The following is a 57671-nucleotide window of genomic DNA, read 5'->3' as shown; positions in this document are numbered from 1 at the left end:
GCTGCCATTGCTGGCCGCCAAGCAGCGGCCCACCGACGCGAACGACTGGATGAGCACCGACGCCGAAGTGGCCTGCCCCGATCCGCATTGCCCATCGCGCTTTCGCATCACCCGCATCGGGCTGCGCACCTTTCGCCACGCCGACACCACGGCGGTTGTCCATCCTTCGAACGAACCCTCATGATTTCTTCTCCAGCTTCTTCTTTGCAGCACCGCATCGAACTCGCGCCCGGTTACTCGATCTCCCGTTTGCTCAAAGGCGGCTGGCAACTGGCCGGCGGGCACGGTGACGTCGACCGCGAAAGCGCCATTGCCGACATGGCGGCGTACTACAACGCCGGCATCACCACCTTCGATTGCGCCGACATCTACACGGGCGTCGAGGAAATGATCGGCGAGTTCCGCGCCGACCACCTGCAGCGCCACGGCCGCGACAGCCTTTCGCAACTGCGGGTGCACACCAAGTTCGTGCCCGACCTTGCCATCTTGCCGACCATCGACAAGCGCCAGGTCGAGCAGACCATCGACCGCTCGCTCAAGCGCTTGCGCATGGAACGGCTCGATCTGGTGCAGTTCCACTGGTGGGACTACAGCGTTCCGCGCTACCTCGAAGTCGCGCATTGGCTCACCGAGTTGCAGCGCGCCGGCAAGATCGACCGCGTGGGCGGCACCAACTTCGACACGCCGCATGCGCGTGAACTGGCAGAAGCGGGCGTGCCCTTGTTCAGCATGCAGGTGCAGTACTCGCTGCTCGACCAGCGGCCCTTGCCGCTCATGACGCCGTACTGCGCGCAGTCGGGCATGAAGCTGCTGTGCTACGGCAGCGTGGCCGGCGGTTTCCTGTCGGAGCGCTGGCTGGGCAAGAGCGATCCGGGCCACACCTTCGAGAACCGTTCGCTGGTCAAGTACAAGCTCGTCATCGACGACTTCGGTGGCTGGGACCTGTTCCAGCAACTGCTGGCGCAACTGCAACAGGTTGCGCAGCGGCATGGTGTGTCGATCCCGACAGTGGCCATGCGCTGGGTGCTGCAGCAGCCGGCCGTCGCGGCCGTCATCGTCGGCGTGCGGCGCGGCGACCATCTTGCGGACCACATGAAGGTGCTCGATTTGCAACTCGACGCGGCCGACCTCGGTGCGCTGGATGCGGTGCTGTCGCAGCGCAGCGCGCCCAGCGGCGACGTGTATGCCGTCGAGCGCGACCTCGAAGGGCGCCACGGCCGAATCATGAAATACGACCTGAACGACGCGCCGCAGCACTGAACGCGGCGCACGACGGGGCTCAGGGCTGGTGGCGCGGCACCAGTTCGGCGTAGCCGGTGGCGGCGTCCGTCTCACGCGAGAACTGCCAGTCGGGCAGTTGCGCAATCAGGATCTCGGCCGTGGTGCGCACCACGCACCCCGGCGCCGCATGGCCACCGAAGACGTGCCCCTCGGCATCCGACACGCTGATGTGCAGATGCGATCCATCCGGCGAAAGCGAGCCCGCCAGCGTGAGGATTTCCAGTGCGCCTTCGATCCGTGTCGGCGCCTCGGCCTCCGCGAAACGGATGCTCGCGCCGGCGAGGCTGCCGATGCCCGACACCACGAATGCGGCCTTGCTGCCGCTTTGCTTCAGCGCGAGGTCGAGCGCGGTCCGCAGGTCATCGCCCGGGTTCAGCCGCAGCACCATCGTGTGCATGCCGTGCACGCCCAATCAGGACCCCGAGAGCGCGCCGTCCACCACGTGCTGCGCCTCTTCAAGGATGCGTGCCAGGTGTTCCTTGCCCAGGAAGCTCTCGCCGTAGATCTTGTAGATGTTCTCTGTGCCCGAAGGCCGCGCGGCGAACCAGCCGTTCTCGATCATGACCTTCACGCCGCCGATGGCCGCGCCATTGCCCGGCGCGTGGCTCAGCACGTTGACGATCTTCTCGCCCGCCAGGTCGGTCGAGCGGATCTGCTCCGGCGACAGGCTCGACAGCCGCTTCTTCTGTTCGACTGTGGCTGCGGCATCCACCCGGTCGGACACGGGCCTGCCCAGCGCCTGCGTCAGTTCGACATAGCGCTCGCCCGGGTCGCGCCCGGTGCGCGCGGCGATCTCGGCAGAGAGCAAGGCGGGCACGAGGCCGTCCTTGTCGGTGGTCCAGGTCGAGCCGTCCAGCCGCAGGAAGGTCGCGCCCGCGCTTTCTTCGCCGCCAAAGCCCAGCGAGCTATCGACCAGTCCGTCGACGAACCACTTGAAGCCGACCGGCACCTCGTACAGCTTGCGGCCCAGCCGCGCGGTGACGCGATCGATCATCTGGCTGCTCACCACCGTCTTGCCGACGGCCGCCTGCGCGGGCCACTGTGGCCGGTGGGTGTAGAGGTAGTCGACCATCACCGCGAGGTAGCTGTTGGGCTGCATCAGCCCCGCGCTGCGCGTGACGATGCCGTGGCGGTCATGGTCGGTGTCGCAGGCAAAGGCGATGCCGAAGCGGTCTTTCAGTTCGATCAGCTTGTGCATTGCGTCGGGCGATGACGGGTCCATGCGGATGCGGCCGTCCCAGTCGAGCGACATGAAGCGGAAGGTCGGGTCGACCTCCTGGTTCAGCACTTGCAGGCGCTTGAGCTTGTAGCGCTCGGCAATGGCCGGCCAGTAGTGCACGCCCGCGCCGCCCAGCGGATCGACGCCCAGGTCGATCTCCACGCCGCGAATTGCGTCCATGTCGAGCACGTTGGCCAGGTCTTCGACGTAGGTGTTCAGGTAGTCGTGCCGGTGCGTGGTGGCTGCGCGCAGCGCCTGGGCGAGCGGCATGCGCTTCACGCCGTCGAGCCTGCTCGCCAGCATCCTGTTGGCGGCGGCTTCCACGGCGGAGGTGATGTCGGTGCCGGCCGGGCCGCCGTTCGGCGGGTTGTACTTGAAGCCGCCGCTCTCGGGCGGGTTGTGCGAAGGCGTGATGACGATGCCGTCGGCCAACCCCGTCGTGCGTCCTCGGTTGTAGACCAGGATCGCATGCGACACGGCGGGCGTTGGCGTGTACTCGTCGTCCTTCGACAGCATCAGCTCGACGCCGTTGGCCGCCAGCACCTCGACCGCGCTGTTGAAGGCGGGCGTCGAGAGCGCATGCGTGTCGATGCCCAGGAATAGCGGCCCGTCGATGCCGTTCTGCTTGCGCCAGTCGCAGATCGCCTGGCTGATCGCCAGCACATGCCATTCGTTGAACGCGTTGTCGAACGATGAGCCGCGATGGCCCGAGGTGCCGAAGGCCACGCGCTGGCTCGGCACCGTGGGGTCGGGCTGCCCGGTGTAGTAGGCCGACACCAGGCGAGGCACATTGACCAGCAGGTCGAGCGGTGCGGGCTGGCCCGCGAGAGGGTTGGTTGCTTGGCTCATGTCGAAGAAAAATCGAGGTTGACCAGATCGCCGATGCACTCGACGGTGATGTCGGCGGGCGCGTAGGCGGCAATGGCCTGCGTGTCGAGCGCGTAGTGCCCCTGCCGCACGAAGACCGTGGTGAGGCGCGGCCCCCAGATGGCCTTCATGGCCGAGAGAATGCGCAGCTTGTCGTCGACCATCACGTAGTGCGCGGCGGGGTGGCACTGCGCGACGGCATCGAGCATCTGCTCCTTGTGCACGTAGATCAGCACGCGGCCTTCGGTGGCTTCCCACAGGCCCGAGCGCTGCACCTTGCGCGGCTGGAACACCACGTCGCCGTCCGACAGGATCACCGTGGGCCCGTGGCGGCGCAGATGCTCCAGCGCCGCCAGCGCGCCCGGATACAGCCGGTCGGCAAAGGGATAGTCGATGAGGAAGCCCGACATCAGCAGCAAGCGCGAATCGCTCATGCCGCGATGGCTTTCCTCGGCGCGGTAGCGTTGCAGCGCACCCAGGTAGTCGACATAGCCGAGCTCGCTGCGCAGCGCTTCGAGCGCCACCCAGTAGCGGCTGGCGCTTTCCGGGCCGAAGGTCTCGTCGAGGTGCGTGTGCAGGTCGGCCACGACGCGGTCGTTGTCGAGCAGCGTGTTGTCGACGTCGATCAGGAAAACGGTGCTTGCAGGCTGTGTCATGAAAGATGAGGCCCGTGGGCCAGTGTGGCGCTTCACGTTCAGCATACCCCTCGGATAAGCTTCGCCCCAGTTTCACGGAGGAAGAAAGGATGCGCATGACGACGAATGGACGAGACCTGATTTGCCTTTTCGCCCTGACCCTTGTGCTGGCCGGCTGCCAGGCGCCGCCCAAAGACCGGCCGCTGACCTCCGAAGTGCCGGAGCCGCCGAGCTTTGCGCCGCCACCCGAGGCCTGCCTGGCCACCGCCGTGCGTTTCGGGCTGGGGCTGCGCGCCACGCCGCAATTGCTGGAGGAAATGCGCCAGCGCGCCGGTGCCCGGCTGGGCCGCACCGTGCTGTCGACCGACGCCCCGGACCCGGCACAGGATGCGACGCGGCTCAATGTCCAGGTCGAGCCCACGGGTCGCATCGTGGGTGCGTATTGCGGTTGACCGCCCACTGTTCGGCGCCGCGCTTCGTGCGCGAGTGTTGTGCATAAACCGCGCTGGTAACAAATCGACGTTGCAAAACGCAGAAAGCCCTGAATTGGGAGAACAATAGTCCGCGACTTTCCGGAGCCACTTTTCTTTGTCGACCAAGCAACCCCTCATCTCACTTCCGTCGCACTACGACGGTTCGGCACGCCTCCCGCCGGATGAGGTGTTGCGCCCGCTGATGGCCGACTGGGCCCGTTCAGGCAAGCGTCTGGCCGCCGTGTGCTACCTCGACATCGATCGCTTTCGCGACCTCAACGACCGCCTGGGCATGGTTGCCGGCAATGCCGCGCTCGAAGAAGTGGGCCGGCGCATCCAGGCCCAGTTGCCGCGCGAAAGTGTGATGGCCCGCGTCGGCGGCGACGAATTCGCAGCCGTGTTCGCCGGCCTGGGCGCCTCGCAATGCGCGCAGGTGCTCGAAAGCATCCAGGCCGCGCTGGCAGCGCCCTGGACCTGGCGCGACCAGTCCGTCAACCTCGATGCCAGCATTGGCGCCATGCTCCTGGACAGTAGCGGCCCGCCGCCCGAAACCGCCTTGCGCCAGGCGCAGCACGCGGCCTTCTTCGCCAAGCGCGCTTCCGATGGCAAGGTCCATTACTTCGATGCGCCCCAGGCACGCGCCGACGAGCAGGTGGTGCGCGAGCGGCAGCGCATTCAAGAGGGGCTGGTGCGCGACGAGTTCTTCCTCGTCTACCAGCCCAAGGTCGACATGCAGCGCGGCGTGGTCGTCGGCGTCGAGGCACTGATCCGCTGGCAGCACCCCGAGCGCGGTCTGCTGCCGCCCGTGCAGTTCGTGCCGCTGATCGAGGACGACGCGCTGGTCGAGCAGGTCGGAGATTGGGCCATCGGCATGGCGCTCTGGCAGGCGCACCAGTGGCGCTTGGCCGGCCTCGAGATTTCAGTCAGCGTGAACGTCGCACCGCGCCACATGATGCGATGGGACTTTGTCGACCGGCTTGCGCGGCACCTGTCCCAGTTTCCGAACATGGGCGTCGGCATGCTGGAGTTGGAGATCCTCGAGACCACGGCCATCAGCCAGTTCGCGAACGTGGCGCTTTTCGTGGAGGCCTGCAAGGCGCTCGGCGTGGGCGTCACCATCGACGACTTCGGCACCGGCTATTCATCGCTGACCTACCTGCGGCAACTGCCGGTGTCGGCGGTGAAGATCGACCAGTCCTTCGTGCGCGGCATGCTCGACAACGCGCAGGACCGCGCGATCGTGCAGGGCATCCTCGCGTTGCTGCAGGCGCTCGGGCTCACGGCCGTGGCCGAAGGCGTGGAAACGCTGGGGCAGGGCGAAGCGCTGCTCGCCATGGGCTGCACGCTGGCACAGGGCTATGGCATCGCGATGCCGATGGCCGCCAAGGATGTGTTGAAGTGGGTGAGTGAATTCGAGAAGGCGCCCTTGTGGGGCACGAATTCGATGCCGAGCGCGGCGCTGCCGCCACCGCAGACTGCCGCCTGAGTGCCCGTCGTGGCGCGGGGCATTGCGCCCCTGCCTTCAGGCGCACTCACACATTGCTGGTCGCGCGCACTTCCTCGTAAGTCGTCTTGCCGGCAAGCACCTTGTCAATGCCGTCCTGACGCAGGGTGCGCATGCCTTCGCGCAGCGCGGCTTCCTGGAGTTCCTCCGCACGAGCGCCGCCTTGCACGAGCCGGCGCAAGCCCTTCGACATCACCATGAGTTCATGGATGCCGACGCGCCCCTTGAAGCCGGTGTCGTCGCAGTGCTTGCATCCCACGCTCTTGTAGACCTGCAGCTGTCCGTCGCGGCCGTAGCGACGCAGCCAGTCGCTGCGCACGGACTCGCGTTCCGTCGGGGTATCGCCCGCACCGAACGCATGCATGTAGTTGGCCAGCAGTTCCTCGATGCGCTCCGAACTGGCGGGGCTGCTGCTGATGCAGTGGGTGCAGAGGCGGCGCACCAGCCGCTGGGCCAGCACCGCCAGCAGCGAGTCCGCGAAGTTGAAGGGGTCCATGCCCATGTCCAGCAGCCGGGTCACGGTTTCCGGCGCGCTGTTGGTGTGCAGGGTCGAGAGCACGAGGTGACCAGTCAGCGACGCCTCGATGGCCGTCTTCGCGGTTTCTTCATCCCGGATCTCGCCGACCATGATCACGTCCGGGTCCGCGCGCACGAAGGCTCGCAGAGCCTTGGCGAAGGTCCAATCGATGCGAGGGTTGACCTGCACCTGCCGCAGGCCGGTCTGCGTGATCTCGATAGGGTCTTCCGCGGTCCAGATCTTTCGCTCCGGCGTGTTGATCTGCATCAGCGCCGAGTGCAGCGTCGTGGTTTTCCCCGAGCCGGTGGGCCCGACGCACAGCACCATTCCGTAGGGGCGTTCGACGGCCTGTGTCAGCTGTGCAAGGTTGCGTTCCGACAGGCCCAGTTCGCTCATGGGAATCGGCTTGGCCGAGGCCAGGATGCGCATCACCACGTCTTCGAGGCCGCCGGTGGTTGGAATCGTCGCAACCCGTAATTCGATGCGATGCTGCGGCGAGAACTTCGCGAAGTTGATCTTTCCGTCCTGCGGCTTGCGCTTTTCGCTGATGTCCAGGTCGCACATGATCTTCACGCGCGCGACGATCTCGTTGCGGTAGCTGGGCGGAAGCTCCAGGTAGGTGTAGAGCCGTCCATCGCGGCGAAACCTGATGCGGGTTTTTTCTTGCCCCGGGTAGCTTTCGATGTGGATGTCCGAGGCGCCTTCGCGGTGCGCTTCGAGAATCATGCTGTTGATCATCCGCACCAGGGAGTTGTCCGATTGCTCGATCTGTGCTTCAGGGGCTGCGGACGACTGGCCCTCCTTCTCGAGGGTCTGCAGCAACTCGCCGGTACCGGCCATGTCGAATTCGATGGGCTGCGCCGGATCGATGCCAAAGGAGAAGCCGGTTGCCGTCTCTCCGACTTTCTGGTAGGCCCTTTGCAGCACGCTGTCCAGGTCAAGGCATTGTCCAAGGACCGGGATGACCTTCATCTGCGCAATGAACTCGACTTCATCGATGGCCGAGTGCTGGTTGGACAGGTCTTCAAGCGCAAGGACGAGACGCCCTTGGTGCAGCATCAGCGGCATGACCTGCAGACGCCGGGCAACAGCGTGGTTGATCTTGCGCAGGGCTTCCGCAGCTGCCGGAAACATGTGCAGATTCACCAGGGGGTAGCCCATCTTTCGCACCAGCGCGGTCTGGAGCTGGCCCCGGCTGACGACGCCCATGCGCACCAGCGTCTCGCCCAACGGCACATCGGGAGCCTTTTTTTGCTGGGCAAGCCCGGCGAGCAATTGCTCGTCGGTGACCATGCCCAGCGATACCAGCGCCTCGCCGATCCGCGCGATCGGCATGCGACTCTGAGCTTCAAGCTCTCTCAGCAGCTGCTCCGGCAAGACGACTTCGGTAGATGACATGAGGTCGATCTCCTGTTTGGATTTGTTCTGGCCCTGTGCGGCAGAGCCTCTATGAAACTGGTTGAAACGTGATCGGATTGTGTCCCGCCGGCTTCGCATCGTAGCGTGTATACATGCTCTGCCGTTCCATGGAGCGGCTTGAGTGCCTGTGCTGCCGATGCTGGCCGTGGCCTTTTTGGACCTGACAGCCTGCGGGCTTGCGCGTCAGGACTGGCCTTGTCCCGGAGTGCTGTCGGGCGTGCCGGGCGCGCGGCCTACGCGCACCACGCCACGGCCTGCGGCCTTCGCGGCGTAGCACGCGGCATCGGCCGCGTCGACCCAGGCATTGACGGTGTCGATCTCCGGCGTCAGGCTGGCCACGCCAATGCTGGCGCCGATCTGCAGGCTGCCCGACAGCCAGGGCAGCGCGATCGCCGAGATCGAGGCCACGATGTCCTCTGCCACACCCACCGCCGCCTCGTGGCTGCACCGTTCGAGCAGCAGCGCGAATTCATCGCCGCCGATGCGCGCGGCGAGGTCACCGGAACGCACGCGCGACATGATGGCCGCCGCCGCCGCGCGCAGCATCGCGTCGCCCGAAATATGGCCGGCGGTGTCGTTGACCGCCTTGAAGTGGTCGAGATCGATGAACACCAGCGCCGCGGGCAGCGAGTCCGGCCGCGCGGCAATCAGACGCTGCGCCTGCTGGTCGAAGCGTTGGCGGTTGGCCAGGCCGGTCAGGCCGTCATGGGCGGCCGACCATTCGAGGGCACGGCGGGCGCTGCGCTGTTCTTCGATGTTGACCAGTGTCCAGATCGAGCCGAAATCCGTGTGCGCCGGATCGACCGGCCGGCTGCGCAGCCGGGCCCAGAAGCGGGAGGCGTCGCCACGCCGCATGCGGCATTCGCCCACGTAGGAGTTGCCGGTCGCAAAAGCCTCTTTTTCCAGCGTGGCGAGGTCGGGCTGTCCGTCTTCCGGCGGCACGACGATCATGTCGACCGGCTGGCCCAGCAGCTGGTCGGTCGAATAGGCGAGCGTGCGGCACAGCTCGTCGCTCACCAGTTCGAAACGCCGGTCGCGGACGAAGGCGATGCCGATGGGCGCCGCGCGCATCACCGAGCGCAGCTTGCTGATCATCTCGCTGTTCAGCTGTTCCAGCCCGGCCCGCTGGATGCCGACCTGGCGCAGCACCTTGCCGAGATTGCCGATCTCTCCATCAGCGTCGGGCCAGCCATCTTCAGGCTTCATGCCCGCGTCGAACATGTGCTGTGCGCGCCGCTCCAGCAACGTCAGCGGCTGCAACAGCCACCATAAGGTCAGGAAGAGCCCGACGGACAGTACGGCGACAAGGCTGCCGGCCCAGATCGTGGCTTGCTCGCGCGCAGCCTTGACGGGCGCCAGCACCTCGGCTTCAGAGCGCTCGCGCCACACGATCCAGTCGGGCCCGGGCACGCCGGCGGCGCTGACGATCTCGTGCGCCTGCGGCAGCAGGAGCCCCTGCGGCTCGACTGGGCTGCCGCTGGCCAGCCATGCCTTGAAGGCTTGCGCCAGCCGGGGCTCGTCGGAAATCGAGTGCAGAAGTTTCCTGGAATCAGGATGGGCCAGCACCCGGCCCTGGGTGTCGGTGACGATGGTGAGCACACCGGCGTCGCCGCTCTGTGTGTCGACCAGTCCGTCGAGCAGGTCGCGGCTGGACAGCCGCAACGTGCCGCCCAGCACCGCATAGACGCCCCCGGCGTTGCGCACTGGCTGCGTGAAGGCAATGATGGGTTCGCCGGTGAGCGAGCCGCGCAGCGCGGCCGACACCATCGGCCGGCCTTCGGCCAGCGTGAGGCCGAAGTAGCGGCGGTCGCCGATGTTCAGCGCGGGCCACGACAGGCCCTTCTCGTCCACCATGATGCGCACCTGGCCATCGGGCGACGCCAGGTAGATGTTGGCGAAGAAATTGCGCATCACCGGCTTGCTTTGCATGAACTCCTTCAGCGCTGCGGGGTTCCGCAGCGTGGGTTCGTCGAGCATTGCCGTCACGGATTCGAGCACGCGCTGCAACTGGAGCACGTTGTGGCCCAGCAGCGCCGCGGTACGCACCGATTCGCTCATCTCGCGCTGGCGCTGCGATTCAAGAAGGTCGTGCTCGGTGCGGCCCACGAGGATGGTCGTGATCAGGCCGATGCCGAGCACCAGCGCCATGATCCCGCCCATCGTGATCCGTGCCTTGAGCGAACCCAGGGCGCTTTCGAGACGTGTCAGCCGATCGGTTTTCATTCAGACGGCAGACATTTCCCTGCTCGCCGCGCGACGATGGCGCTTGACTTCGTACATCGCGTCGTCCGCTTTCCGCAAGGCTTCTTCGGCGGAGACGGTACGCGGATCGACCGCCACCACGCCGACGCTGGCGCCTTCGTAGCGAACGGTCGCCCGATGCAGCCGCAGTTCGCTGACCGTGCTGGCGGCCACGCGCGCTTCGAGCGCCTGCGCCGCGTCGGCCGGCGCCTCGCCCAGCGCGGGGCCGGGGCCGATCACCACGAACTCGTCGCCGCCGAAGCGCGCGTGCATGTCGCTGGCGCGCAGCGAGGTCGACAGCCGCGCGGCCATGGCGGCCAGGAATTCGTCGCCCGTGTCCTGGCCGTGCGCGTCATTGATCTTCTTGAAATCGTCCAGGTCGATGAAGCCGACCAGCACGCAATGGCCGTCCCGCGCGGCCTGCGCGAGCATGCGGCGCAGCGCGTCGATGAGCGAGCGGCGGTTGGCCAGGCCGGTCAGCGAATCGGTCGATGCGAAGGCGGCCAGCTCGGTGTTGGCCTTCTTGAGCTTGACGAACAGCAGTTCGCGCTCGACCTGCTGGCCGATCAGCCGCGCGAAAAGCTGGAGCACCGATTCCGCATGGGAGGGCAGCGGACGCCGCAGCGCGCTGGCGGCGCACAGCGTGCCGTAAAGGCCGCCGCTGTCGGTCTTCACGGGCGTGCTCATATAAGTCTGGATGCCGAGCTGCTGCGCCGCGTCGGCGTCGCCCCAGCAGTTCGCGACGTCGTCGGTGTAGGGGCGGCCCTCTTCGAGCGCGCGCCTGCAGAGCGTGTCGGCCCAGGGCACCGACAGCCCTTCGGGAATGGTCAGTTGCTTGACGTTGCGCGCAAAAAGAATGTGCTGCAAGCCCTTGTCCAGATCGATGGTCGTGAGGTACGTCGACTCGAGGCCGGTGACCACTTCGAGCATTTCGAGCATCGGGCGCGCGAGGTCTTCCAGCGTCCTTGCGGAGGAAACCGAGTCGGAAAGCTGTTCGATCAAAGAGTCCATGCCCGACATTCTGATGGCGATGGTCCGCAACGCCGGCTTTGTGTGCGCGATGGGCCGTATGACCCGCGGCGCCACTCGGGAATCGGCGGCTCAGGAAGCCAGGGCGTCCATCAGTTCGGTTTCGATCGCCAGCTGTGTTTTCTGGCCTTGCAACTCCGGGCCGCTGATGAGGAAGCTGTCTTCCACGCGCTCGCCCAGCGTCGTGACCTTGGCGAGCTGCAGGTTCAGGTGATGGCGCGCGAGCACGCGGGCCACCGAATACAGCAGGCCGGCGCGGTCGCTGGCCGAGATGCTGAGCACCCAGCGCTGCGCCTTGTCGTCGGGCACGAGGCTGATGCGCGGCTTGATCGGAAAGCTGCGCACCCGGCGCGACACGCGACCCATGCTGGGCGCGGGCAGGGGGCCGGCTTCGGTGAGCGTGTGGCCCAGGCCCGACTCGACCATGCTGATCAGATCGCGGTAGTGGTCGGGCAGGAAGGTGGTCACGACCTGGAAGGTGTCCAGCGCATAGCCGTCGCTCGTGGTGTGCACCTTGGCATCCAGGATGCTGAAGGACGACTGGTCGAAGTAGCCGCAGATGCGCGCGAACAGATCGGGCTGGTCGGGCGTGTAGACCACCACCTGCAGCCCTTCGCCCACCGGCGACAGGTGCGCGCGCACGATCGGCGGCGCCTTCGGGTCGATGGGCACGTTCTTCGGCGGCACGAAGCGCGAGAGCTGCTTGGCGTGCCAGGCGATCTCGACGGCGTCGTGGCGCATGAAGTAGCCGACGTCGAGCGTGTCCCACAGGGCCTTGTGCGCCTCGAAGCGCTGGGCGTGCAGGGCGAGCAGCACCAGCGCCTCGCGCTTGCGCGACTCGACCTCGGCGTCCGGGTCGGGCATGCGGCCGCCGAGCGCGCGCAGGGTGAAGCGGTACAGGTCTTCGAGCAGCTTGCCCTTCCACGCATTCCACACGCGGGGCGAGGTGCCGCGGATGTCGGCGATGGTCAGCAAATAGAGCGCCGTCAGGTAGCGCTCGTTGCCCACGCGCTTGGCGAAGGCACCGATCACCTCGGGGTCGCTCAGGTCCTGCTTTTGCGCGACCTGGCTCATCACCAGGTGTTCGGCGACCAGGAATTCGATGAGCCTGGAATCTTCGCGCGCAATGCCGTGCTGCTTGCAAAAGCGCTGCACGTCGCGCGCGCCGAGCGTCGAGTGGTCGCCGCCACGGCCCTTGGCGATGTCATGGAACAGCGCCGCGACATAAAGAATCCAGGGCTTGTCCCAGCCGGCCGCGAGCTGCGAGCAGAACGGGTACTCGTGCGCATGCTCGGCAATGAAGAAGCGCCGCACATTGCGCAGCACCATCAGGATGTGCTGGTCGACCGTGTACACATGGAACAGGTCGTGCTGCATCTGCCCCACGATGCTGCGGAATACGCGCAGGTAACGCCCCAGCACCGAGGTCTGGTTCATCAACCGGAAGGCATGCGTGATGCCATAGGGCTGCATCAGGATCCGCATGAAGGTCTGGTGATTGACCGGGTCGTTGCGGAACTTGCTGTCCATCACGTGGCGCGCGTTGTACAGCGCGCGCAGCGTGCGCGCCGACAGGCCCTTCACGCCGATGGTCTTCTGATAGAGCAGGAAGGTCTCGAGCACTGCGTGCGGCTCGTGCTCGTAGAGGTCGTCGCTGGCAATCTCGATCAGGCCGGCACGCTCGTAGAAGCGCTCGTTGATCGGCGTGTGCTGCTCGTCGATGGGCTGCAGCCGCTCCGAGATGTTGAGCAGCAGGATCTGGTTGAGTTGCGACACCGCCTTGGCCGCCCAGTAGTAGCGCCGCATCAGCGCCTCGCTGGACTTGCGCTGCGATTCGCTTTCGTAGCCGAAGCTGGCGGCCACGGCGGTCTGCAGGTCGAACACCAGGCGGTCTTCGCGCCGGTTGGCAATCACGTGCAGGCGGGCGCGAATCAGCGAGAGCAGGGCCTCGTTGCGCTTGATCTGCTGGGCCTCGAAAGAAGTGGCCAGGCCATTCTTGGCGAGGTCGTCCCAGCGGCTGCCGAAGCCGGCGGCCTTGGTCATCCACAAGATGGTCTGCAGATCGCGCAGGCCGCCCGGCGATTCCTTGCAGTTGGGTTCGAGCGCGTAGGGCGTGTTGTCGAACTTCTGGTGGCGGTGCCGCATTTCCTGCGACTTGGCAACAAAGAAGGCCTGCGGATCGATGGCACGGGTGAAGCGGCGGCGAAAGGCGGTAAAGAGCTTCTTGTTGCCGGCGATCAGGCGGGCTTCGAGCAGCGAGGTCTGGACGGTGACGTCCTTCTCGGCCTCGGCCAGGCACTCTTCGACCGTGCGCACGCTGGAGCCGATTTCGAGCCCGGCGTCCCAGCAGTGGCCGATGAAGGCCTCGATGCGGGCCGGGTCGATCTCGCTCTCATGGCCTTCGGGCGGCAGCAGCAGGAGCACGTCGACGTCGGAATACGGAAACAACTCGCCGCGGCCGAAGCCACCGACCGCCGCCAGGGTCAGCGAATCGCCGAAATCGGCTTCTTCCCACAGCGTGCAGAGCGTCTGGTCGGCCAGCGCCGAGAGCTGGCGCAGCACGGTGTGCACGCTGCGCGTGGGTGCGCGCGCAAAGCGCAGGGTGTCGAAGAGAGCGAGCTTCTTCGCGCGATAGGCTTCGCGCAGCGTCGCCACGTCGATATTGGCTGCTTCGATCACGGCGGGGGGCGCGCGTTGCCGCGTCAGGTCTTGGTGGCGGTGACGAAGGAGGGCAGCGGCGGGCTGCCTTCGGACAGTGTCAGCACTTCGTAGCCGGTTTCGGTGACCAGCACCGTGTGCTCCCACTGGGCCGACAGCGAATGGTCGCGCGTGACGATGGTCCAGCCGTCGTACTGGCCGCCCTTGAAGTCTTCCTTCACGTCGCGCTTGCCGGCGTTGATCATCGGCTCGATGGTGAAGATCATGCCGGGCTTGAGTTCTTCCATGGTGCCCGGGCGGCCGTAGTGCAGCACCTGCGGCTCTTCATGAAAGCGCTGGCCCACGCCGTGGCCGCAGAACTCGCGCACCACCGAGAAGCCCTGGCCCTCGGCGAATTTCTGGATCGCATGGCCCACGTCGCCCAGGTGGCCGCCGGGGCGCACCTGCAGGATGCCGTGCCACATGGCTTCGAAGGTAAGGGAGCACAGGCGCTTGGCTGCGATGGAAGCGTCGCCGATCACGAACATGCGGCTGTTGTCGCCGAACCAGCCGTCCTTGATGACGGTGACGTCGATGTTCATGATGTCACCCTTCTTCAAGGGCTTGTCATTGGGGATGCCGTGGCACACCACGTGGTTGACCGAGGTGCACAGCGACTTCGGAAAAGGCACGCTGCTGGCGCCCAGGTAGCCCACCGTGGCCGAGGTGGTGCCCTGCTTGACCATGTATTCCGCGGCCAGCCGGTCGATCTCGTTGGTCGTGATGCCGGGCTTGATGAAGGGCGTGAGGTAGTCCAACACCTCGGACCCGAGGCGGCAGGCGACGCGCATGGCGGCGATGCCTGCTGCGTCTTTGTAGGTAATGCTCATCCCTGAATTATCCCATCCAGAGCTGAACCTGCCCCCAACGCGGGGCACTTCGTGTTCCCGCTGCCCCCCAAGGGGGTGGCCAACTTGGGGCGGCCCGGCGTTGGCCTAAAATTCCGGGTTAACGCGGATGCCCCCAGTCAGCGGCCATCCGCCTCGATTCCTTGATTCCCAACGCGGCCCCCGAGGCCCCCCATCGACCGTGACGCAGCCCGCACCTCAAGCCCTTCCCGTCGTAACCCTGTTCGAGGGCGGCAGCGCGCTCAGCGACTTCCGCGCGCGGCAATTGCTGCCCAAGCTGCAGGCCATCGAGCCGCGCATCGAGGGCATTTCGGCCCGTTTCGTGCACCTCGTGGTGACCGATGCGACGCTGGCCGAGGCCGACCGTGACCGCTTCGCAGCGCTCCTGACCTACGGCGAGCCCTTCGAGGCACCGGCCAAGGCGGTCACCTCGGTGGTCGTCACGCCCCGCCTGGGCACCGTGTCGCCCTGGGCCTCCAAGGCCACCGACATTGCCCATAACTGCGGCCTGGCGCTGCGCCGGGTCGAGCGGGTCACGCAATACCACCTGAAGCTCAAGGCACCGCTGATCGGCAAGGCGCCGGTTCTCGAAGGCGACGCCCTGGCCGCTGCGTCCGGCCCGCTGCACGACCGCATGACCGAATCGGTGCTGGCCACCGTCGCGCAGGCGGCCAGCCTCTTCAGCGAACTGCCGGCCCAGCCGATGGCCCAGGTCGACGTGCAGACCGGCGGCCGCGCCGCGCTGGTGGCGGCCAATACCGGCTTCGGCCTGGCACTTGCCGAGGACGAAATCGACTACCTGGTGGAAGCTTTCACCCGCCTGGGGCGCAACCCCAGTGACGTCGAGCTGATGATGTTCGCGCAGGCCAACAGCGAGCACTGCCGCCACAAAATCTTCAACGCCCAGTTCACCATCGACGGCAAGGCGCAGCCGCAAAGCCTGTTCTCGATGATCCGCCACACCGAGAAGCAGAACCCGCAGCACACGGTGATCGCCTATGCGGACAACGCCTCGGTGATGGAAGGCAGCAACATCGAGCGCTTCGTGGCACGTGCGAGCGGATCGGGGGAGCAGGGCTATCAAAAAGAGAGCGTCCTGAGCCACGTGCTCATGAAGGTCGAGACGCACAACCACCCGACGGCCATCTCGCCGTTCCCCGGCGCCTCGACCGGCGCCGGTGGCGAGATTCGTGACGAAGGCGCCACCGGCCGCGGCTCCAAGCCCAAGGCCGGCCTGACCGGCTTCACCGTGTCCAAGCTGTGGCCGGAAGACGGCCACTACGGCAAGCCCGAGCACATCGCCAGCCCGCTGCAGATCATGACCGAGGGCCCGCTGGGCGGCGCCGCGTTCAACAACGAATTCGGCCGGCCCAACCTGCTGGGCTACTTCCGCGAGTACGAGCAGACCATCGCGAGCGACCTGGACACGGTGCAGCGCGGCTATCACAAGCCCATCATGATCGCGGGCGGCCTCGGCAGCATCGACGCCACCCAGACCAAGAAGATCCTGTTCCCGGCCGGTTCGCTGCTGATCCAGCTCGGCGGCCCCGGCATGCGCATCGGCATGGGCGGCAGCGCCGCCAGCTCGATGGCCACCGGCGCGAACGCAGCCGAACTCGACTTCGACTCGGTGCAGCGCGGCAACCCCGAAATCGAACGCCGTGCGCAAGAGGTCATCAACCATTGCTGGCAGCAGGGCGCGGCCAATCCGATCCTGGCGATCCACGACGTGGGCGCGGGCGGCCTGAGCAATGCCTTCCCCGAACTGACCAACGACGCCGGCCGTGGTGCGCGCTTCGACCTGCGCGCCGTGCCGCTCGAAGAGTCGGGCATGGCACCGAAGGAAATCTGGTGCAACGAAAGCCAGGAGCGCTATGTGCTGGCCATCGCGCCCGAATCGCTCGAACAATTCAAGGCCTTCTGCGAGCGCGAGCGCTGCCCGTTCTCGGTGGTGGGCGTGGCGACCGAAGAGCGCCAACTTTTGGTGGCCGATGAAGGCGCTGCGGTGCAGCCCGTCGACATGCCCATGGACGTGCTGCTGGGCAAGCCGCCCAAGATGCACCGCGACGTGAAGACCGTCGCCCGCAGCTTCAAGCCGCTCGACCTCACGGGCGTCAATTTGCAGAAGGCGGCCATCGACGTGCTCGCGCACCCGACGGTTGCTTCCAAGCGCTTCCTGATCACCATCGGCGACCGCACCGTGGGCGGCCTGAGCCACCGCGACCAGATGGTCGGCCCGTGGCAGGTGCCCGTGGCCGATTGCGCCGTGACGCTGGCCGACTACAAGGGCTTTGCTGGCGAGGCGATGAGCATGGGCGAGCGCACGCCGCTGGCCGCGCTCGACGCGCCGGCCTCGGGCCGCATGGCCGTGGCCGAGGCCATCACCAACCTGCTGGCTGCGCCGATCGAACTGTCGCGCGTCAAGCTGTCGGCCAACTGGATGGCGGCTTGCGGCGAGCCCGGTGAAGACGCAGCGCTGTACGAAACCGTCAAGGCCGTCGGCCTGGAACTGTGCCCGGCGCTGGGCGTGTCGATTCCGGTCGGCAAGGATTCGCTGTCGATGCGCACGCAGTGGAAGGACAACGGCGAAGCCAAGAAGGTCACGTCGCCCGTGAGCCTGATCGTGACCGCCTTCGCCACGCTGGCCGACGTGCGCGGCACGCTCACGCCGCAGCTCGATGCCACCGAAGCCGACACCACGCTCGTGCTGATCGATCTGGGCCGCGGCCAGCATCGCATGGCCGGCAGCATCCTGTCGCAGACGCTCGGCCAGAGCGGCGACACCGTGCCCGACCTCGACGATCCCGCGCAACTGGTCGCGCTGGTGAACGCAGTGAACGCGCTGCGCGCCGACGGCAAGATCCTCGCGATGCATGACCGCAGCGACGGCGGCCTGTTCGCCACCGCCTGCGAGATGGCCTTTGCCGGCCACGTGGGCGTGGCGCTCAACGTCGACATGCTGGTCACCGAAGGCGACGGCATTTCCGACAGCCGCATGGAAACCGGCGACGCCAAGAACTGGGCGCAGCAGGTCAGCGGACGGCGCGAAGAACTCACGCTCAAGGCGCTGTTCAACGAAGAACTCGGCATGGTGCTGCAGGTGCGCACGGCGCAACGCAACGACGTGATGCAGGTGCTGCGCGCCCACGGCCTGAGCGCCCACAGCCATTTCGTCGGCAAGACGCGGCCTGCCACCTCCACCATGGATGCCGGCAAGGGCAAGCTCGAAATCTGGCGCGACGCCAAGTCGGTGTTCAGCGCGAGCCTGCAAGACCTGCATCAGGTGTGGGACTCGGTGAGCTGGAAGATCGCCCGCGAACGCGACAACCCCGCCTGCGCCGATGCCGAGCACGCCGCGGCTGGCGAGCCTTCGGACCCCGGCATGCATGTGTTCCTGCCGAACGCGCAGCCAGCAGCGCCTGCCATCCTGCAATCGCGCCCCAAAGTCGCGATCCTGCGCGAGCAGGGCGTCAACTCGCACGTTGAGATGGCCTACGCCTTCACCGAAGCCGGCTTTGACGCCTACGACGTCCACATGACCGACCTGCAGACGGGCAGGGCGGACCTGGCCAACTTCAAGGGCGTGGTCGCCTGTGGCGGCTTCAGCTACGGCGACACGCTGGGCGCCGGCATTGGCTGGGCGCGCAGCATCACCTTCAACCCGAAGCTGGCCGAGCAGTTCAAGGCCTTCTTCGGCCGCGCCGACACCTTCGGCCTGGGCGTATGCAACGGCTGCCAGATGTTCGCCGAGCTGGCCGACATCATCCCGGGCGCCGAAGCCTGGCCGCGTTTCACCACCAACCAGAGCGAGCGCTTCGAGGCGCGCCTGTCGATGGTCGAAGTGCTCGAATCGCCGAGCCTCTTCTTCGGGAGCATGGCCGGCAGCCGCCTGCCGATCGCGGTGGCGCACGGCGAGGGCTATGCCAACTTCAAGCACCGCGGTGACCCGGCCAAGGCCATCGCGGCCATGCGCTTCGTCGACAACCACGGCAAGCCGACCGAGCAGTACCCATTCAACCCGAACGGCAGCGCGGGTGGCCTGACCTCGGTGACCACGCCGGACGGCCGCTTCACCGCCGTGATGCCGCACCCGGAGCGCGTGTTCCGCAACATCCAGATGAGCTGGACGCCGGGCGAACGGAGCGAGCTGAGCCCCTGGATGCAGATTTGGCGCAACGCGCGCCGCTGGGTGGGCTGAAGCCGATGCTCGACCTCGATCACCCGCAAAGCCGGCACGTGCTGGAAGCGGCGCGGATCGAGGACCTGATTCGCAAGCAGTTGCTTGCCTGGCGCGACGATGCAGCCGCCGAGGCGGTGGCCCGCGCGCAGGTGTTGCAGGTGCTGCTGCCGCAGCTCGATGCGCTCAACGCCGCGCATTTCGGCGCCTCGAAGAAGATTGCGCGCACGCTCGACGCGCTGCGCCGCGCGATGCAAGGCGACAGCGCCGATGCTGCCTGGCGCGCCTTTCTTGTGCTGGATGGCCCGGGCGACAACTTCGGAACCTGGGGCATCTGAAAAGAAACGGCCATGAAAAAAGCGACCCGCAGGTCGCTTTTCTTTTGGCCTGAGTCGAGTTACTCGACCTTCGCCTTCGCGCGCAGTTCTTCCTGGTACTTCTGCAGGCGCTGCTGTTGCAGTTGCTGCGTGATCTGCGGCTTCACTTCTTCCAGCTTCGGCAGTTGGGCCTGGCGGATGTCGTCGACGCGGATGATGTGCCAGCCGAACTGGGTCTTGATCGGCGCCGGGGTGGTCTCGCCCTTCTTGAGCTTGATCATGGCTTCCGAGAACTCGGGCACGAAGCTCGCGGGGTTGGCCCAGTCGAGGTCGCCGCCGTTGGCGCCCGATCCCGGGTCCTTGCTCTGCTTCTTGGCGATGTCTTCGAACTTGGCGCCCTTCTTCAGGTCAGCCATGATCTTCTTGGCCTGGTCTTCGGTTTCGACCAGGATGTGGCGGGCCTTGTATTCCTTGCCGCCGTTGGCCGCGACGAACTTGTCGTACTCGGCCTTCACGTCGGCGTCCGAGACCGGGTTGGTCTTGCGGTAGTTCTCGAACAGGGCGCGGATCAGGATGGCCTGGCGTGCGAGTTCGAGCTGGTTCTTGTAGTCGTCGTTGGCGTCCAGGCCCTGCTTTTGCGCTTCCTGCATGAACACTTCGCGCGCCACGACTTCTTCGCGCAGCTGGCTTTGCATTTCAGGCGTCACCGGACGGCCGGCAGCGGCGAGCTGCTGTGCCAGCGCGTCCATGCGGGCCTTGGGCACCGGCTTGCCGTTGACGATGGCGGCGTTCTGCGCCAGAGCCGCCAAGGGAATGGCGCCGAGCAGCACTGCGGCCGCGACGGCCTGCAAGATTTGTTTTTTCATGGAATGAATATCGAGCTGGGAAGGAAATGCGCTTGTAGGAAAAGGCGCGTGAAAGAAAGCAGGGATAGGGACGAAATGGGGGAGGAGAAGGGTGGCCGGACCGCCGCGACAAATGCGGCGTGCGACCCATGGACGACTCAGAGCACCTCGATGGCGATGGCGTGCAGACCCTGTGCGATAAAAACTTGGAGGGCATCATACACAAGCCGATGCCGCGCCACGCGGGGCTTTCCGGCGAACAGCGGCGAGGCGATGCGCACCCGGAAATGGGTGCCGCGGCCTTCCGCGTTGGCACCCGCATGGCCGGCGTGCGCGCCGCTCTCGTCGATCACTTCGAGCGTGGTGGGCGCGAGCGCTTCGCGCAACGCGGCTTCGAGGTCTGCCGCGGTGGGCAAGAGTGCTGCGGTGCTCATGCGGCGGGCTTGTCGTCGCCCTTGAGGTGCGGCGCAATGTACAGGCCCTGTGCGACCAGGAAGACGATGGGGAACACGTAGCCCCAGAGCTTGAAGTTGACCCAGGCCTCGGTGGTGAAGTAGGCCGCCACGTAGCCGTTGATGATGGCCATGAACAGGCAATAGCCGATCCACGCCACATTCAGCCGGCCCCAGATGCGCTCGGGCAGCTCGAGCTGCTGGCCCAGCAGCATCTTCAGGAAGTTTTTCTTCAGCGCCCACAGCGCCACCGCCAGCGCGATCGCCATCGCGCCGTACAGCACCGTCGGCTTCCACTTGATGAAGCGGTCGTCGTGCAGCACCAGCGTGAGCGTGCCGAACAGCAGGATCAGCACCAGCGTGGCCTTCTGCATCGCCTGCAGCTTGCGTTCCATGGCGTAGATGATCGCCATCTGCACCACAGTGGCAGCCATCAGCACGCCGGTGGCGGTGTAGATGTCGCCGAGCTTGTAGGCGCCGAAGAAAAGCAGGATCGGGAAGAAGTCGAGGAGCAGTTTCATTTTTTCTGGAAGTCGAGCGAGGCCGAGTTCATGCAGTAGCGCAGGCCGGTATCCGTCGGGCCGTCGGGGAACACGTGGCCCAGATGGGCGCCGCAGTTCGCGCAGACGTTCTCGGTGCGCACCATGCCGTGCGAGCGGTCGACGATGTTGCGGATGGCGCCGGGCACGGCCTCTTCGGAGAAGCTGGGCCAGCCGCAGCCCGCGTCGAACTTGGTGCCCGACTCGAACAGCTTGGCGCCGCAGCACACGCAGTGGTAGGTGCCGTCGTCCCAGTGCGCTTCGTACTTGCCGGTGAAGGGGCGCTCGGTGGCCGCATGGCGCGTGACCTCGAAGGCTGCGGGCTCGGCGCCTTTTTCAGCGAGCAGGGCTTTCCATTCGGCTTCGGTTTTTTCAACGGGAGTGGTCATGATGAGCAGCTGATTTCAATCGTGGACGCCCAGTCGGGCGGGAAGCCGGCATACGCATCGGCGCCGGGATGTTCTTCAAATGGGGTTTCGAGCAGAGCCAACAAGACTGCCACACCAGCCTGGTCCTTTTGCTGACTTGCTTCGATGGCTTGCTGGCCCAGGTGGTTCCGCAGCACGAATTTGGGGTTGGATTTGAGCATCAAATCGGCCGCTTGCGAACGCACACCCTGCGCATGGCGCTCTGAAAACAATAGCAGCCAGGCGTCGAAGCCCTCGCGGTCGAGGAACAGGTCGCGCACCGGCTCGACGCTGTTGTCCGCGACGTAATGCGAGAGCCGGCGCCAGAAGATCGTGTAATCGACCTTGCCCGCGGCCAGCAACTTGAGGACGCCTTCGACCAGCGCACGGTCGCCTTCGGCCGAATCCGACAGGCCGAGCTTGGCGCGCATGCGGGCCTCGAACTCGGTGGGGAACACGGTCTTGTACGACTCCAGCGCGGCCACGGCGACTTCCTGCTCGCCGATCAGCGGCAGCAGCGCTTGCGCCAGGCAGAACAGGTTCCAGTACGCCACGTTGGGCTGCTGGTTGAAGGCGTAGCGCCCGCTGGTGTCGCTGTGGTTGCAGATGTGGCGCGGATCGAAACCATCGAGAAACTGGAAAGGCCCGTAGTCGATGGTGAGCCCCAGGATGCTCATGTTGTCGGTGTTCATCACGCCGTGGCAAAAGCCCACGGCCTGCCATTGCGCGAGCAGGGCGGCGGTGCGCTCGCTCACGGCTTCGAGGAAGGCCGCGTAGGCGTTGCCGTCGAAGCGGTCGGTGGTGCGGCAGGCCGGGTAGTAGCGGTCGATGACGTAGTCGGCCAGCGCGCGCAACTCGTCTTCACGCTGGTTGGCCGCGAAGTGCTCGAAATGGCCGAAGCGGATGAAGCTGGGCGCCACGCGCGTCACGACGGCGGCGCTCTCCAGTTCTTCGCGGCGCACGCGGGCGTCGGAGCCCGTGACGCAGAGCGCGCGCGTGGTCGGGATGCCCAGGCCGTGCATGGCCTCGCTGCAAAGAAATTCGCGGATGCTGGAACGCAGTACCGCACGGCCGTCGCCGCCGCGCGAATAGGGTGTGCGGCCCGCGCCCTTCAGTTGCACTTCGAGGCCGGTGGCGGTCTCGCCGATCATGATCGCGCGGCCGTCGCCCAACTGGCCGGCCCACACGCCGAACTGGTGGCCGCTGTAGACCGTGGCAAAAGGCTGTGTGCCGGCAATCGGCGCACTGCCTGTCAGTGCCCGGAGCGTGCCGTCGGAATGCCAGTCGGCCGGCAGGCCGAGTTCGCGTGCAACGGCCTCGCTGCGGCATACCCAGTACGGGTCGGGCAGGGGCGTTGGTCGCAATTCGGTGAAAAACGCGGGGCCGAGGGTCGAAAAGCCAGGTTTCCAGCGCAATCCCAGGTCCGCGATGTCGGTGTCTTCAGCAAGCAGGCTCATGGCCGGATTGTCCGGCACCGAGCGTAACCCCTTGCCGCGCGGGCCATCGGCGCCCGGCGTGGCTCAGTGGGCCAGCACCGGCGTATCCCAGATCCGCGCCCGGTACTGCGTGGGCGGAAGGCCGAACCATCGCTTGCAGGCCCGAAAGAAGTTGCTGCTGTCGACAAAGCCGAGCATGTCCGCCACGTCGGTGAGCGTATGGCGGTCTTCCGCGAGGTACTGCTGCGCAAGCTTGCGACGGGTGCGGTCGAGCAGCGACTGGAACGACACCGACTCCTCCTGCAGCCGCCGCTGCAGCGTGCGCTCCGCAAGGCCCAGGCCCGCGGCCACGTCCTGCCGGCGCGGCTCGCCATGCGGCAGCCGGCGCGCGATCTCGGCGCACACCAGGCTGCTGGTGGTGGTCTGGCCGAGCAGGTTGAGCTGGTCGTCCAGCAGATGCTCCTGCATCTCGCCGAGCGTGGGGTGGTGGGTGGGCAGCGGCATCGCCATGTCGGCGGCCGACAGCAGCAGCCGGTTGGCGGGTGCGTTGTAGCGGATCGGGCAGCTGAAGGCCTCGCGGTGCAGCCGGTCGTCGGCCGGCGGCGGGTAGACGAACTCCAGGGCCAGCGGCTGCAGCTCGCGCCGGGTGAGCCACTGGCACTGCATGAACACGGTCAGGAGGGCGTATTCGACGCGCTGGCGCGGGATCGGCAGGCTGCCGCCGGTGTGCTCCATCACCATCCAGCAGCCGCGTGCCTCGGGCTGCATCGAGAAGGCGGTCGCGTCCGAGATCACGGCCATGTAGCGGGTGAGCCGGGTGAGTGCCTCTCCCAGATCGGCGCTGCACGACATCGCGTGGCCGACCGTGCCCAGCTTGCTGTGCGTGGCTGCCAGGTCGCGGTGCAGGCCCAGCGTGGGCTTGCCCGCGCGCGCCACGGCCAGTTGCCAGAGCACGGAAATCTCGTCGACCGGCACGCGCGCGTTCTGGCGGTGCAGCGAGTCGGGGTCGAAGCCGGCTTCGCGCAGCAACGAGGGCACGTCCAGGCCTTCGGCCTCGAACATCGAGAGCACGCCTTCGAGCCAGGCGGCCGAACTGGTCCGCAGTTCTGGCTGCTGGGTGCAGCCCGGCCGGCGTTGCGGTCGGCGCTGGGCATGCGGCATGGAGGCTCCTGAAGTCATTGAATTGGCTCGCTTGCGATAGCGGAGGAAACGCGGTCCGTTCCTAGAATTTTCTGGCGGATCCGGTCGGCCGGAGTATGGCCGCCGGACACCGGTGCAGGAATTCCGATTAACCCGGTGTGGAGACAAACAATGAATACAACAGAGACAACGGAAAACCAGGACGCAACCCGGCAAACGGCGGTGGCAACGGTGGCGCGAGCCATGGCCGCCGCGGCCTGCATGGCGCTGTCCGCCTGCGGCGGTGGCTCCGATTCCGGTTTCTCCTTCCCTCCGATCGTTCCTGCGGGGCCGCCGGCTGCGCCACCTCCGGCTGCGCCGCCCCCGGCCGCTGACGGCCCCATGGTGCGCCAGACCACCGCCGGCAAGATCGAGGGCGTGGACGACAGCGCCGCCACCGGCACGTATTCCTGGAAGGGCATTCCGTTCGCCCAGGCGCCCGTCGGCAGCCTGCGCTGGGCGCCACCCACCGATCCCAAGCCCTGGGAGGGCGTGCGTGCGGCAAGCAAGTTCGGCCATGCCTGCGCCCAGGGGGGACGCTATTTCAGCCCCGCGCCCAACGACGCGCCCTTTGGTCTTGCCGTACGCGAGGGCTTCGGCAAGCCGGTGGGCGACGAGGACTGCCTGACGCTCAACATCTGGCGCCCGGCCGGCGACACCACCAAGCTGCCGGTGATCGTCTACATCTACGGCGGCAGCAACATCTCGGGCTACACGGCCGATCCGGGCTACGACGGTGCCCAGCTCGCCAAGCGCGGCGACGCCGTCGTCGTGACCATCAACTACCGCGTCGGCGCGCTCGGCTGGCTCGATCTGCCGCAGCTCAAGACCGGCAACGCGAGCAACGACTCGGGCAACTTTGCGCTGCTCGACCAGATGCAGGCCCTGAAGTTCGTCCAGGCCAACATCGGTGCCTTCGGCGGCGATGCGGGCAACGTCACGGTGATGGGGCAGTCGGCGGGCGCGGTCAACACCTGGGGCCTGGTCGTATCGAGCGCGTCGGCCGGCCTGCTGCACAAGGCGGTGCCGCTGAGCGGCGGGATCGCCTTCGCCTCGCGTCCTACCGCGCAGACCTATTCGAAGGGGCTGCTCAACGCGATCGTCATCGCCGACGGCAAGGCCACCGACACCCCGACGGCCGATGCCTGGGTGGCCTCGCAGACCGATGCGCAGATCGCGAGTTACCTGCGCGGCCTGTCGGCGGACAAGCTGCTGACCATCGTGCTCGCGAACCCGCAACTGGGCAATGCGCCGGCGCCCATCGAGGACGGCACCATCCTGCCCGTGAACTCGGCCGCCGAGGTCGATGCCGGCCGGTTCAACAAGATGCCCATGCTGATCGGCAACACACGCGACGAAGGCACGCTGTTCGGAGGTTTCAAACCCAGCGACTACGACCGCTTCGGCCTGCAGTACAACTTCAACCCGGACGCACCCGTGACGCTCACCGAGGCGGACCTGATCAAAGCGTCCTACCTTCCGGTAGACCAGCCGTTGACCGGCTGGAAGGCGTGGACGAACACCCTCACCAACGCGATCTTCCTCAACATCCTGCCGCCGCAGGTCGATTCGGTGGCCAAGTACCTGCCGACGAAGACCTGGTACTACCGTTTCGACTGGAGCCAGCAGGTGGCACCGTTCAACACCGCCTATGGCGCCACGCACGGGCTGGACACGGCGTTCATGTTCCACAACTTCGGCACCGGCGTCTTCTCGTTCTCCTTCGGCGAGGCGAACCGGCCGGGACGCGAGGCGCTGTCGGATGCGATGGTGGGCAGCCTGTCCGCGTTCGCGCGCACCGGCGATCCGAACCATTCGGGCCTGGGCGTGACCTGGCCCAACTGGCCACGCAAGATCGTGCTCGACGCCAGCAAGACGCAGCTGCAGAACAGCGCACCGTGAGCGGCTTTTTCGGTATCGAACCGCGGGCCTCGCTGAAGAGCCGCTTCGTTCAATCCAGCAGTGCGGGTTTGTGTCATTGTGCAAGTGGCCGAAGCTTGCGTGAATCCGTTGTACGCAAGTTTTTAGAAGTCATTTCACATAGGAGTCTGTAGATGCTGGGTTTGATGCAAGACCAACCGCTTTTGATCTCGTCGCTGATCGAATTCGTCGAGCGCCACAACGGCGACGGCGAGATCGTCTCGCGCCGTGTCGAAGGCGATATTCACCGCACGACATGGAGCGGTATCGCATCGCGTGCCCGGCAGGTGGCCAACGCGCTGGACGGCGAGCAGTTGCTGTTCAGCGACCGCGTCGCCACGCTGGCCTGGAACGGCTATCGCCACCTGGAGCTTTACTACGGCGTGAGCGGCAGCGGCCGCGTGCTGCACACCATCAACCCGCGCCTGCATCCCGACCAGATCGCGTGGATCGCCAACCATGCCGAAGACCAGATCCTGTGCTTCGACCTGAGCTTCCTGCCGCTGGTGCAGGCCGTGCACGCGCGCTGCCCGATGATCCGCAAATGGGTGGCGCTGTGCGACGCCGACAAGCTGCCGGTCGACAGCGGCGTGCCCAACCTCGTGAGCTATGAAGCCTGGCTCGGCCAGCAGTCGAGCGACTACGACTGGCCCACCTTCGACGAGAACTCGGCATCGAGCATGTGCTACACGAGCGGCACCACGGGCAACCCGAAGGCCGCGCTGTACAGCCATCGCTCGACCATGCTGCATGCCTACGCTGCCGCGCTGCCCGACGTCATGCGCATCTCCGCGCAAGACTCGGTGCTGCCGGTGGTGCCGATGTTCCACGTCAATGCCTGGGGCATTCCGTACTCGGCTGCGCTGGTGGGTTGCAAGCTGGTGTTCCCGGGCCCGTCGCTCGACGGCAAGTCGGTGTACGAGCTGATCGAGTCCGAAGGTGTGACCTTCGCGGCCGGCGTGCCCACCGTGTGGCAGATGATGCTGGGCCACATGCAGACCAACGGCCTGAAGTTCAGCAAGCTGAACCGCACCGTCATCGGTGGCTCGGCCTGCCCGCCGGCCATGATCACGGCGTTCCAGGAGAAGTTCAACGTCGAGGTGCTGCACGCCTGGGGCATGACCGAGATGAGCCCGCTGGGCACGCTCTGCACGCTCAAGAACAAGCATCTGTCGCTGCCGGCCGATGCGCAGTTGCAGATCCGCATGAAACAGGGCCGCGCGATCTTCGGCGTCGACATGAAGATCGTCGATGGCGACGGCAACGAACTGCCCTGGGACGGCAAGGCCTACGGCGACCTGCTGGTCAAGGGCCCGTGGGTCGTGAAGGAATACTTCAAGGGCGAGGGCGGCAACCCGCTCATTCCCGATGCGCAAGGCCGGGGCTGGTTCCCGACCGGCGACGTGGCCACCATCGACGCCGACGGCTACCTGCAGATCACCGACCGCAGCAAGGACGTGATCAAGTCCGGCGGCGAGTGGATCAGTTCCATCGAGATCGAGAACATCGCGGTCGCGCACCCGGCAGTGGCCATGGCCGCCTGCATCGGCGTGTTCCATCCCAAGTGGGACGAGCGCCCGATCATCGCGGTCGTGAAGAAGCCAGGCGCCGAAGTCACGCGCGAAGAACTGCTCAAGTTCTACGAAGGCAAGACCGCCAAGTGGCAGATCCCCGACGACGTGGTGTTCGTCGAGGCCATTCCGATCGGCGCCACCGGGAAGATCCTGAAGACCCGTCTTCGCGAACTGCTCAAGGACTACAAGCTGCCCACGCTCTGACGCACAAGCCAAGCCCACTCGCACTGTCGCGCACGTGATAGCAAGGCCGCCTTGGCGGCCTTCCTCCCGGGCAATCCCTGTGCGGGGAAAAAAAGGGCGCTTGTACGCTGGCATCCCGCCTTTCACTCAGGAGACTCTTCATGCAATTTGCTATCAAGTCAGTAGCTGCCTGTGCAATGTTGATCAGCGTCACAGCCGCATTCGCCCAGAAGGGTGAGACGGTCAAGATCGCCTGGCTCGATCCGCTGTCCGGCCTGATGGCCGCGGTGGGCACCAACCAGCTCAAGACCACGCAATTCCTTGCTGAAGAGTTCAACAAGAAGAACCTGTCGGGTGTGAAGTTCGAGATCCTCGCTCTGGACAACAAGCTCAGCCCGCAGGAAACCACAGCCGCGCTGCGCTCCGCACAAGACCAGGGCGCGCGCTACATTATGCAGGGCAACGGTTCGGGCCCCGCGCTCGCGATCATCGACGCCATCGAGAAGAACAACGCGCGCAATCCGGGCAAGGAACTGCTGTACATGAACTATGCGGCGGTCGACCCCGACCTGACCAACAGCAAGTGCAGCTACTGGCACTTCCGCGTGGACGCCGACACCTCCATGAAGATGGAAGCGCTGACCGCCTGGATGAAGGACCAGCCCGACATCAAGAAGGTCTACATCCTCGGCCAGAACTACGCGCACGGTGTGCAGGTGTCCAAGTTCGCCAAGGAAGACCTGAAGATCAAGCGCCCCGACATCCAGATCGTGGGCGACGACCTGCATCCGCTGGCACAGGTTCGCGACTTCTCGCCCTACATCGCCAAGATCAAGGCATCGGGCGCCGACACCGTCATCACCGGCAACTGGGGCTCCGACCTGTCGCTGCTCATCAAGGCCGCCAACGACTCGGGCCTGAACGTCAGGTTCCTGACCTACTACGCGCCGGGCGCCGGCACGCCCACGGCCATGGGTGCCACGTCCGACGGCAAGGTCTACACCGTGGCTTACGCCCACTACAACATGGGCGGCGAGATCCAGAGGCTGCTCAACGGCTACAAGAAGAAGATGAACGACGACCTGACGCAGGCCTCGATCTATCACGTGTTCGCGCTGCTCGACGCTGCCTTCGCCCAGACCAAGTCGACCGACCCGGTCAAGGTGGCCGCTGCCCTCGAGGGCATGAAGATCAAGAGCTTCAACGGCGAAGTCGAAATGCGCAAGGCCGACCACCAGTTGCAGCAGGGCCTGTACATCTCGCGTTGGGAAAAGGCCAGCGCCAAGTACCCCTACGACGCCGAGAACACCGGCTACACCAATGTCCCCGTGAAGTATTACGAGTCGTATGTGGCGAGCACGCCCACGACCTGCCAGATGAAGCGCCCCTAGGCGTCTTTGTGAACGCATTTCCTACCCAGCGGTAGAAGCTACCTACCAGCGGGTAGCAATTTGGAGAAATGCGCTGTCGCCTGCGCGATAGAAACGGGCCTTTGCAACGCCTCCCTTACGGGCATTCCCTGAGGGGAGGGGCTGCGAACGCTTGTACTCTCGTGAGGCCTTTTGAATCGGTTTGACCAGGAGATATAGATTGAAGTTCGCTCTGAAGATCGTTACCGCAGCCGTTCTCGCGGCAAGCGCCACCGGCGCGCTCGCCCAGAAGGGTGAAACCGTCAAGGTCGCATGGATCGACCCGTTGTCGGGCCTGATGGCCGCGGTGGGAACGAACCAACTCAAGACCTTCCAGTTCTTTGCCGAAGAATTCAACAAGAAGAATGCGGCCGGCGTGAAGTTCGAGATCATCGCGATCGACAACAAGCTCAGCCCGCAGGAAACCACCAGCGCACTGCGCTCGGCCATGGACCAGGGCGCGCGCTACATCGTGCAGGGCAACGGCTCCGGCCCGGCGCTGGCGATCATCGACGCGCTCGAAAAGAACAACGCACGCAATCCGGGCAAGGAAGCGCTGTACCTGAATTACGCCGCAGTCGATCCCGAGCTGACCAACGCCAAGTGCAGCTACTGGCAATACCGCTTCGACGCCGACACGTCGATGAAGATGGAAGCGCTGACCACCTACATGAAGGACCAGCCGGACATCAAGAAGGTCTACATCATCGGCCAGAACTACGCGCACGGCCAGCAGGTCTCCAAGTACGCCAAGGAAGACCTCAAGCACAAGCGCCCCGACATCCAGATCGTCGGCGACGACCTGCATCCGCTGGCACAAGTGCGCGACTTCGCGCCCTACATCGCCAAGATCAAGGCATCGGGTGCCGACACCGTGATCACCGGCAACTGGGGCTCCGACCTCGCGCTGCTCATCAAGGCCGCGAATGACTCGGGCCTGAACGTCAAGTTCTATACCTACTACGCCGTGACCAGCGGCACGCCGACCGCCATGGGCGCAGCGTCCGACGGCAAGGTGTTCCAGGTCGGCTATGCCCACTACAACATGGGCGGCGAGATGCAGAAGTACGCCGAGGACTTCAAGAAGAAGTTCAACGACGACATCTACACGACCGATGCCTACACCGTGTTCCAGGCCCTGACCGAAGCCTTCGTCAAGACCAAGTCGACCGATGTGGTCAAGGTGGCCGCGGCGCTCGAAGGCATGAAGTTCAAGAGCTTCAACGGCGACGTCGAACTGCGCAAGGCTGACCACCAGCTGCAGCAGGGCCTGTACATCGCCCGCTGGGAAAAGGCCAGTGCCAAGTATCCGTACAGCCCGGAAAACACCGGCTACACGCTGGCGCCGGTGAAGTACTACGACGCCTATGTGGCCAGCACGCCCACCACGTGCCAGATGAAGCGTCCCTCTTAAGTTCGGGAACGCGCCAAAGCGGTCGAGGCCCGACTTCAACACTCGGGCCTTTTTCTTTTTTCAACTGACACGAAAGACCGATGAACGTCGAATTCTTCGTCATCTCGCTGCTCAACGGCGTCAGCTACGGCTTGCTGTTGTTCATGCTGAGCTCCGGCCTCACGCTGATCTTCAGCATGATGGGTGTGCTCAATTTCGCGCACGCCAGCTTCTACATGCTCGGCGCCTACTTCGCCTACACGCTGTCGGGCATCCTGGGTTTCTGGCCGGCGCTCTTCCTGGCGCCGCTGCTGGTGTTTATCCTGGGGGCGGCCTTCGAGCGCTACTGCCTGCGCCGCGTCCACAAGTTCGGCCATGTGCCCGAGCTGCTGGTGACCTTCGGCCTTTCGTACCTGATTCTTGAAATCGTGCAGCTCGTGTGGGGCCGCTCCACGGTGCCGTACGGACTGCCGACGGCACTGCAGGGTCCGCTCTTCACGCTGTACGGCACGCAGTTTCCCAAGTCGCGCTCGTTCATCATGCTGGTGGCGGTGCTGATGCTGATCTCGGTGTGGCTGCTGCTCACGCGCACGCGCATCGGCCTGGTCATCCAGGCGGCGCTGAAGCACCCCGACATGGTCGAGGCGCTGGGCCACAACGTGCCGCGCGTGTTCATGCTGGTGTTCGGCGGCGGTGCCGCGCTCGCCGGCCTGGCGGGCGTGGTCGGTGGCAACACCTATGTCACCGAGCCGGCCATGGCGGGCTCGGTCGGCTCCATCATCTTCGTGGTGGTGGTGGTCGGCGGCATGGGCTCGCTGGCCGGTGCGTTCCTGTCGTCGCTGATCATCGGCGTGGTGCAGACCTTTGCCGTGGCCATGGACCAGTCGCTCGCGACCGGCCTGCAGGCGATCGGCGTGGCGGTGACCGACCAGACCTTCGGCTACGAGCTGCTCAAGCTCACGATCTCGCAGGTGGCGCCCATTCTTCCGTACCTGTTCCTGGTGCTGATCCTCATCTTCAGGCCCAAGGGTCTTCTCGGAACCCGGGAGGACTGACGCCATGACCACTGCAACCACAACGACTTCCACGCAGCCCCCTGCGCCGACGCCTGTGCGCTACTACCGCTTCAAGCCGCTGAACATCGGCCGCATCCTGATCTGGTCGATGTTCGCCTTGCTGTTGATCGTCGCGCCGATGCTCTTCACGAGCAGCCTGGCGCTGACCATGCTGTCGCAGATCGGCTACCTCATCATCATCTGCCTGAGCTACAACATCCTGCTGGGGCAGGGCGGCATGCTCAGCTTCGGGCATGCGGTGTATGTCGGGCTCGGCTCGTTCGTCGCCATTCATGCGATGAACATCGCGAGCAAGGGCAGCCTGCCGATTCCGCTGGTGCTCATTCCGCTCGTGGGTGGCCTGGGCGGCATGTTCTTCGCCGTCGTGTTCGGCTACGTGTCGACCAAGAAGTCGGGCACCACCTTCGCGATGATCACGCTCGGCCTTGGCGAGTTGGTGGCCGCAATGGCGCTGATGTTCCCCAGCTTCTTCGGCGGCGAAGGCGGCATCACCACCAACCGCGTGTACGGCGCTTCGTTCTTCGGCATCAACTTCGGGCCGCAGAACCAGGTGTATTACCTGATCGCCGTGTACTGCTTCATCTGCACCGGGCTCATGTTCGCCTTCACCGGCACGCCGCTCGGACGCATGCTGAACGCGGTGCGCGACAACCCCGAGCGCGTCGAGTTCATCGGCTACAACACGCAGCGCGTGCGCTACTTCGCCTTCATCATCGCGGGCTTCTTCGCCGGCATCGGCGGCGGGTTGGCGGCGATCAACTTCGAGATCGTGAATGCGGCCGACAGCCTGAACGGGCTGCGCTCGGGCAGCTACCTGCTGTTCACCTTCCTGGGTGGCGCCACCTTCTTCTTCGGGCCGATCATCGGTGCGGCACTGCTGGTGTTTGCGCTGGTGTTGCTGTCCGAGCTGAGCAAGGCCTGGCTGCTGTACGTGGGCCTGGTGTTCCTGCTGATGGTGATGTTCGCGCCCGGCGGCGTGGCCAGCCTGATCATGATGAACGTGCGCGTGGCGCTGTTCGGCAAGATCAAGCGCTTCTACCTGCTCTACGTGGGCCTGTTCATCGGCGCGGCCATCATGCTCGCGGGTGCGGCGGCCATCGTCGAGATGATCTATCACATGCAGCTCAATGCAGCGCTCGGCCCGACGGTGCCGTTCGCGGGCATGACGCTGGACACCTCATCGGCCGCGAGCTGGATCGTTGCCGGTGCATTGCTGGTGGTGGGCCTGGGCATCTTCGAGGTCGTACGCCGTCGCTTCGCGCGGGTATGGGGTCAGGCACAAGAAGAAATTGAAGCCGAGATCAAGCGGCGGGAGACGGCATGAGCTATTCACTCGAACTCAAAAGCCTGCGAAAGAGCTTCGGCAAGACCGACATCATTCGCGGCATCGACCTGGCGGTGAAGTCGGGCGAGCGCATCGCCATCATCGGGCCGAACGGCGCGGGCAAGTCTACGCTGTTCAACCTGATCAGCGGGCGCCTTGCGCCCACCAGCGGCGAGGTGCTGCTCAACGGGCAGCGCATCGACGGCATGAAGCCATACGAGATCAACCGGCTGGGCCTGTCGCGCAGCTTCCAGATCACCAACATCTTTCCGAAGCTCACCGTCTTCGAGAACCTGCGCTGCGGCGTGCTGTGGAGCCTGGGCTACAAGTACACCTTCCTGCGCTTTCTCTCGAACCTGGACGATGCCAACGCGCGCACCGAGGAGCTGGTTCGCCAGATCGGGCTGGAGCGCAAGCGCGACGTGCATGCGGTCAACCTCACGTATGCCGAACAGCGTGCGCTGGAGATCGGCGTGACCATTGCGGGTGGGGCGGGCGTCATCTTGCTGGACGAGCCCACGGCCGGCATGAGCAAGACCGAGACCTCGCACTTCATCTCGCTCATCAAGCACGTCACGACGGGCAAGACCCTGTTGACGGTGGAGCACGACATGGGCGTGGTCTTCGGCCTGGCCGACAAGATCGCGGTGGTGGTGTACGGCGAAGTGATTGCCTTCGACACGCCCGCGGCCGTGCGCGCCAATGCACGCGTGCAAGAGGCTTACCTTGGCTCCTCGGTTGCCGACGCACAGGGAGCGGGACACTGACATGCTGAAGCTTCAAGACATCCACGCCTACTATGGCAAGAGCCATGTGCTGCATGGCGTTTCCTTCAACGTGAACCCCGGCGAAATCGTCGCGCTGCTGGGCCGCAACGGCTCCGGCCGCTCGACCACCGCCAAGGCCATCATGGGCCTGGTGCATGCCGAGGGCGGACTGCACTGGAAGGGGCAGAACATCCTGCGCCGCAAGGCCTACGAGATCGCGCACATGGGGCTGGGCTACGTGCCCGAGAACCGCGAGATCTTTCCCAAGCTCACGGTGCACCAGAACCTGCTGCTGGGACAGAAGGGCAACGGCAAGGGCAGCCGCTGGCAGTTCGACGACATGTACGACATGTTCCCGCGCCTGAAGGAGCGCCAGCACAACGAGGCCGGCGTGCTCTCGGGTGGCGAGCAGCAGATGCTCACGCTGTGCCGCACGCTGATGGGCGACCCCGATCTCATCATCATCGACGAGCCGACCGAAGGCCTTGCGCCCAAGATCGTCGAGCTGGTGGGGCAGTACCTGCGCACGTTGAAGGACAAGGGCATCTCGGTGCTGCTGATCGAGCAGAAGCTGACCATTGCCATGCAAATTTCCGACCGCGCGCTCGTCATGGGCCACGGCAGCATCGTGTTCGACGGCACGCCCGACAGCCTGCGCGCCGATGCCACCACCCGCAAGGAATGGCTGGAGGTTTAGCAAACCCCCAGGCTTCGCGCACTTCGTGTCGCTACGCCAACCCCCTTGCAGGGGGCAACACCAGCGGCCCGGCAAAGCCGGTTCCGCGGTGTTCCCCGAATGGCCCACCCTCTTCATGGAAGGCCTTGTCTCGACAGCGACTGCGTGCCATTGTTGCGTCGCGACAAAAGCCTAAAATCCCTGAAAAAGAACACTCGTGCTTTTTCTTCTTTTTCTTCACACACCAAGGAACGCAGCATGACGGCTGAATACAAAGTGCTCGGCGATGTCGCCGTGATCACACTGACCAACCCTCCGGTCAACGGTCTCGGTTTCTCGACCCGCATCGGCATCACCGATGGCCTGGCCAAGGCCAATGCCGACGACGCCGTCAAGGCCATCGTCCTCACGGGCGCCGGCAAGGCGTTCTCGGGCGGCGCGGACATCAAGGAATTCGGCACGCCCAAGGCGCTGCAAGAACCCAACCTGCTCAGCGTGATCCTCGCGCTCGAAGCCTCGCCCAAGCCCATCGTCGCTGCCATCCATTCGGTGTGCATGGGCGGCGGCCTTGAACTGGCCCTGGGCTGCCACTACCGCGTGGCCGCTCCCGGCACCGCCGTGGCACTCCCCGAAGTCAAGCTGGGCCTGCTGCCCGGCGCCGGCGGCACGCAGCGCCTGCCGCGCGTGCTCGGCGTGGAAACCGCACTGAACATGATCGTCAGCGGCGAGGCCGTGCGCTCCGAAGTGCTGGCCAGCCTGCCAGGCCAGAAGCTGTTCGACAAGCTGGCTGCCTCGCCCGAGTCGGTGTTCGAAGAGGCCGTGGCCTTTGCCAAGAGCGTGGCCGGCAAGACCGGTGAAGCGCTGCCGCTGGTACGCAACCTGCCGTGCAAGCACCCGCAAGGCGATGCCTACTTCCAGTTCACCAAGAACATGGTCGGCGGCATGTCGAAGAACTACCCGGCACCGCTCAAGTGCATCGACGCCGTGCAAGCCGCGACGAAGATGAAGTTCGACGACGGCATGGCCGAAGAGCGCCGCCTGTTCACCGCGCTGATGTTCACGCCCGAATCGCTGGCCCTGCGCCACCTGTTCATGGCCGAGCGCGCCGCGAGCAAGATTCCCGACGTGCCCGAAGACACGCCCAAGCGCGACATCAAGGCCGTGGGTGTGATCGGCGCCGGCACCATGGGCGGCGGCATCTCGATGAACTTCCTGAACGCGGGCATCCCCGTCAAGATTCTCGAGATGAAGCAGGACGCGCTCGACCGCGGCGTGGCCACCATCAAGAAGAACTACGAAGCCCAGGTCAAGAAGGGCAAGCTCAAGCAGGACAAGTACGAGCAACGCATGGCGCTCTTGAGCACCACGCTGAGCTACGACGACCTGAAAGATGCCGACCTGATCATCGAAGCCGTGTTCGAAGAAATCGGCGTCAAGGAAAAGGTCTTCAAGGAACTCGACCGCGTCGCCAAGAAGGGCGCGATCCTGGCCTCGAACACCTCCACGCTCGACGTCGACAAGATCGCATCGTTCACCGACCGTCCGCAGGACGTGGTCGGCATGCACTTCTTCAGCCCGGCCAACGTGATGAAGCTGCTCGAAGTGGTGCGCGGCAAGGCCACCGCCAAGGACGTGCTCGCCACGGTGATGGCCATCGGCAAGAAGATCAAGAAGACCTCGGTGGTCTCGGGCGTGTGCGACGGCTTCATCGGCAACCGCATGATCGAGCAGTATTCGCGCCAGGCCGGCTTCCTGTTGGACGAAGGTGCACTGCCGCAACAGGTCGACAAGGCCATCGAGAAGTTCGGTTTTGCCATGGGCCCGTTCCGCATGGGCGACCTGGCCGGCAACGACATCGGCTGGGCGATTCGCAAGCGCCGCGCCACCGAGCGTGCCGACATGAAGTACAGCCGCACGGCCGACAAGCTCTGCGAACTGGGCCGCTTCGGCCAGAAGACCGGGGCAGGGTGGTACGACTACCAGGCCGGCAAGCGCGATGCGATTCCTTCGGACCTCGTCAACAAGATGATCGAAGACCACCGCAAGGAACTGGGCATCACGCCGCGCAAGATTTCCGATGAAGAGATCGTGCAACGCCTGGTGTACGCATTGGTCAACGAAGGCGCACACATCCTCGAAGACGGCATTGCCTCGAAGTCTGGCGACATCGACATGGTGTACCTCACCGGCTATGGCTTTCCGATCTGGCGCGGCGGCCCGATGCACTACGCATCGCAAGTCGGCCTGTACAACGTGGCCGAGTCGATGAAGCGTTTTGCCAAGAACCCGCGCGACGACGCCGAGTTCTGGCAGCCCGCACCGCTGATCCAGAAGCTGGTCGCCGAAGGCAAGCAGTTCAGCTGATATCGAAGCACAGACAGGACACCGACCGCCAATGTTGAAACGCATCTTTCTCGGGCTGCTGCTGGCAATCGTCTTGCTGGTGGCCGCCGTGGCGGTCAAGACCTGGACCACGCCATCGCAGCAACTGGCGGTGGCGCCCGCACCCAAGCTGGACATCGACCTGCAGGCAGCAGCCAAGCGGCTGTCCACGGCAATCACGTTCCGCACGGTGTCGGGCATGGACGACCCGGCCGCCAACGCGGCCGAGTTCGACAAGCTGCATGCCTACCTCGAACAGCAGTTCCCCAAAGTCCACGCCACCTTGAAGAAGGAAGTCGTGGGCAACAAGGCGCTGCTCTATACATGGACCGGCACGGACCCTTCGGGCAAGCCCATTGCGCTGATGGCGCACCAGGACATGGTGCCCATCGCTCCGGGCACCGAGAAGGCGTGGACGGTCGACCCCTTCAGCGGCGAGATCAAGGACGGCTTCATCTGGGGCCGCGGCACGCTCGACAACAAGAGCAATCTCTTCGCGCAGATGGAAGCCATCGAGCTTCTCATCGGCAGCGGCTTCAAGCCGAAGCAGACCGTCTACCTCGTGATGGGCGACGACGAGGAAGTGAGCGGCCTGCGCGGTGCGCTGCCGATTGCCGAACTGCTCAAGTCGCGCAACGTGCGCCTTGACTGGGTGCTCGACGAAGGCCTGCTGGTGCTCGACGGCGTGCTCCCGGGCCTCTCCAAGCCCGCGGCGCTCATCGGCCTGGCCGAAAAGGGCTACGGCACTTTCTTCCTGTCGCTCGACACCGCGCCCGGCCATTCGTCGATGCCGCCGCAGCACAGCGCCATCGGCAGCATGAGCGCGGCGCTGGCACGGCTCGAAGCCAGCCCGATGCCCGGTGGCATCACGGGTGTGGCCGGCCAGATGTTCGGTGCGCTGGCGCCCGAGATGAGCGGCGTCAACCGCGTGATGTTGTCCAACCTGTGGCTCACCGAGCCGCTGGTGCTGGGCCAGCTCGAAAAGAGCCCGAGCAGCAACGCCATGCTGCGCACGACCACGGCACTGACCATCGTGCGCGCCGGCAACAAGGACAACGTGCTGCCCGGCCGCGCCGAGGCTGCCGTCAACTTCCGCATCCTGCCGGGCGACACCATCGCGAGTGTCGAGGCGCATCTTCGCAAGGCCCTGGCCAACGACGACATCAAGATCAAGCAGTACCCCGGCAATTCGGAGCCTTCGCCCGTGTCGCCGACCGACAGCACCGGCTACCGCTCGATCCAGCAGGCCGTGCGCCAGACTTTCCCCGACGCCGTCGTGGCCCCCGGCCTGATGACCGCCGCCACCGACTCGCGCCACTTCAGCCTCGTGAGCGACGCCGTCTTCCGCTTCTCGCCGTTCCGGGTGAAGGGCGAAGACCTGGCGCGCTTCCACGGCAACAACGAACGCCTGGCCGTCTCCAACTACGGCGAGATGATCGGCTTCTATCACCAGCTCCTGAGCAACACCAACGCTGCTCCGGCGCCATGACGACCAACCTCTTTCCCTTCCATCTTCAAAGGACCTCACCATGACCAGCGCCGTCATTGTTTCCACCGCCCGCACGCCGCTCGCGAAGAGCTGGAAGGGTGCCTTCAACATGACGCACGGCGCCACGCTCGGCGGCCACGCAGTGCAACACGCCATCTCGCGCGCCGGCATCGAAGCCGCTGCGGTCGATGACGTCATCATGGGTTGCGCCACGCCCGAAGGCGCCACCGGCTCCAACATCGCACGCCAGATCGCGCTGCGCGCCGGCTGCCCGGTCACCACATCGGGCATGACCATCAACCGTTTCTGCTCCTCGGGCCTGCAGACCATTGCCACCGCCGCGCAACGCATCATTGCGGGCGAAGGCGAGGTGTATGTGGCCGGCGGCGTCGAGAGCATCTCGTGCGTGCAGAACGAAGCCAACAAGCATATGCTGGCCGACCCCTGGCTCGTGAAGAACAAGCCAGAGATCTACTGGAACATGCTGCAGACGGCCGAGCAGGTCGCCAAGCGCTACAACATCGGCCGCGACGCCATGGACGAATACGGCGCGGCGAGCCAGCAGCGCGCCACCGCCGCGCTCGAAGCCGGCCGCTTCAAGGAAGAAATTGCACCGATCACCGTGCTGGCCGGCGTGGCCGACCCGGTGATGGGCCTGCGCACCAAGGAAGTCACCATCGAGAACGATGAAGGCATCCGCGCCGGCACCACCAAGGAAGGCATCAGCGGCATCCGCCCGGCCATTCCCGGCGGCCTGATCTCGGCCGGCAATGCCAGCCAGTTCTCTGACGGCGGCGGCGCCTGCGTGCTGGTCGACGAGAAGTACGCGCAGCAAAAGGGCCTGAAGCCCATCGGCCGTTTCCTCGGCTTTGCCGTGGCCGGTTGCGAGCCCGACGAAATGGGCATCGGCCCGGTTTTCGCGATTCCCAAGGTGCTCAAGCGCCTGGGCCTGACGGTCAACGACATCGACCTGTGGGAGCTGAACGAAGCCTTCGCGGTGCAGGTGATCTACTGCCGCGACAAGCTCGGCATTCCGGCCGATCGCCTGAACGTGGACGGCGGCGCCATCGCCGTGGGCCACCCCTACGGTGTGAGCGGCCAGCGCCTGACGGGCCACGCGCTCATCGAAGGCAAGCGCCGCGGCGCCAAGAAGGTGCTGGTCACGATGTGCATCGGCGGCGGCATGGGCGCTGCGGGCGTCTTCGAGGTCTTGTAACCATGGCCGGCTTGGGCCATGACCAGGAGGTCTCGCCCGAAGCCGCTCTGGCCTACGGGCGCAGCGTGCTGGCGGCACAGCCGTTCAGCGCGCTGATCGGCGCGGAACTGCACGCGCTCTCGCCGGGCCAGGCCGAGCTTCAGTTGCCGCTCTCCGCGCAGTTGAAGCAGCAGAACGGTTTTGCTCACGGCGGCATCGTGAGCTACATGGCCGACAACGCGCTGACCTTTGCCGGCGGCGCCGCATTGCGCGTGCCGGTGGTGACTTCCGAATTCAAGATCAACTATGTGCGGCCGGCACTCGGCGAGCGCCTGGTCGCGCGCGCCAAGGCCGTGCACACCGGCAGTTCGCAAGCCGTCTGCACCTGCGAAGTATTCGCCGTGAATGGCGGCGTCGAGAAGCTCTGCGCGCTGGCGCAGGGCACCATCGCGACGCTGCCCGAACCCAAGAAATAGACGACCGAAGAGACGACCATCATGAGCCTGCGTTCCACCCTCGATTTCCTCCTGTACGACTGGCTCGACGCCGAAGCTCTCAACCAGCGCGAACGCTTTGCCGACCACTCGCGCGAAACCTTCGATGCGGTGCTCGACACCTGCGAGCGCATTGCGCGCGAGAAGTACGCGCCGTTCAACCGCACGGTCGACCTGCAGGAGCCGCATTTCGATGGCGAGAAGGTCATCTTGCCGAAGGCCACGCACGATGCGCACAAGGCTTTTGTCGAATCGGGAATGATGAGCGCCGCGCAGGACTACGACATCGGCGGCATGCAACTGCCGTACACGCTGTCCGCCGCGGCCAACAGCTTCTTCGCGATGGCTTCGGTGAGCATTGGCTCGAACATGCTCACGAGCGGCAACGCCAACCTGCTGATGGTGCACGGCACCGAGATGCAGAAAGAGGTGTTCGCCAAGAACGAATTTTCGGGCCGCTGGGCCGGCACCATGTGCCTGTCGGAGCCGCAGGCCGGTTCGTCGCTGAGCGACGTGGCCACGCGCGCCGTGCCCGATAGCGCCGATTTCCAGAACGACCCGCTGGGCCCGCGCTACCGCCTCACGGGCAACAAGATGTGGATCTCGTCCGGCGACCACGAGCTGACCGAGAACATCGTGCACATCGTGCTGGCCAAGATTCCGGACGAAAACGGCAAGCTGGTGCCGGGCACGCGCGGCATCTCGCTGTTCATCGTGCCCAAGCGCATGGTGGACACGAAGGGCGCACTGACCGGCGACCGCAACGACGTGGCGCTCGCGGGCCTGAACCACAAGCTGGGCTGGCGCGGCACCACCAACACGCTGCTGAACTTCGGCGAGGGCAAGTATCCGGTCGATGGCAAGGCGGGTGCTGTCGGCTACCTGGTCGGCGCTCCGGGCAAGGGCCTGCACTGCATGTTCCACATGATGAACGAGGCACGCATCGGCGTCGGCACAGCCGCCACCATGCTCGGCATGGCGGGCTATCACGCCTCGCTCGAATACGCCAAGAGCCGTCCGCAAGGCCGGCTGGTGAAGAAGCCGGAAGCAGCAGGGGCAGCCGTGGTCAAAGACTCGGCCGCGCCGCAGGTCCGCATCATCGAACACGCCGACGTGCGCCGCATGCTGCTCGCGCAGAAGGCGTATTGCGAAGGCGCGCTGGCGCTGGAGCTGTACTGCGCCAAGCTGGTCGACGAACAGAAGACGGGGCAGGCGCAATCGGCCGACGATGCACGCCTGCTGCTCGAAGTGCTCACGCCCATCGCCAAGAGCTGGCCGAGCGAGTGGTGCCTGGAAGCCAATTCGCTCGCGATCCAGGTGCACGGCGGCTACGGCTACACGCGCGACTTTCCGGTGGAGCAGTACTGGCGCGACAACCGCCTGAACATGATCCACGAGGGCACGCACGGCATCCAGGCGGCCGACCTGCTGGGCCGCAAGGTGCTGATGGAAAAGGGCCGTGGCCTGCAACTGCTGGCCGGCCGCATCACCGCCACCATCGCCCGCGCGGCCAAGGTGCCGGCGCTGGCGGCCAACGCCAAGGCGCTGGGCGCCGCGCTGCAGCGCATCGGCAGCGCCACCGAGGCCGCATGGTCCACCGGCGACCCGGCCGACGCGCTGGCCAACGCCGTGCCGTACATGCAGGCGTTCGGCCACACGGTGCTGGCCTGGATCTGGCTGGACGTGGCGCAGCGCGCCCTGGAGATCGACAGCGAAAAGGCGAGAGCGGTAACAGCTGGCAAGATTGGCGCGACGGACTACTTCTTCCACTACGAGCTGCCGAAAATCGGTGCCTGGCTCAACGTGGTCGAAAGCCGCGACCCGACCTGTACCGCTTTGCCCGAGGACGCCTTCTGATGGCCACGACCAATTCGCCGACCCCCAACAACACGCCCGCCAAGCCACCGAAGCCGCATGCCCGGCTGGAGAAGTGGATCTGGATCCTGATCTACGGCGGACTGTTCGTCGTCATTCTCGGAATTTCCACCGGCCGCACCGACCCCGTGCTGGGTTGGTCGATGGCGGTGCCCGGCGCGCTGGTCACGCTGGTGGGCTTCGTGCTCATCTACGTGCGATCGCGCCTCAACGACAAATAAGCCAACAAAGGACCGTCATGCTCAAGCACATCGTGATGTGGAAGTTCAAGGAACACGCCGAAGGCACCGACAAGGCCACCAACCTGCTGAAAGCCAAGGCGCTGCTCGACGCCTGCGCCAAGCTGTCGCCCGGCACCCATCTGTTCGAGGTGGTCATTGCCCAGCCCGGCCTGGAAGCGACCTACGACCTGATCCTGAACTCGGAATTCACCGACGCCGCCGCGCTCGCGGCCTATGCGGACCATCCGCAGCACGTGGCGCTGAAACCCTTCATTGGCGCCGTGCGCGAAGCCCGCCAATGCATGGACTACGTGATCTGAGCCAGACAGACTGACATCCCACACCGGAGACACTCCATGACCCCCCGCACCGTTCAAAAACTCTTCGACCTCACCGGCAAGACTGCCCTCATCACCGGCGGCTCGCGCGGCCTGGGCCTGCAGATGGCGCATGCGCTCGGCGAAGCCGGCGCGAAAATCATGCTGAGTTCGCGCAAGGCCGACGATCTGGAGCAGGCCGCCGCCGAGCTGCAGGCCGCCGGCATCGACGCGCGCTGGATCGCCGCCGATTGCTCGAAGGAAGAAGACACCCGCCGCCTGGCCGACGAGACGCTGGAGCGCATGGGCGCGGTCGACATCCTGATCAACAACGCCGGCGCGAGCTGGGGTTCGCCGGCCGAAAGCCATCCGGTCGAGGCGTGGGACAAGGTGATGAACCTGAACGTGCGCGGTTATTTCATCCTGTCGCAGCAGATCGCCAACGGCTACATGATCCCGAAGAAGACGGGCCGCATCATCAACATCGCCTCGATCGCGGGTCTGAACGGCAATGGTCCGGAGATGCAGACGCTGGCCTACAACACCTCGAAGACGGCGGTGATCGGCTTCACGAAGACGCTGGCGGCCGAATGGGGCAAGTACGGCATCAACGTGAACGCGATCTGCCCGGGTTTCTTCATGACGAAGATGGCGGCGGGGCTGATCAAGTCTCTGGGTGAGGACAAGATGGCCGCCGCTGCGCCGTTGGGCCGTCTCGGTGACGAAGAAGACCTGAAGGGCATCACGCTGCTGTACGCGAGCGATGCCGGCAAGCACATTACCGGTCAGTGGCTGGCTGTCGACGGTGGCGTCAGCGTGGTTCTTGGCGCCTAGATGAACACTTGCCATTCGCTTCTTCGCATTGCGGGGAGGTGCGTGGCTGCTGTTGTTCGTTCAGGGCGACGCACACGCCGACACGGTGCTCTTTTTCGCGAATGTCCCCCGCTTCGCTCCTCCTTTATTTCGCGAAAAAGAGCCCCGTATCGACGTGAGCGCTCAGAGCGGTTGTTGATCGCAGGATCACCAGCAGCGTGCCCATGTGCGAATGACGCCGGGTGCTCCCCGCAGCGAAATAAAGGAGGAGCGAAGCGGGGGACATTCGCGGAGGGGAGCTCCCGGTGTCATTCGCACGTACCCCGAATGAACCCGAACCCGCCCCAAACAGCAGCGCCCCAAAAAAGCAAAACACAAGCAACCTAACAAGCAGAGTAAAGAACCAAGATGTCTTCCCCCGATTCCAGCGACATCAACATTCGCTCTTACACGAGCCAGATCCCGTTCGCCCGCCACCTGGGCTTTGAACTCACGAAGTTCGAGAACGGTGAGTCCGAAATCATCTACACCGCCAAGCCCGAGCACCTGAACACCTTCGACGTGACGCACGGCGGCGCCTGCATGACGCTGCTCGACATCACCATGGCCGCGGCGGCGCGTAGCGTTTCGCCCGAAACCGGCGTCGTCACCATCGAGATGAAGACCAGCTTCATGCAGCCGTCGGTCGGCCCGCTGCATGCGCGCGGCACCCTGATCCATCGCACCGCCACGCTGGCCTTTACCGAAGCCAAGATCTACGACGAGCACGAACGCGTGTGCGCCCATGCCACCGGCACCTTCAAGTACGTGAAGCGCCGCTTGCCCACAGGCCCCACCAGCGTCAACGAGATGCGTCCGCCTTCCACCGACTGATTCCTTTCCGGAGACATCCATGCCCACGAACCAACAGATCCACCTCGACAACCGCCCCGATGGCGAAGCCGTTGCCAGCAACTTCAAGCTGGTGACTGCCGAGACACCCGCACTGCAAGACAACCAGGTGCTGGTGCGCCACCACTACATGAGCCTCGACCCGTACATGCGCGGCCGCATGAATGACGCCAAGAGCTATGCGCAACCGCAACCGCTCGGCGCCGTGATGCAGGGTGGCACCGTGGGCGAAGTGATCGAGAGCAAGCACCCCAAGTACGCCGTCGGCGACAAGGTCGTCGGCTTCGGCGGCTGGCAGGAATACAGCGTGGTCGATGCTTCGCAACCCGGCGCGCTGAAGAAGGTCGACACCACGCACGTGGCGCTGTCGCACTACCTTGGCGCGGTCGGCATGCCGGGCGTCACGGCCTGGTATGGGCTCGTGAAGATCATTGCGCCCAAGGCCGGTGAAACCGTGGTCATCACGGCCGCCAGCGGCGCGGTCGGCAGCGCTTTCGGTGCGCTGGCCAAGGCGCGCGGTTGCCGCGTGGTCGGCATTGCGGGTGGACCGGACAAGTGCAAGTACGTGACCGATGAACTCGGCTTCGACGCATGCATCGACTACCGCCAGCACCCCGACGTGAAGAGCATGAGCGCCGCGCTCAAGGAAGCCTGCCCGAAGGGCATCGACGGCTACTTTGAAAACGTCGGCGGCTACATCTTCGACGCCGTGCTGCTGCGCTGCAACGCCTTCGCGCGTGTTGCGCTGTGCGGAATGATCGCGGGCTACGACGGCCAGCCGCTACCGCTCGCGAACCCGGCGCTGATCCTCATCAACCGCATGAGGATCGAAGGCTTCATCGTCAGCGAGCACATGGAAGTGTGGCCCGAGGCGCTGACCGAACTGGGCACGCTGGTTGCCACCGGCAAGCTCAAGCCGCGCGAGTCGGTGGCGCAGGGCATCGCGTCCGCCCCTGAAGCCTTCCTGGGTTTGCTCAAGGGCAAGAATTTTGGCAAACAGTTGGTCAAGCTGATCTGAATGAACTGAACGCACGGCAAGGAGGCCGGTTATGCGCGCCGCGCCGGGCCGCCCCAAACAAGCGCGCACCGCAGTGCAGAGCACGGAGGTATTCGAATGAACTCGACGCACGAGGTGTTCAACCAGCCCGCACCGCTGGTGGACTACAACCTCTTCGACACCAACCGGCCTTTGCGCGATGCGTTGAAGTTCAACGCGCCCGCATTGCAGCTTGCGCAGTTGCAGGAACTGGGTGCGACCCTGGGCTCGGCCGACATGCAGATGCATGCGCGCCTTGCCAACATCCACACGCCTGAGCTGCACACGCACGACCGCTTCGGGCGGCGTATCGACACGGTGGAGTTTCATCCGAGCTACCACGCGCTGATGACGGCCGCCGTGGGCGCGGGGCTGCATGGCACGCCGTGGACCGGCACGTCGGCCTCGCCGCACGTGCTGCGTGCGGCCGGCTTCATGCTCTTCACCGAGCTGGAGCCTTCGATTCTTTGCCCGATCTCGATGAGCTACGCGGTCACGCCCGCGCTGCGCGGCAACGCGGCCGTGTATGCCGACTGGGGCCCCAAGCTCGGCAGCCTCTGGTATGACCCCGCGCTGAAATCGCTCAAAGAGAAGCCCGGCGTGACCATGGGCATGGGCATGACCGAGAAGCAGGGCGGCTCCGACGTTCGCGCCAACACCACGAGCGCCGTGCGCGATGGCAGCGACGCCTGGGGCGAGCGCTATGCCATCACTGGCCACAAGTGGTTCTTCTCGGCGCCGATGTGCGATGCCTTCCTGGTGCTGGCGCAGGCGCCCGCCGGGTTGAGCTGCTTCTTTCTTCCGCGCGTGCTGCCCGACGGCACGCACAACGCCATCCACATCCAGCGCCTGAAGGACAAGCTCGGCAACAAGGCGAATGCGAGTTCCGAGGTCGAGTTCCACGGAGCCACCGCCTGGCTGGTGGGTGAAGAGGGACGCGGCATTCCGCAGATCCTGGAGATGGGCACCATGACGCGGCTCGACTGCGCGCTCGGCACCAGCGGCCTGATGCGGCAGGCCTTGAGCATCGCCCTCAACCACGCCAGCCAGCGCAGCGCCTTCGGCAAGCCGCTGATCGAACAGCCGCTCATGAAGAACGTGCTGGCCGACCTGGCGCTCGAAAGCGAAGCCTCGACCGCGCTCGCGATCCGCCTTGCGCGCGCCTTCGATCACCCGAACGAGGAACACGAACGGCTGATGGCACGCTTGCTCACGCCGGTCGCCAAGTTCTGGATCTGCAAGCGAGGCAGCCACTTCGCACAGGAAGCCATGGAATGCCTCGGCGGCAATGGCTATGTGGAAGAGGGCGGCGAAGGCATCATGGCGCGCATCTACCGCGAGATGCCGCTCAACTCCATCTGGGAAGGCGCCGGCAACATCATGGCGCTCGATCTGCTGCGTGGTTTGCGCAAGGGCGATGCGGTGGCAGGCCTGACGAAAGAGCTGGCCCCGGCGCGCGGCCAGCATGCCGCGCTGGACCGCCTGGCCGACGCCTTGCCCGCGCGCATCGAGGCGATGGCCTCCGAGGTCGAGGCGCGTCGTCTGGCACAGGATGTGGCCCTCGCGGTGCAGGCTGCATTGCTCGTTCAGACCGCACCGGCCGCAGTCTTCACCGCCTTCTGCGACTCGCGCCTTGGCGGCGACTGGGGGCAGACCTTCGGCACGCTCGGCGCGGGCACCGATTTCGATTCGATCCTCCAGCGCGCACAACCTCGTTGATGCGCGCTGAACACAAGCAAAAGCAAGCACCCCACAGGAAACAACACATGGCCGACCTGATCCTTCACCACTACACCACCTCGCCGTTCTCCGAGAAAGTGCGGCTCATCCTCGGCGCCAAGAAGCTGCCGTGGAAGTCGGTCTTCATTCCGCCGATCATGCCCAAGCCCGACGTGGAGACACTCACCGGCGGCTACCGCAAGACGCCGTTCCTGCAGATCGGCGCCGACATGTACTGCGACAGCGCGCTCATCGCCGACGTGCTGGAGCACCTGCAGCCCGAACCCACGCTCTACCCTGAGCCTGAAAAAGGCATGTCGCGCATCCTCGCGCAGTGGGCCGACACCACGCTGTTCTGGGCCGCGATGGCCTGGAACCTGCAGCCCAAGGGCGCTGCCGAAGTGTTTGCCAAGGCGCCGCCAGAAGCGGCCAAGGCCTTCGGCGAAGACCGCGGCAAGATGAGCGCCGGCAACATGACGCGCCTGCGTCCGGCCGATGCCACCAGCGCCTACAAGTCGTACCTGCGCCGCCTGTCGGACATGCTCGACGACAAGCCTTTTCTGTTGGGCGAGTTCCCCTGCATTGCCGACTTCTCGGTCTACCACCCGCTCTGGTATACGCGCCGCATCGAGTCGGTGAAAAGCATCCTCGACCTCACGCCCGCGGTGGTCGACTGGATGGACCGCATGGCCGCCATCGGCCACGGCACGCCCGAGAAATTCTCGGCCGACGAAGCCATCGCCGCCGCCAAGGCCGCGACGCCGCACACGCTGCTGACCGACAGCACCTTCCAGGACGACCACGGCATTCCGCTGGGCAGCGCCGTCACCGTGCGCGCCGAGAGCTTCGGCCTCGAAGAGACGCCGGGCACGCTGGTTGCCGCCACGCGCACGCACTACACGCTGGCGCGCACCGGCGACCGCACGGGCACGCTGCATGTGCACTTTCCACGCATCGGTTACGTGCTGAAGAAGGCCGAGGCCTGACGAGGCGTGACCGAAAACGAGGCGCAGGGCGGGCACCTTCGCGACTGCGCCCGCGCGCTTTCCGTATTTCAATAGCGGCTCCAACGTCAGAGACATTCAACACAAGGACACCGGCAAATGATTCAGGACTTCAAGGGCAAGACCGCTGTACTCACCGGCGCCGGTTCGGGTTTCGGCCTCGAATGCGCGCGCATCGGCGCCGCCCGCGGCATGAACCTCGTGCTGGTCGATGTGCAGCAGGATGCACTCGACAAGGCCAAGGCCGAGATGGAAGCTGCCGGCGCCCAGGTGCTGGCACGCAAGGTCGATGTGTCCGACGCGGCGCAGATGGAAGCGCTGGCCGCCGCTGTCAAGGAACGCTTCGGCGCGCCGCACTTCGTATTCAACAACGCCGGCGTGGGCGCGGGCGGCCTGGTGTGGGAAAACACCGTCGCCGACTGGGAATGGGTGCTGGGCGTCGACCTGTGGGGCGTGATCCACGGCGTGCGCCTGTTCACGCCGATGATGCTCGAGGCGGCTGCCAAAGACCCGAGCTATCGCGGCCACATCACCAACACCGCCAGCATGGCCGGCTTGCTCACGCCGCCCAACATGGGCATCTACAACGCGGCCAAGGCTGCGGTGGTGAGCCTCACCGAGACCATGTACCAGGACCTGAACCTCGTGACCGACCAGATCGGCGCGAGCCTGCTGTGCCCGTACTTCGTGCCCACCGGCATCACGAGCAGCGAGCGCAATCGCCCGAACGCGCCCAAGGACAGCGAGCTGACCAAGAGCCAGCTCATCGGCCAGGCCATGAGCAACAAGGCCGTGAGCAGCGGCAAGATCACCGCCGCCGAAGTGGCGGCCAAGGTGTTCGACGCGATCACGGCCAACCAGTTCTACGTGTTCAGCCACCCCAAGGCGCTGGGCAATGTGCGCAGCCGCATGGAGAACATCGTGTCGGTCACCAACCCGGCCGATCCGTTCCTGGAGCGGCCCGAGATCGGGCAGAAGCTGCGTGAGCAGCTTCGCTCGGCCTGAACCTGAGCCACACCGCGCCGTGCGCGGCGCGGTTCAGTTGTAGCTGACGGTCAGCATCGCGCTGGCCACGCGGCCGGCCGGCGGTTTGCCTTGCGGCTTGATCGACAGCGTGCCGCCATCGAGGCCCACATGCTGCCCGCCCGCCGGATCGAACGCGTTCTGCCGGCCCTTGGCGTCGGTGAATGCAGTGGCCACGGACATGCCACCGAGCGCATCGACGCGAACCCTGGCGCTGGGTCGATCCACCCATTGCCGCAGGAACACCACCTCGGTGGTGTTGCCCGCAACCACGCGATGCGTGACTGCGGGTGCTTTGGCGACGACCTGCATTTCATACGGAGCGGCGACGATCTCGCCCGTGAAATGAATCGTGCCATCCGCGGCGTTGGCGCCCAACGATGCCGCACCCATAGACAAGAATCCCAATGTCGCGAACACGCGCGAACGAAGGTCATGCTTGGTCATTTCAGTCCCTCTTTTCTTGAACCGCTTATTCACTCCCTGACATTGCATGGGTATGCGTCAAAGATGAAATCACAACGCAAGCGCTGGGACAAGCGGCATTTCCATTGCGCCATCGTGCCCATTCGTCGTGTTGCGAATTGCCCGCGCACTGTTATCGGAAATTACAGTTCAGGCGCTTGCGGATGTTTGCAATGCACGCACCAGCGCGTCGACGCGAACAAGCGCGGTGGCCATCGATTGATCGAGAAGGTCGCCATGGTCTTCCGCATGCTCGACGGCCACGCTGTGAATTTCGGCGAGCCCGAGCAGCGCAAGCGGGCTGGCAATGCCCGGCGTCAGCAGATCCAGGTGCGCCTGAAAACCGCCGGGACCATAGCCGTTGCTGCCGCACGAAGTCAGCAGCACCGTGCGACGCGTGCGCTCGGCCAGCAACGGCACGTACGGGTTGTCGAGGCTGCGATCGAAATTGAAGGTGGCGCCGACGCGCACGACGTTGTCGATCCATGACTTCAACTGCGCCGGCATGCCGAAGTTGTACATGGGCACGCCGATCACCAGCAGGTCGGCCTGGCGGATCTCTGCAATCAGCGCATCGCTTTCCGCCAGCACACCATGCATCCAGGGCGCGCGCAGCTCCGCGGGTGTGTAGCCCGCCTCGATCCATTCGCCGGTGACCACGCCGGGCGGCTTCGCGCCGATGTCGCGGTAGATCACTTCGTCGTGCGGGCGTTCGGTCTTCCAGGTCGAGACGAAGCGATGGCTCAGGCGGCGCGAGTGCGAGCCATGCGCGATGGTGCCCGAAAGGCCGGGGCGGGCGCTGGCGTCGATGTGGAGCAGGGTGGTCATGGCGGGGTCCTCGGTTGGGCTGATGGAGTGAATGGAATTCATCTGATTGCTTGACACGGATTGCAATTTATCCAAGCATCACGGCCGCCACAAACGACGATTTCTTTGCCTTGCTGAAAAATTGATTCATCCATGGCCAACCTGCATTCACTGCCCCCGCTGGCGGCGCTGCGCGCCTTCGAGGCCGCTGCGCGGCATTGCAGCGCCAAGCTCGCGGCCAACGAGTTGTCGGTCACGCCCACTGCCATCAGCCATCAGGTGCGGCAGCTCGAAGAATCGCTGGGCGTGCAGCTTTTCATTCGGCAGCCAAGGCAACTGGTGCTCACGCCGCAGGGCAGGGAACTGCAGGCGGTGTTGAGCGAATCTTTCAACGCCATGTCGAATGCCGTCGCGCGGCTGCGTGCGCCGCCCGCGCGACAGGCCATCACACTGTCGACCACGCCAGCCGTCGCGGCACGCTGGCTGCTGCCGCGCGTGGGCACCTTGCGTGCGTTGCATCCCAAGCTCGACCTGCGCATTCACGCATCGCACGAGGCCGTGGCGCTGGACGGCATCACGGCCGACATCGCCATCCGCTATGGCAAGGGCCAGTGGCCGGGCCTGGTGGCCGAAAAGCTGTTCGACAACACATTTGCGCCGGCCTGCAGCCCCGCGCTCAAGCTGCGCCGCCGCAGCGACCTGACGAAGCACACGCTGCTGCATTTCGCGGTGCCCGGCAGCAAGACCCAGCCGGGCACATGGGCCGCGTGGCAGCAAGAGGCGCAAGTGCCGAGCCTCGATGTGTCCGCCGGGCCGGTGTTCTCCGACGAAACGCACACCGTGTCGGCCGCGCTGCAAGGGCAGGGCGTGGCGTTGATGGGCTTGGCGCTGATCACGGACGAGTTGCGCGCGGGCAATCTGGTGCAGCCTTTTGGGCCAGTGCTGCCCGGTCTGCCGTTCTATCTGGTGTGTCTGGAGGCCCGACGTTCAGAACCGGCGGTTGCTGCGGTGTTCGAGTGGGTGAGGGGGTTGTCGCCGTTGGGCGCGGCTGCCCAGGCCCCGCGCTCTATCGCGGCACGAGGCGGTTGAGCGCCTTGACCGCAGCCACGGCGGGAACCACCACGAACGCATAGGCCGCGCTTCGCAGGGCCTTCGACTTCTCGACCCGCCGCGCAAGGGCAGGGCCATGCGTCCAGTACCAGGCAATGAAGGCACGGCCGACAGAAAAACGGGCGAGGCGTTCATCCCTGAAAACTCGCAGCAGCACGACCGACGGATGTGCCGCATCGCCCATCGTCGCGGTCATGACAAAGCACTTCTTGCCAGCGCGCTGCACCATGGGATATTGATAGCCGGGCTTGAATACCGCCAGCTTTGCGCTGTAGGCCTCCATGGTTTCGCGCAGCTTCTTTTCGTGCGCGTCGTCCACGGCATAGAAGTCCCCGCCAGAGCTGCCGACGTACACGCCCTCGATGTTGCTCCTGCAAAGCTCAATCATGAACTCGATGATTTCCGTGTCGTCGGGCGCGCGCTCGTGCGCGATTTTTCCAACCGCTAAGTACTGCGCGCACTGGCGCAGGTAGCTCTCCCATTCGGGCAACGACGGGTACGTTCGCAACTCTTCTTGCGCCGCAACGTAGAGCGGAAACACCACCGTCTTGACCTTCGCGACCATGCTCTTCAGCAGGTCGGGCTGGCGTTCAGGCACGGCGGCCTTGCGCGCGTTGTCCAACGCCACGATCATTTCCTGCAGCCGAAGGTTGTCGGGCTGGGTGTACAGGCCCAGGGCATCTGCCTTGCCGAGCCAAGCCTCCACGTCATTCGGATCGATTTCCAGGGCTCGATTGAAATAGTCGCAGGCCTCCTCGTAGTTGCCTGCGGCAATCGCCGCTTCGGCAAGCCGCTTGAGATTCGCGCCGTTGGCCGGAGCCGCTTGCTCGGGTTGACCCAACTGGACGTAGTGAGCGGGCCTGACCGGCTCGCGAACCATGATGTTGGTCCCGCAGTACTCGCATTTCACGAAGTCCCGCTCCTGCGGAATCTGGAGGGTTCCTGAACACTGGGGGCACACTGCGGCGACAAAAGTCATCGGGATTCGAATGGGTTGAGAAAAGGCGGGGCCGGACCGGCCGTGGAATGTAGCAAACGACGCGAGCCGCGTCAGTCTGCGGTCAGGCAGGCCGCAGGATAAAGCTGCGATGTCTTCGACAACAGCGCGCTACGGTGAGGTCAGTTCCATCCTGGAGCGGCGCTTTCACGTGGCCCGTGTGTCAGTCACGCCCTCGACACCGTTGAACGATCTCGGGCTCGATTCGCTCACCGTTCTGGAGTTCGTGTGCGCGGCCGAGAACATGTTCAAGCTGCGCATTCCCGTGGACAAGCTCGGCGTCGGCGGTGCAAGCGATCCGCTGACCTTGCAGGGCCTGTGCGAACTGCTCGACGCGCAGGCTCATGTCGCTGCTGTGAGGTAGCCGGCATCTGCTACGAAGCGGCGCCTTCGCCCGGAGTCTCGAATCCGCGCTGCAGTAGCAGTGCCGACAGCCGCGTGCAGGTTGGCCCGTCCGATGCACCCAGCACCACGGAGATCAGGCGCCGCCCGTCGCGCTGTGCAGTCGCGATCAGGTGTGCGCCACCGCCGGGCAACGCGCCGGCCTGAAGGCCATCGACATTCGCTACCTGTTCCAGCAGCGCCGCTTCCGGAACGTCGCTGAGGCGAGCCGTTCCGGCCACCTGGAACACCGATGAAAAGCCCTGCAACACGTGGCGCGCCATCGTGAGCATGTCGACAGCCGTGGTGCGGGCTGCCGCCTGAAGCCCCGTGGGACAGGCGAAGTGCGTGTCGGTCATGCCCCATGCCTGTGCCTGCCGGTTCATGGCCGAGACGAAAGCCGCCGGGCTTTCGCTGTGCCACGACGCAAGCGCAAGAGCGTCCTTGCGGGACGACGCGATCAACGCGGCCTCCAGCAACCGCTGCACCGGTTGCGACGTGGCGGCCGTGAGCAGTGCGTCGGAAGAGTCATCGCCGACAGCAACCGGCACGGGTTCGGCATGCCGGTCCAGGCGCTCGGCATGGAGTTTCTGTTCGACCAGAACCGCCGTCATCAGCAAAGACAGCGCGGCGGGCGCGAAGGGATGGCTGGCGGGTTGGTGGGTCAGCAACCTGTCGTGCGTCATGTCGTACAGGACCCAACTGGGCGTGGCCGGTTCCGTGGCGGCGGATGCGCCGGAACGACGGATCACGGCGGCGGGCGGCAGTGGCATGGGCGCAATGGCCACCGGCGCCGATGCAGCCGGTTGCTGCCGCTTCTGCGCTTCCTGCCGCCGGGTCAGCGTACGCACAATCTGCCAGAGCCGCATGCCGTTGGAACTCTTGAGCAGCACGAGGTCGCCGGAGCCGATCGCATCGAGCAGCGTGCGTTCGAGCGCATCGAGCGATTCGCTCGCATGCACGGTCGAGGTCGGCGGCAAGGCGGCTGCGATGCGGTCCCGCTGCCTGCTCATGAAGGTGCCCAGCAGGAAGACGAGCGCGGGCTCGCACTGCGCGATCGGTTCCACGAGCGCCTCGTGGTAGCGGCTCGTGTCGTCGCCCAGCTCCAGCATATCGCCGAGCACCAGGATCTTGCGGCCGTTGCTGCGCGGTTCGTCGGCCATCGAGGCCAGCGCCGCGGTCATCGACAACGGGTTGGCGTTGTAGGACTCGTCGATGACCCGGAAGTGTTTGTCGTCCAGCGCAAACGGCAAGACCTGCCCGCGCCCCTGCACGGCGGCGAACGACGCGAGCTGCGCGCAGACCTGGCTGTCGTCCAGCGCCAATGCATGCGTCACTGCAAAGCACACGAGGCTGTTGACGGCCATGTGCCGGCCTTTGGCGCCCAGCGCGTACTCAAAATGCCGGCCGGCATGGCTGGCCCTGATCCTGCCGGAAGCCGGGTCGTGCGCTTCCAGCCGGAAGTCGGCCGCGGCGGTTGTGCCGTAAGTCAGCACCTTCAGCGAGCGTGCCTGCGCGCGTGCCATCAGGTAGTCGAAGTACTCGGTGTCGGTGCACAGCACGGCCCACGCGCCGGGGTGCATGCCCTCGAACACGTTTGCCTTGCGTCGCGCGACGTCTTCCACGGTTTCTCCGTCGTCCAGGTGCGAGGCCGTGATGTTCGTGATGACGGCCAGGTCGGGCCGCACCAGCTTCACGTGCTGGAAGTCCTGCGCGTTGATGGCGCTGACGGCAATTTCCAGGATCACCAGGTCGGTCTGCGCAGGCACGCACGCCAGCATGGCGAGCACGCCCACACGCGAGTTGTAGTTCTGGATGGTGGCGAAGCGGCTGTGCGATGCAGAGAAGGCGTGATCGAGCATGTGGCACACGGAGGTCTTGCCCGCACTGCCGGTGATGGCGATCACGTGGCCTTGCAGCCGCTGGCGCGCGGCCACGCCCATCTCGACCAGCGACTGGATCGGGTCGTCGACCAGCAGCACGGGGAAGTCCGGCGCGAGTCCCGCGATCGGCCTGCGGAGCGCGGCGCCCACCAGTTGGGGCTGCATGCGCACGATCTCGTCGGACCAGTCCCAGTTGCGCTCGTGCGCGTTGTCGGAAAAACGCTCGTGGATGGCCAGCGTCCAGTAGTCGGAGGCCACAAAAAGCGCGGGCAGCGGCAGGTCTGCCGTCAGCGCCTCGCCGCGCGACACGGAGCGCACGAACCATCCGGGCGGCGGTGCCACCAGCCAGGTGCCGCCTGTGACGGCCGCCAGTTGCGCGGCGTTCCATGTCTGCCTGGGCTCACCCGGCAGATCGGGTGGCAAGGCCTCGGGCGGGAACACGCGATAGCGCGGCATCGGCGGAAACACCTTGGGTGGCGCCGGCGTCGGCTTGTCGGCATGGACGGTGAAGTCCACGAACAACTGCAGCCGCTCGCGTTCCACCTGCGCGGTCGCGGTGACGAGGCCGACTTCGATCTGCAGCTCGACGTCGTACAGCGGTGCGGCCGGTGGCCGCAGGCGGTGAACGTCGCGGTAGATCAGGCCGGGCTGCCAGCGGCTGGTGGGCCACGTCCAGTCGCACGGGTCGTGATCGGTCGACAGGCCCCAGGCCGGCGCGTCGACACAGGTGAAGGGAAAGGCGCAGATGTCGAGGCGCCAGTCGATGCCGGTGGGCTGGTCGAGTTGCCAGAAGGTCTCGACCGTCACGCTGCCGCGCCCGGTGAGCCGATCGGGCGTGACCCGCGCACCGAGCAGGCGAAGCGGGCCCAGCGGCACCGGCGATTCGAGCCGCGCCGCGCGGGGCACTTCGTTCGCGAGCCATTCTTCTTGTGGTTGTGTGGCCGCACGGATCGCATCCGGGTGGTGCCCCCTTCGCGGAAGAAGCGGCAACGACACCGGCTTGCGGTAGGGCGGTTGCAGGTCGATGAAGCACTGGCCGGTGGCGGCGAGCTTGAACGCCGAACCGAGGGCCTGGCTTTTCTGGAGGAATCGGCTGGCGGCCGCCGCAGCCTGCGGGCCTTCGAGCTGCACTGTCTGGCCGAAGCCCAGGCGCAGGGGTGTGAACACCACGCGCTGCACGCCGCTGTTGCCCAACTGAAGCGAGAACACGCCGCTCTCGCCTTCGTCGTGCATCGTGTCGCGCAGAAGGTCGCCGGCGCCGTGGACGATGGGCCGGTCGCGGTAGATCTCGACGCCTTGTTGCCCCCGGGTTGCGGTGCCAAGGACCGCATCGGCCCCGGCATCGATCAGCGCGCGGCCGATGGCCGTCCGGTCCGCATCGGAATTCGCTGGCGTGCCGTCGCTGCCCCAATGCACTGCCACCAGCACCACGTGCGCCTGCAGGCGTGCTGCGGCCATGCGAGGTGCCAAGCATGCCGTCCACGCAGTCGGCGAAGACGGCGGCAGGTACGCGTTGCCAGCGCTCGCCTCGCCGGCCGCGAGCTTCGGTGCGGCGGCGTCGAGCGAGAACAGTGCGACGTTCAGATGGCCCGCGCGGCGCAGGACGGGTTGCAGCGCTGCTTCCAGCGTCGGCCCCGAACCGGCGTGGCCGATGCCGGCCGCGTTGAGCAGGGCCGTCTGGTGCCCACGGGCTTTGTCGTCACCGCTGTGGCGATTGGCCGTGGCGATCACGTCGATGCCTGCCTCGCCGAGAAGGCGCAGCATCTCGGGGCGCGCGTGGCGGCGGTCCGAACTGTCGTCGCCGCTCGCGGTGTCCTGCGGCCCATGCAATGACGACACCACGCAGGCCAGGCTGGCAATGCCGAGATCGGCCTGCGCCATCACCGGAACCCCGCCGAGCACGGCCGACCAGCCCAGCTCTTGCGTGCGATGGTGCTGCCGGCCACCCAGGTTGATGTCACCGCCCCAGGCGACCACCGGCCCGTCGGTGGGCGACAACAGGGTAGATGCAGCACCTTCGCCTGCATCGTCCGCTGTCGCCTGCAGAAACTTCAGGCAGGCCGCGCAGTCCCGAAGACCGCAGGCCACGTCCTCGATGTCCAACCGGAACCCCAAGGCCCGGTTGAAGAAGGCGCCGCGGACCCGTGCGGGGTCGGGGAAGAACATCGCCAGCTCGGGCCAGAAATGACTGTCGACCAGACGGTGCGCGCGCTCTTCCAGCGCCAGGCGCAGCCTGTGCCGGTCAAGCCCGGCAAGCAAGGGCCGCAGCACGGGATTCGCGGCCAGCCTCGACACCATGTCGAACGCGGCGATCAGCGGCATGGGTCCCGTCGGGACGGCGCTGGCGTCCAGCTGGGCCGCAAGGTGCTGCAGGCCGAACTGAAAGATCACTGGCTCGGGCCGGTAGCGGCTCAGCTCATTGATGCCGCTGGCCAGCCAGGGGTCATCGGTGCGCTTGTCGCCGGTGGCTATGAAGTGTTCGAAGAGCCGGCCGGCCGCGGTGAGCCAGCGGCGCTCGCCAGTCAGGCTGTAAAGGCGCAAGAGACCGAACCCGGTCAGGCCTTCGCTGCGGCTGGCGTCGTGTGTGTGCACGATGCCCAGCGCCAGTTGCGTCATCAATGCCAGGTGTGTGGTGTCGCCGGTTGACTTGGTGTAGGCGACCAGTGCGAGCAGGCAGGCCGCGTTGCCGTCGAACCGCGCCTGGCCACCGGGGCCGGCGAGACCGGCTGCGAGCGTGCCGTCTTGCAACGGCGTTGTCCGGATCAGTGTGGTGGTCAGGCGGGCGAGCGCGCGGTGCATGGCTGCCTTGTGGGCGTCCGCCTTTGTGAAAGCAGAGGCTTCCACCAGCGCATGAACGGCGTGCGCGTGGCGCAGCGCATCGAAAGCGAGGGCAGAAGGGGCGGCGTGGGGAACACCGCCATCATCGAACGTGCCGTCCGGTCGCACGCGTGCCGCGAGATGGTCGCTGCCGTCTGCGATGAGCTGGCGCAACTGCGGCGCGCTCCACCGGGACCGCGAGCGGTAGCCCGTTGCGGCCCCCTCGGCACCGAGCGGATGCACGCCTTCCGCATCCACCAGCACGGCGTGGGTACGGAAGCACCACACGGGCGCGGCGGCGTCGTCGGGAAAGGCGAGATCGATGCCGAAGCGGTGGCGGCCACAGGC

Annotated in this window: 47 protein-coding genes (2 of these 47 only partly in view); 29 read left to right on the top strand and 18 right to left on the bottom strand. The window is 65.6% G+C overall.

All coding sequences use genetic code 11. The annotated features are described in order from the left end of the window. Both H7F35_RS30470 and H7F35_RS30465 read left to right on the top strand, forming a co-directional pair. Positions 1-184 carry the 3' portion of a TIGR04076 family protein gene (locus H7F35_RS30470; protein WP_187110228.1) on the top strand. Its footprint begins 170 nt before the window's first position, so only the last 184 of its 354 coding nucleotides appear in the window; its start codon lies beyond the left edge, outside the window; the stop codon is at positions 182-184. Next, positions 181-1260, top strand: coding sequence for an aldo/keto reductase (locus H7F35_RS30465; RefSeq protein ID WP_187110227.1), 1080 nt, complete (start codon positions 181-183; stop codon positions 1258-1260). Before H7F35_RS30470 ends, H7F35_RS30465 begins: the two co-directional genes overlap by 4 nt. Before the next feature lie 19 nt (positions 1261-1279). Here the strand turns inward: H7F35_RS30465 and H7F35_RS30460 are convergent, their stop codons facing one another. Genes H7F35_RS30460 through H7F35_RS30450 form a run of 3 tightly spaced genes read right to left on the bottom strand, consistent with a single transcriptional unit; the run spans position 1280 to position 4023 of the window. Continuing rightward, the gene (locus H7F35_RS30460) at positions 1280-1678 is read right to left on the bottom strand and encodes a PPC domain-containing DNA-binding protein (RefSeq protein ID WP_187114468.1); all 399 of its coding nucleotides are present in this window, start codon (positions 1676-1678) and stop codon (positions 1280-1282) included. 15 nt (positions 1679-1693) lie between these two features. Continuing rightward, a complete protein-coding gene (gene pgm, locus H7F35_RS30455; protein WP_187110226.1) occupies positions 1694-3349 on the bottom strand; it encodes a phosphoglucomutase (alpha-D-glucose-1,6-bisphosphate-dependent) in 1656 nt (551 codons plus the stop codon). Next, positions 3346-4023, bottom strand: a complete 678-nt coding sequence (locus H7F35_RS30450) for an HAD family hydrolase (protein WP_187110225.1) — start codon at positions 4021-4023, stop codon at positions 3346-3348. The genes pgm and H7F35_RS30450 overlap by 4 nt, the downstream gene beginning before the upstream one ends. 89 nt (positions 4024-4112) lie before the next feature. Here H7F35_RS30450 and H7F35_RS30445 point away from each other — a divergent pair, with 89 nt between their 5' ends. Then, a complete protein-coding gene (locus tag H7F35_RS30445) occupies positions 4113-4454 on the top strand; it encodes a hypothetical protein (RefSeq protein WP_187110224.1) in 342 nt (113 codons plus the stop codon). Positions 4455-4590: 136 nt separating this feature from the next. Then, positions 4591-5961, top strand: coding sequence for a putative bifunctional diguanylate cyclase/phosphodiesterase (locus tag H7F35_RS30440; protein ID WP_187110223.1), 1371 nt, complete (start codon positions 4591-4593; stop codon positions 5959-5961). Between the two features lie 46 nt (positions 5962-6007). On the opposite strand, the gene H7F35_RS30435 is transcribed toward H7F35_RS30440, so the two are convergent. The 5 genes from H7F35_RS30435 to map form a co-directional block, all read right to left on the bottom strand. Continuing rightward, the gene (locus H7F35_RS30435; RefSeq protein WP_187114467.1) at positions 6008-7894 is read right to left on the bottom strand and encodes a GspE/PulE family protein; all 1887 of its coding nucleotides are present in this window, start codon (positions 7892-7894) and stop codon (positions 6008-6010) included. 204 nt (positions 7895-8098) lie between these two features. Next, positions 8099-10138, bottom strand: coding sequence for a diguanylate cyclase (locus tag H7F35_RS30430; protein WP_187110222.1), 2040 nt, complete (start codon positions 10136-10138; stop codon positions 8099-8101). Then, positions 10139-11167 (bottom strand): sensor domain-containing diguanylate cyclase, encoded by a 1029-nt coding sequence (locus H7F35_RS30425; RefSeq protein WP_187110221.1) that lies wholly within the window; start codon positions 11165-11167, stop codon positions 10139-10141. Between the two features lie 90 nt (positions 11168-11257). Beyond that, a complete protein-coding gene (locus H7F35_RS30420; RefSeq protein ID WP_187110220.1) occupies positions 11258-13864 on the bottom strand; it encodes a [protein-PII] uridylyltransferase in 2607 nt (868 codons plus the stop codon). A 23-nt stretch (positions 13865-13887) separates the two neighbouring features. Then, positions 13888-14712, bottom strand: a complete 825-nt coding sequence (gene map, locus H7F35_RS30415) for a type I methionyl aminopeptidase (RefSeq protein WP_187110219.1) — start codon at positions 14710-14712, stop codon at positions 13888-13890. 199 nt (positions 14713-14911) lie between these two features. Here map and purL point away from each other — a divergent pair, with 199 nt between their 5' ends. Beyond that, positions 14912-18928 (top strand): phosphoribosylformylglycinamidine synthase, encoded by a 4017-nt coding sequence (gene purL, locus H7F35_RS30410; RefSeq protein WP_187110218.1) that lies wholly within the window; start codon positions 14912-14914, stop codon positions 18926-18928. After that, positions 18898-19245 (top strand): hypothetical protein, encoded by a 348-nt coding sequence (locus tag H7F35_RS30405; protein WP_187110217.1) that lies wholly within the window; start codon positions 18898-18900, stop codon positions 19243-19245. Before purL ends, H7F35_RS30405 begins: the two co-directional genes overlap by 31 nt. Before the next feature lie 59 nt (positions 19246-19304). Here the strand turns inward: H7F35_RS30405 and H7F35_RS30400 are convergent, their stop codons facing one another. The 6 genes from H7F35_RS30400 to H7F35_RS30375 form a co-directional block, all read right to left on the bottom strand. After that, complete coding sequence (locus H7F35_RS30400) at positions 19305-20090, bottom strand: peptidylprolyl isomerase (RefSeq protein WP_187110216.1); 786 nt, start codon at positions 20088-20090, stop codon at positions 19305-19307. 137 nt (positions 20091-20227) lie between these two features. Further along, positions 20228-20503 carry a BolA family protein gene (locus tag H7F35_RS30395; RefSeq protein ID WP_187110215.1) on the bottom strand — a complete coding sequence of 92 codons (276 nt, stop codon included), beginning with the start codon at positions 20501-20503 and terminating at the stop codon, positions 20228-20230. Continuing rightward, the gene (locus tag H7F35_RS30390; RefSeq protein WP_187110214.1) at positions 20500-21042 is read right to left on the bottom strand and encodes a septation protein A; all 543 of its coding nucleotides are present in this window, start codon (positions 21040-21042) and stop codon (positions 20500-20502) included. Before H7F35_RS30390 ends, H7F35_RS30395 begins: the two co-directional genes overlap by 4 nt. Next, positions 21039-21449, bottom strand: coding sequence for a peptide-methionine (R)-S-oxide reductase MsrB (gene msrB / locus H7F35_RS30385; RefSeq protein WP_187110213.1), 411 nt, complete (start codon positions 21447-21449; stop codon positions 21039-21041). Before msrB ends, H7F35_RS30390 begins: the two co-directional genes overlap by 4 nt. Beyond that, positions 21446-22924 (bottom strand): protein adenylyltransferase SelO, encoded by a 1479-nt coding sequence (locus H7F35_RS30380; RefSeq protein ID WP_187110212.1) that lies wholly within the window; start codon positions 22922-22924, stop codon positions 21446-21448. The genes msrB and H7F35_RS30380 overlap by 4 nt, the downstream gene beginning before the upstream one ends. A 63-nt stretch (positions 22925-22987) precedes the next feature. After that, on the bottom strand, positions 22988-24064 hold the full coding sequence (locus H7F35_RS30375; RefSeq protein ID WP_187110211.1) for an AraC family transcriptional regulator: 1077 nt from the start codon (positions 24062-24064) through the stop codon (positions 22988-22990). Positions 24065-24214: 150 nt separating this feature from the next. On the opposite strand from H7F35_RS30375, the gene H7F35_RS30370 reads away from it, so the two are divergent. The 21 genes from H7F35_RS30370 to H7F35_RS30270 all read left to right on the top strand — a co-directional run bounded on the left by H7F35_RS30370 (position 24215) and on the right by H7F35_RS30270 (position 48845). Then, positions 24215-25984: a carboxylesterase/lipase family protein gene (locus H7F35_RS30370; protein WP_261803419.1), complete on the top strand. Its 1770-nt coding sequence runs from the start codon at positions 24215-24217 to the stop codon at positions 25982-25984. A 152-nt stretch (positions 25985-26136) separates the two neighbouring features. Then, the gene (locus H7F35_RS30365; protein ID WP_187110210.1) at positions 26137-27780 is read left to right on the top strand and encodes a 3-(methylthio)propionyl-CoA ligase; all 1644 of its coding nucleotides are present in this window, start codon (positions 26137-26139) and stop codon (positions 27778-27780) included. Positions 27781-27920: 140 nt separating this feature from the next. Then, positions 27921-29150, top strand: a complete 1230-nt coding sequence (locus tag H7F35_RS30360) for a branched-chain amino acid ABC transporter substrate-binding protein (protein ID WP_187110209.1) — start codon at positions 27921-27923, stop codon at positions 29148-29150. Positions 29151-29349: 199 nt separating this feature from the next. Then, complete coding sequence (locus H7F35_RS30355; protein ID WP_187110208.1) at positions 29350-30582, top strand: branched-chain amino acid ABC transporter substrate-binding protein; 1233 nt, start codon at positions 29350-29352, stop codon at positions 30580-30582. Between the two features lie 80 nt (positions 30583-30662). After that, positions 30663-31616, top strand: a complete 954-nt coding sequence (locus H7F35_RS30350; RefSeq protein ID WP_187110207.1) for a branched-chain amino acid ABC transporter permease — start codon at positions 30663-30665, stop codon at positions 31614-31616. Positions 31617-31620: 4 nt separating this feature from the next. Then, positions 31621-32961: a branched-chain amino acid ABC transporter permease gene (locus H7F35_RS30345; RefSeq protein WP_187110206.1), complete on the top strand. Its 1341-nt coding sequence runs from the start codon at positions 31621-31623 to the stop codon at positions 32959-32961. Then, on the top strand, positions 32958-33728 hold the full coding sequence (locus H7F35_RS30340) for an ABC transporter ATP-binding protein (protein WP_187110205.1): 771 nt from the start codon (positions 32958-32960) through the stop codon (positions 33726-33728). Before H7F35_RS30345 ends, H7F35_RS30340 begins: the two co-directional genes overlap by 4 nt. Before the next feature lies 1 nt (position 33729). Beyond that, positions 33730-34425: an ABC transporter ATP-binding protein gene (locus H7F35_RS30335; RefSeq protein WP_187110204.1), complete on the top strand. Its 696-nt coding sequence runs from the start codon at positions 33730-33732 to the stop codon at positions 34423-34425. Between the two features lie 237 nt (positions 34426-34662). After that, entirely contained in the window at positions 34663-36768 is a 2106-nt protein-coding gene (locus H7F35_RS30330; protein WP_187110203.1) for a 3-hydroxyacyl-CoA dehydrogenase NAD-binding domain-containing protein, read from the top strand. A gap of 31 nt (positions 36769-36799) precedes the next feature. Beyond that, entirely contained in the window at positions 36800-38275 is a 1476-nt protein-coding gene (locus tag H7F35_RS30325; protein ID WP_187110202.1) for a M20 family peptidase, read from the top strand. Between the two features lie 40 nt (positions 38276-38315). After that, a complete protein-coding gene (locus H7F35_RS30320) occupies positions 38316-39491 on the top strand; it encodes an acetyl-CoA C-acyltransferase (RefSeq protein ID WP_187110201.1) in 1176 nt (391 codons plus the stop codon). Positions 39492-39493: 2 nt separating this feature from the next. Continuing rightward, entirely contained in the window at positions 39494-39946 is a 453-nt protein-coding gene (locus H7F35_RS30315) for a PaaI family thioesterase (protein WP_187110200.1), read from the top strand. Between the two features lie 21 nt (positions 39947-39967). Further along, complete coding sequence (locus H7F35_RS30310) at positions 39968-41821, top strand: acyl-CoA dehydrogenase (protein WP_187110199.1); 1854 nt, start codon at positions 39968-39970, stop codon at positions 41819-41821. After that, positions 41821-42060, top strand: coding sequence for a hypothetical protein (locus H7F35_RS30305; protein ID WP_187110198.1), 240 nt, complete (start codon positions 41821-41823; stop codon positions 42058-42060). Before H7F35_RS30310 ends, H7F35_RS30305 begins: the two co-directional genes overlap by 1 nt. A 17-nt stretch (positions 42061-42077) precedes the next feature. Then, positions 42078-42380: a Dabb family protein gene (locus tag H7F35_RS30300; RefSeq protein ID WP_187110197.1), complete on the top strand. Its 303-nt coding sequence runs from the start codon at positions 42078-42080 to the stop codon at positions 42378-42380. Between the two features lie 36 nt (positions 42381-42416). Then, positions 42417-43211, top strand: coding sequence for an SDR family oxidoreductase (locus H7F35_RS30295; protein ID WP_187110196.1), 795 nt, complete (start codon positions 42417-42419; stop codon positions 43209-43211). Positions 43212-43598: 387 nt separating this feature from the next. After that, complete coding sequence (locus H7F35_RS30290) at positions 43599-44063, top strand: PaaI family thioesterase (RefSeq protein ID WP_187110195.1); 465 nt, start codon at positions 43599-43601, stop codon at positions 44061-44063. A gap of 19 nt (positions 44064-44082) precedes the next feature. Beyond that, entirely contained in the window at positions 44083-45099 is a 1017-nt protein-coding gene (locus H7F35_RS30285) for an NADP-dependent oxidoreductase (RefSeq protein WP_187110194.1), read from the top strand. A 96-nt stretch (positions 45100-45195) separates the two neighbouring features. Beyond that, positions 45196-46836 (top strand): isovaleryl-CoA dehydrogenase, encoded by a 1641-nt coding sequence (locus H7F35_RS30280; protein WP_187110193.1) that lies wholly within the window; start codon positions 45196-45198, stop codon positions 46834-46836. Positions 46837-46883: 47 nt separating this feature from the next. Beyond that, positions 46884-47822 (top strand): glutathione S-transferase family protein, encoded by a 939-nt coding sequence (locus tag H7F35_RS30275; RefSeq protein ID WP_187110192.1) that lies wholly within the window; start codon positions 46884-46886, stop codon positions 47820-47822. A 117-nt stretch (positions 47823-47939) separates the two neighbouring features. Continuing rightward, positions 47940-48845: an SDR family oxidoreductase gene (locus H7F35_RS30270; RefSeq protein ID WP_187110191.1), complete on the top strand. Its 906-nt coding sequence runs from the start codon at positions 47940-47942 to the stop codon at positions 48843-48845. 33 nt (positions 48846-48878) lie between these two features. Here the strand turns inward: H7F35_RS30270 and H7F35_RS30265 are convergent, their stop codons facing one another. Together H7F35_RS30265 and H7F35_RS30260 are read right to left on the bottom strand one after the other, a co-directional pair. Then, on the bottom strand, positions 48879-49310 hold the full coding sequence (locus H7F35_RS30265) for a hypothetical protein (protein ID WP_187110190.1): 432 nt from the start codon (positions 49308-49310) through the stop codon (positions 48879-48881). A gap of 168 nt (positions 49311-49478) precedes the next feature. Beyond that, positions 49479-50156, bottom strand: a complete 678-nt coding sequence (locus H7F35_RS30260) for an FMN-dependent NADH-azoreductase (protein WP_187110189.1) — start codon at positions 50154-50156, stop codon at positions 49479-49481. Positions 50157-50288: 132 nt separating this feature from the next. On the opposite strand from H7F35_RS30260, the gene H7F35_RS30255 reads away from it, so the two are divergent. After that, a complete protein-coding gene (locus H7F35_RS30255) occupies positions 50289-51224 on the top strand; it encodes a LysR substrate-binding domain-containing protein (RefSeq protein ID WP_187110188.1) in 936 nt (311 codons plus the stop codon). Here H7F35_RS30255 and H7F35_RS30250 read toward each other — a convergent pair. After that, complete coding sequence (locus tag H7F35_RS30250; protein ID WP_187110187.1) at positions 51202-52224, bottom strand: CFI-box-CTERM domain-containing protein; 1023 nt, start codon at positions 52222-52224, stop codon at positions 51202-51204. The two genes, H7F35_RS30255 and H7F35_RS30250, sit on opposite strands and share 23 nt — an antisense overlap. A 109-nt stretch (positions 52225-52333) precedes the next feature. Between H7F35_RS30250 and H7F35_RS30245 the strand changes: the two genes are divergently transcribed. Continuing rightward, positions 52334-52606 (top strand): acyl carrier protein, encoded by a 273-nt coding sequence (locus H7F35_RS30245; protein WP_187110186.1) that lies wholly within the window; start codon positions 52334-52336, stop codon positions 52604-52606. Positions 52607-52616: 10 nt separating this feature from the next. Here H7F35_RS30245 and H7F35_RS30240 read toward each other — a convergent pair whose 3' ends face one another. Continuing rightward, positions 52617-57671, bottom strand: partial view of a Mur ligase family protein gene (locus tag H7F35_RS30240; protein ID WP_187110185.1) — the 3' portion only. Its footprint extends 453 nt past the window's final position; the window shows 5055 of its 5508 coding nt (coding positions 454-5508); the start codon falls outside the window, past its right edge — the gene reads right to left on this strand; it ends in the stop codon at positions 52617-52619.

It is taken from the genome of Variovorax sp. PAMC26660, from assembly GCF_014302995.1.
In the GTDB taxonomy this organism is placed as follows: domain Bacteria; phylum Pseudomonadota; class Gammaproteobacteria; order Burkholderiales; family Burkholderiaceae_C; genus Variovorax.
Note: the sequence above shows the minus strand (reverse complement) of the source record. Positions and strands in the feature narration are given on the sequence as shown.

Coding starts and splice junctions, on each gene's coding strand:
- H7F35_RS30265 (WP_187110190.1), bottom strand. CDS start 49,310: ATGACCAAGCATGACCTTCGTTCGCGCGTGTTCGCGACATTGGGATTC.
- H7F35_RS30255 (WP_187110188.1), top strand. CDS start 50,289: ATGGCCAACCTGCATTCACTGCCCCCGCTGGCGGCGCTGCGCGCCTTC.
- H7F35_RS30315 (WP_187110200.1), top strand. CDS start 39,494: ATGGCCGGCTTGGGCCATGACCAGGAGGTCTCGCCCGAAGCCGCTCTG.
- pgm (WP_187110226.1), bottom strand. CDS start 3,349: ATGAGCCAAGCAACCAACCCTCTCGCGGGCCAGCCCGCACCGCTCGAC.
- H7F35_RS30450 (WP_187110225.1), bottom strand. CDS start 4,023: ATGACACAGCCTGCAAGCACCGTTTTCCTGATCGACGTCGACAACACG.
- H7F35_RS30425 (WP_187110221.1), bottom strand. CDS start 11,167: ATGGACTCTTTGATCGAACAGCTTTCCGACTCGGTTTCCTCCGCAAGG.
- H7F35_RS30325 (WP_187110202.1), top strand. CDS start 36,800: ATGTTGAAACGCATCTTTCTCGGGCTGCTGCTGGCAATCGTCTTGCTG.
- H7F35_RS30305 (WP_187110198.1), top strand. CDS start 41,821: ATGGCCACGACCAATTCGCCGACCCCCAACAACACGCCCGCCAAGCCA.
- H7F35_RS30270 (WP_187110191.1), top strand. CDS start 47,940: ATGATTCAGGACTTCAAGGGCAAGACCGCTGTACTCACCGGCGCCGGT.
- H7F35_RS30340 (WP_187110205.1), top strand. CDS start 32,958: ATGAGCTATTCACTCGAACTCAAAAGCCTGCGAAAGAGCTTCGGCAAG.
- H7F35_RS30330 (WP_187110203.1), top strand. CDS start 34,663: ATGACGGCTGAATACAAAGTGCTCGGCGATGTCGCCGTGATCACACTG.
- H7F35_RS30370 (WP_261803419.1), top strand. CDS start 24,215: ATGAATACAACAGAGACAACGGAAAACCAGGACGCAACCCGGCAAACG.
- H7F35_RS30380 (WP_187110212.1), bottom strand. CDS start 22,924: ATGAGCCTGCTTGCTGAAGACACCGACATCGCGGACCTGGGATTGCGC.
- H7F35_RS30350 (WP_187110207.1), top strand. CDS start 30,663: ATGAACGTCGAATTCTTCGTCATCTCGCTGCTCAACGGCGTCAGCTAC.
- H7F35_RS30260 (WP_187110189.1), bottom strand. CDS start 50,156: ATGACCACCCTGCTCCACATCGACGCCAGCGCCCGCCCCGGCCTTTCG.
- H7F35_RS30390 (WP_187110214.1), bottom strand. CDS start 21,042: ATGAAACTGCTCCTCGACTTCTTCCCGATCCTGCTTTTCTTCGGCGCC.
- map (WP_187110219.1), bottom strand. CDS start 14,712: ATGAGCATTACCTACAAAGACGCAGCAGGCATCGCCGCCATGCGCGTC.
- H7F35_RS30300 (WP_187110197.1), top strand. CDS start 42,078: ATGCTCAAGCACATCGTGATGTGGAAGTTCAAGGAACACGCCGAAGGC.
- H7F35_RS30245 (WP_187110186.1), top strand. CDS start 52,334: ATGTCTTCGACAACAGCGCGCTACGGTGAGGTCAGTTCCATCCTGGAG.
- H7F35_RS30365 (WP_187110210.1), top strand. CDS start 26,137: ATGCTGGGTTTGATGCAAGACCAACCGCTTTTGATCTCGTCGCTGATC.
- H7F35_RS30320 (WP_187110201.1), top strand. CDS start 38,316: ATGACCAGCGCCGTCATTGTTTCCACCGCCCGCACGCCGCTCGCGAAG.
- H7F35_RS30400 (WP_187110216.1), bottom strand. CDS start 20,090: ATGAAAAAACAAATCTTGCAGGCCGTCGCGGCCGCAGTGCTGCTCGGC.
- H7F35_RS30460 (WP_187114468.1), bottom strand. CDS start 1,678: ATGCACACGATGGTGCTGCGGCTGAACCCGGGCGATGACCTGCGGACC.
- H7F35_RS30310 (WP_187110199.1), top strand. CDS start 39,968: ATGAGCCTGCGTTCCACCCTCGATTTCCTCCTGTACGACTGGCTCGAC.
- H7F35_RS30250 (WP_187110187.1), bottom strand. CDS start 52,224: ATGACTTTTGTCGCCGCAGTGTGCCCCCAGTGTTCAGGAACCCTCCAG.
- H7F35_RS30435 (WP_187114467.1), bottom strand. CDS start 7,894: ATGTCATCTACCGAAGTCGTCTTGCCGGAGCAGCTGCTGAGAGAGCTT.
- H7F35_RS30285 (WP_187110194.1), top strand. CDS start 44,083: ATGCCCACGAACCAACAGATCCACCTCGACAACCGCCCCGATGGCGAA.
- H7F35_RS30280 (WP_187110193.1), top strand. CDS start 45,196: ATGAACTCGACGCACGAGGTGTTCAACCAGCCCGCACCGCTGGTGGAC.
- H7F35_RS30275 (WP_187110192.1), top strand. CDS start 46,884: ATGGCCGACCTGATCCTTCACCACTACACCACCTCGCCGTTCTCCGAG.
- H7F35_RS30335 (WP_187110204.1), top strand. CDS start 33,730: ATGCTGAAGCTTCAAGACATCCACGCCTACTATGGCAAGAGCCATGTG.
- H7F35_RS30360 (WP_187110209.1), top strand. CDS start 27,921: ATGCAATTTGCTATCAAGTCAGTAGCTGCCTGTGCAATGTTGATCAGC.
- H7F35_RS30295 (WP_187110196.1), top strand. CDS start 42,417: ATGACCCCCCGCACCGTTCAAAAACTCTTCGACCTCACCGGCAAGACT.
- H7F35_RS30375 (WP_187110211.1), bottom strand. CDS start 24,064: ATGCCGCATGCCCAGCGCCGACCGCAACGCCGGCCGGGCTGCACCCAG.
- H7F35_RS30445 (WP_187110224.1), top strand. CDS start 4,113: ATGCGCATGACGACGAATGGACGAGACCTGATTTGCCTTTTCGCCCTG.
- H7F35_RS30395 (WP_187110215.1), bottom strand. CDS start 20,503: ATGAGCACCGCAGCACTCTTGCCCACCGCGGCAGACCTCGAAGCCGCG.
- msrB (WP_187110213.1), bottom strand. CDS start 21,449: ATGACCACTCCCGTTGAAAAAACCGAAGCCGAATGGAAAGCCCTGCTC.
- H7F35_RS30290 (WP_187110195.1), top strand. CDS start 43,599: ATGTCTTCCCCCGATTCCAGCGACATCAACATTCGCTCTTACACGAGC.
- H7F35_RS30345 (WP_187110206.1), top strand. CDS start 31,621: ATGACCACTGCAACCACAACGACTTCCACGCAGCCCCCTGCGCCGACG.
- H7F35_RS30465 (WP_187110227.1), top strand. CDS start 181: ATGATTTCTTCTCCAGCTTCTTCTTTGCAGCACCGCATCGAACTCGCG.
- H7F35_RS30430 (WP_187110222.1), bottom strand. CDS start 10,138: ATGAAAACCGATCGGCTGACACGTCTCGAAAGCGCCCTGGGTTCGCTC.